The 57,671-nt window shown below is 72.0% G+C and carries 37 protein-coding genes and 2 pseudogenes (1 of these 39 running past the window's edge); 30 read left to right on the top strand and 9 right to left on the bottom strand.

Features of this window, described 5'->3' with window-relative positions; genetic code table 11:
- The 5 genes in view from A6302_RS02125 to A6302_RS02105 are tightly spaced (at most 49 nt apart) and all read left to right on the top strand, a layout consistent with a single transcriptional unit that may run on beyond the window.
- Positions 1-317: the 3' portion of a hypothetical protein gene (locus A6302_RS02125; protein ID WP_069305657.1), read on the top strand. Its footprint begins 322 nt before the window's first position; 317 of the gene's 639 nt are visible here — the last part of the coding sequence; its start codon lies off the left edge, out of view; its stop codon occupies positions 315-317.
- A 13-nt stretch (positions 318-330) separates the two neighbouring features.
- Positions 331-654, top strand: coding sequence for a hypothetical protein (locus A6302_RS02120; protein WP_069305656.1), 324 nt, complete (start codon positions 331-333; stop codon positions 652-654).
- Between the two features lie 49 nt (positions 655-703).
- Positions 704-1,093: a dATP/dGTP pyrophosphohydrolase domain-containing protein gene (locus A6302_RS02115; RefSeq protein WP_083255425.1), complete on the top strand. Its 390-nt coding sequence runs from the start codon at positions 704-706 to the stop codon at positions 1,091-1,093.
- Positions 1,078-1,479, top strand: a complete 402-nt coding sequence (locus tag A6302_RS02110; RefSeq protein ID WP_069305655.1) for a thermonuclease family protein — start codon at positions 1,078-1,080, stop codon at positions 1,477-1,479. The genes A6302_RS02115 and A6302_RS02110 overlap by 16 nt, the downstream gene beginning before the upstream one ends.
- Before the next feature lie 4 nt (positions 1,480-1,483).
- Positions 1,484-1,744, top strand: a complete 261-nt coding sequence (locus tag A6302_RS02105) for a pyocin activator PrtN family protein (protein WP_069305654.1) — start codon at positions 1,484-1,486, stop codon at positions 1,742-1,744.
- A gap of 379 nt (positions 1,745-2,123) precedes the next feature.
- Here the strand turns inward: A6302_RS02105 and A6302_RS02100 are convergent, their stop codons facing one another.
- Positions 2,124-4,211 carry a TonB-dependent receptor gene (locus tag A6302_RS02100; protein WP_069305653.1) on the bottom strand — a complete coding sequence of 696 codons (2,088 nt, stop codon included), beginning with the start codon at positions 4,209-4,211 and terminating at the stop codon, positions 2,124-2,126.
- Positions 4,212-4,631: 420 nt separating this feature from the next.
- Here A6302_RS02100 and A6302_RS02095 point away from each other — a divergent pair, with 420 nt between their 5' ends.
- Positions 4,632-5,102 carry an aspartate 1-decarboxylase gene (locus A6302_RS02095; RefSeq protein ID WP_069305652.1) on the top strand — a complete coding sequence of 157 codons (471 nt, stop codon included), beginning with the start codon at positions 4,632-4,634 and terminating at the stop codon, positions 5,100-5,102.
- Here A6302_RS02095 and A6302_RS02090 read toward each other — a convergent pair.
- The 8 genes from A6302_RS02090 to A6302_RS25975 are packed head-to-tail and all read right to left on the bottom strand — an operon-like array spanning position 5,057 to position 21,832.
- Positions 5,057-6,007 carry a 4'-phosphopantetheinyl transferase family protein gene (locus tag A6302_RS02090; RefSeq protein WP_169833474.1) on the bottom strand — a complete coding sequence of 317 codons (951 nt, stop codon included), beginning with the start codon at positions 6,005-6,007 and terminating at the stop codon, positions 5,057-5,059. The two genes, A6302_RS02095 and A6302_RS02090, sit on opposite strands and share 46 nt — an antisense overlap.
- Positions 6,008-6,052: 45 nt before the next feature.
- On the bottom strand, positions 6,053-7,435 hold the full coding sequence (locus A6302_RS02085; RefSeq protein ID WP_083255423.1) for an MATE family efflux transporter: 1,383 nt from the start codon (positions 7,433-7,435) through the stop codon (positions 6,053-6,055).
- On the bottom strand, positions 7,432-8,889 hold the full coding sequence (locus tag A6302_RS20920) for a non-ribosomal peptide synthetase (RefSeq protein WP_141703366.1): 1,458 nt from the start codon (positions 8,887-8,889) through the stop codon (positions 7,432-7,434). The genes A6302_RS02085 and A6302_RS20920 overlap by 4 nt, the downstream gene beginning before the upstream one ends.
- The gene (locus A6302_RS02080; RefSeq protein WP_069305649.1) at positions 8,781-10,697 is read right to left on the bottom strand and encodes a condensation domain-containing protein; all 1,917 of its coding nucleotides are present in this window, start codon (positions 10,695-10,697) and stop codon (positions 8,781-8,783) included. The genes A6302_RS20920 and A6302_RS02080 overlap by 109 nt, the downstream gene beginning before the upstream one ends.
- Positions 10,697-14,077 carry a non-ribosomal peptide synthetase gene (locus A6302_RS02075; protein ID WP_069305648.1) on the bottom strand — a complete coding sequence of 1,127 codons (3,381 nt, stop codon included), beginning with the start codon at positions 14,075-14,077 and terminating at the stop codon, positions 10,697-10,699. Before A6302_RS02075 ends, A6302_RS02080 begins: the two co-directional genes overlap by 1 nt.
- A gap of 12 nt (positions 14,078-14,089) precedes the next feature.
- The gene (locus tag A6302_RS02070; protein ID WP_069305647.1) at positions 14,090-15,166 is read right to left on the bottom strand and encodes an LLM class flavin-dependent oxidoreductase; all 1,077 of its coding nucleotides are present in this window, start codon (positions 15,164-15,166) and stop codon (positions 14,090-14,092) included.
- A 25-nt stretch (positions 15,167-15,191) separates the two neighbouring features.
- Positions 15,192-19,811, bottom strand: coding sequence for a type I polyketide synthase (locus A6302_RS02065; RefSeq protein WP_069305646.1), 4,620 nt, complete (start codon positions 19,809-19,811; stop codon positions 15,192-15,194).
- Complete coding sequence (locus tag A6302_RS25975; RefSeq protein WP_083255421.1) at positions 19,808-21,832, bottom strand: AMP-binding protein; 2,025 nt, start codon at positions 21,830-21,832, stop codon at positions 19,808-19,810. Before A6302_RS25975 ends, A6302_RS02065 begins: the two co-directional genes overlap by 4 nt.
- Positions 21,833-22,360: 528 nt before the next feature.
- On the opposite strand from A6302_RS25975, the gene A6302_RS02055 reads away from it, so the two are divergent.
- The 24 genes and pseudogenes from A6302_RS02055 (at position 22,361) to A6302_RS01980 (ending at position 57,470) form a co-directional block, all read left to right on the top strand.
- Positions 22,361-26,974: a non-ribosomal peptide synthetase gene (locus tag A6302_RS02055; RefSeq protein WP_083255420.1), complete on the top strand. Its 4,614-nt coding sequence runs from the start codon at positions 22,361-22,363 to the stop codon at positions 26,972-26,974.
- A complete protein-coding gene (locus tag A6302_RS02050; RefSeq protein WP_069305644.1) occupies positions 26,971-27,876 on the top strand; it encodes a class I SAM-dependent methyltransferase in 906 nt (301 codons plus the stop codon). The genes A6302_RS02055 and A6302_RS02050 overlap by 4 nt, the downstream gene beginning before the upstream one ends.
- Positions 27,873-28,397: an aminotransferase class III-fold pyridoxal phosphate-dependent enzyme gene (locus tag A6302_RS23970; RefSeq protein ID WP_245293868.1), complete on the top strand. Its 525-nt coding sequence runs from the start codon at positions 27,873-27,875 to the stop codon at positions 28,395-28,397. Before A6302_RS02050 ends, A6302_RS23970 begins: the two co-directional genes overlap by 4 nt.
- Positions 28,398-28,491: 94 nt before the next feature.
- Complete coding sequence (locus A6302_RS23965; RefSeq protein WP_245293867.1) at positions 28,492-29,352, top strand: aminotransferase class III-fold pyridoxal phosphate-dependent enzyme; 861 nt, start codon at positions 28,492-28,494, stop codon at positions 29,350-29,352.
- Complete coding sequence (locus tag A6302_RS02040; protein WP_069305643.1) at positions 29,349-29,582, top strand: MbtH family protein; 234 nt, start codon at positions 29,349-29,351, stop codon at positions 29,580-29,582. The genes A6302_RS23965 and A6302_RS02040 overlap by 4 nt, the downstream gene beginning before the upstream one ends.
- A complete protein-coding gene (locus A6302_RS02035; protein WP_069305642.1) occupies positions 29,579-30,091 on the top strand; it encodes a hypothetical protein in 513 nt (170 codons plus the stop codon). Before A6302_RS02040 ends, A6302_RS02035 begins: the two co-directional genes overlap by 4 nt.
- A complete protein-coding gene (locus A6302_RS02030; protein ID WP_069305641.1) occupies positions 30,088-30,657 on the top strand; it encodes a siderophore biosynthesis protein in 570 nt (189 codons plus the stop codon). Before A6302_RS02035 ends, A6302_RS02030 begins: the two co-directional genes overlap by 4 nt.
- A gap of 69 nt (positions 30,658-30,726) precedes the next feature.
- The gene (locus A6302_RS23960; RefSeq protein ID WP_245293866.1) at positions 30,727-31,179 is read left to right on the top strand and encodes a beta-ketoacyl synthase N-terminal-like domain-containing protein; all 453 of its coding nucleotides are present in this window, start codon (positions 30,727-30,729) and stop codon (positions 31,177-31,179) included.
- A pseudogene (locus A6302_RS25970) lies at positions 31,137-32,065 on the top strand (beta-ketoacyl synthase N-terminal-like domain-containing protein); the annotation flags it as partial. The gene A6302_RS23960 and the pseudogene A6302_RS25970, both read left to right, overlap by 43 nt.
- A gap of 251 nt (positions 32,066-32,316) precedes the next feature.
- Positions 32,317-35,160 (top strand): SDR family NAD(P)-dependent oxidoreductase, encoded by a 2,844-nt coding sequence (locus A6302_RS23945; RefSeq protein WP_245293871.1) that lies wholly within the window; start codon positions 32,317-32,319, stop codon positions 35,158-35,160.
- Positions 35,157-36,737, top strand: a complete 1,581-nt coding sequence (locus tag A6302_RS23940) for a condensation domain-containing protein (RefSeq protein ID WP_245293865.1) — start codon at positions 35,157-35,159, stop codon at positions 36,735-36,737. The genes A6302_RS23945 and A6302_RS23940 overlap by 4 nt, the downstream gene beginning before the upstream one ends.
- Positions 36,734-39,562: an amino acid adenylation domain-containing protein gene (locus A6302_RS23935; protein WP_245293864.1), complete on the top strand. Its 2,829-nt coding sequence runs from the start codon at positions 36,734-36,736 to the stop codon at positions 39,560-39,562. Before A6302_RS23940 ends, A6302_RS23935 begins: the two co-directional genes overlap by 4 nt.
- Positions 39,559-40,239, top strand: coding sequence for an AMP-binding protein (locus A6302_RS23930; RefSeq protein WP_245293863.1), 681 nt, complete (start codon positions 39,559-39,561; stop codon positions 40,237-40,239). The genes A6302_RS23935 and A6302_RS23930 overlap by 4 nt, the downstream gene beginning before the upstream one ends.
- Positions 40,236-42,401 carry an amino acid adenylation domain-containing protein gene (locus tag A6302_RS23925; RefSeq protein ID WP_245293862.1) on the top strand — a complete coding sequence of 722 codons (2,166 nt, stop codon included), beginning with the start codon at positions 40,236-40,238 and terminating at the stop codon, positions 42,399-42,401. The genes A6302_RS23930 and A6302_RS23925 overlap by 4 nt, the downstream gene beginning before the upstream one ends.
- Positions 42,398-44,923 (top strand): non-ribosomal peptide synthetase, encoded by a 2,526-nt coding sequence (locus A6302_RS23920; RefSeq protein WP_342586194.1) that lies wholly within the window; start codon positions 42,398-42,400, stop codon positions 44,921-44,923. Before A6302_RS23925 ends, A6302_RS23920 begins: the two co-directional genes overlap by 4 nt.
- Positions 44,924-45,048: 125 nt before the next feature.
- Positions 45,049-50,112 (top strand): non-ribosomal peptide synthetase, encoded by a 5,064-nt coding sequence (locus tag A6302_RS02015; protein ID WP_245293870.1) that lies wholly within the window; start codon positions 45,049-45,051, stop codon positions 50,110-50,112.
- A 3-nt stretch (positions 50,113-50,115) separates the two neighbouring features.
- Positions 50,116-51,807, top strand: coding sequence for a condensation domain-containing protein (locus A6302_RS02010; RefSeq protein ID WP_069305640.1), 1,692 nt, complete (start codon positions 50,116-50,118; stop codon positions 51,805-51,807).
- A complete protein-coding gene (locus A6302_RS02005; protein WP_069305639.1) occupies positions 51,804-52,607 on the top strand; it encodes a thioesterase II family protein in 804 nt (267 codons plus the stop codon). Before A6302_RS02010 ends, A6302_RS02005 begins: the two co-directional genes overlap by 4 nt.
- A gap of 295 nt (positions 52,608-52,902) precedes the next feature.
- Complete coding sequence (locus tag A6302_RS02000; RefSeq protein WP_069305638.1) at positions 52,903-53,523, top strand: IucA/IucC family C-terminal-domain containing protein; 621 nt, start codon at positions 52,903-52,905, stop codon at positions 53,521-53,523.
- Positions 53,524-53,648: 125 nt separating this feature from the next.
- A complete protein-coding gene (locus tag A6302_RS01995; protein ID WP_069305637.1) occupies positions 53,649-54,596 on the top strand; it encodes an iron-siderophore ABC transporter substrate-binding protein in 948 nt (315 codons plus the stop codon).
- Positions 54,593-55,641: pseudogene (locus A6302_RS01990) on the top strand (FecCD family ABC transporter permease). The gene A6302_RS01995 and the pseudogene A6302_RS01990 overlap by 4 nt, the downstream one beginning before the upstream one ends.
- The gene (locus A6302_RS01985; protein WP_342586193.1) at positions 55,638-56,336 is read left to right on the top strand and encodes a FecCD family ABC transporter permease; all 699 of its coding nucleotides are present in this window, start codon (positions 55,638-55,640) and stop codon (positions 56,334-56,336) included. Before A6302_RS01990 ends, A6302_RS01985 begins: the two are co-directional and overlap by 4 nt.
- The gene (locus A6302_RS25520) at positions 56,336-56,623 is read left to right on the top strand and encodes an iron chelate uptake ABC transporter family permease subunit (RefSeq protein WP_342586192.1); all 288 of its coding nucleotides are present in this window, start codon (positions 56,336-56,338) and stop codon (positions 56,621-56,623) included. Before A6302_RS01985 ends, A6302_RS25520 begins: the two co-directional genes overlap by 1 nt.
- Entirely contained in the window at positions 56,610-57,470 is an 861-nt protein-coding gene (locus A6302_RS01980; protein WP_083255418.1) for an ABC transporter ATP-binding protein, read from the top strand. Before A6302_RS25520 ends, A6302_RS01980 begins: the two co-directional genes overlap by 14 nt.
- The last annotated feature ends 201 nt before the right edge of the window (positions 57,471-57,671 follow it).

Below are 57,671 nucleotides of genomic sequence, written 5' to 3'. Positions count from 1 at the left end.
TGCGCCACCACGCCCTGCCGTTCGCGGTGCGCCCCGGCGACGTCGTGATGGTGACCGACTGCCGCGACAGCCCGCCGCGCCCGATCCACGTCGAGCAGGCCGACCGCCACGGCATCACCGGCCGTGCGCCGGGCGACACCGTCGTCACCAGCTGGCCCGCCAGCCTCGTGATCGCCTTGGCCCCGGCCGGCCTCGCCGCAGATCTCCGGGCGGGGTTCCGGGCGGAGGCCGACGCCGAGGATCCTCACCCGGCCGCCCAGCCGCCGCCACCACCACCCGCCGCGCGGATCGCCCCGCAACAGCTTTCGCTTTTCTGAGAGGATATGACCGATGACCGACACGCCCGACCCCGCCCTGTTTTCCGTCAACGAGCGCCCGCGTGATTACACGGCCGTGATCGAAATCCGCGCCACCATCCGCGTCAGCCTGCAGGCCGACAGCATCGAGGAGGCGAAGGCGCTTGCCGAGGCGGAGGCCAAGAAGATGATCGAAGACCCGTTCGACGTGACCCTCGACGACATCGACGCGGCCGACGTTCAGCACACGTCGAAGGATCAGCCGATGTACCGGGTCTGGGAAAACGGCCACGCGATGCAGGTTTCACACCTACGACCCGGCCACACACCCCGCGAGCCCGACGAACGGGGCTTCTGACGCCGCCTCACCCCGCGCACCCCGGCCGCCGCCGGGCAAGGGAGACCCGATGACCACCTTCGACCTGATCCAGCACCTGCACCGCCAGCGCGCCTTTTCCGAGCGCACCTTCGGTCCCGGCCCGCGCACCGCCGGCGTCTGCGACCACATCCGCAAGGAGCTTGCCGAGATCGAGGCCGACCCGGCCGACGCGAAGGAGTGGATCGACGTGATCCTCCTCGCCCTCGACGGCGCCTGGCGCGCCGGCCTGACCCCGGAAGGCATCGCGGGCGGCATCCTCGCCAAGCAGACCATCAACGAGGGCCGCACATGGCCCGACTGGCGCACCGCGCCGGCGGACAAGGCGATCGAGCACGTGCGCGGTGGGGCGGCGGAGGGCCGGAACGGTCTTGCGATCCCCCTCGCCAACGAGGAGGCTTCGGAATGCGACGCTTCCTGATCCTCCTCGCCGCCCTCGCAATAGCCCTGCCGGCCCAGGCAGAGCCGTGGCCGGTCTGCCGGCGCGGCCAGCCGTCCGCCGCCTGCGTGGTCGACGGCGACACCTTGTGGCTTGCGGGCGAAAAGATCCGCCTCGCCGACATCGACGCGCCGGAGGCCAGCCACCCGGCCTGCGACGCGGAACGCCACCTCGCCGCCGCCGCCACCGCCGCGCTGGCCCGGATCCTCGGATCCGGCCTGCTCACCCTCACCCGAACGAGCCGCGACCGCTACGGCCGCACGCTGGCCCGCGTCAGCGTGGCCGGGCAGGACGTGGGCGCGGAGATGGTCCGGCGCGGCCTGGCGAGGGACTGGCCGGGGCGCAAGGTCAACTGGTGCAGGGGGTGAGGCGATGAAGACGCTGTTCCTGCTGATGGCGCAATACGACGGCCGGGTGGTCATCCCGATCGACGTCGTCTGCCGGGACTATTTCGAGCACCTCACGCTCCCCAAATTCCTGCGCAAGATCGCCGCCGGCGAAATCGACCTTCCGGTGACGAGAGCCGAGGACAGCCAGAAAGCAGCGAGAGGCGTCCACGTCCAGGACCTCGCCGACTACATCGACCGCCGCAGGGCGACAGCCCAGAAGGAGGCGAAGGCACTGGCCGGCTAAAGCCCATTTAACACCGCCACATCACCCCCAAAGAAGCCGCCTCCAGACGGCTTTTCTTTTATGACTTTTCTACAACAATCGAACATGAAGCGGCTAACAAATTGATATCACGCGCATAATCTGACAAACCCGTCCAGTCCATCATCGGAGCGATGCCGAAGCGGTGGTTGCCGTAGCGGGGCTGAGTGCCGCTCCGGGTATCGTCATGGGTCATGTCTGTCCGCAGTCCTGTCGTCTGCCCCGCTTGTCCCTCGTTTGCCACGCACATGGCAAGAGCCGGGGCGTCGGATCAGGCGCGCGCGGCGCGCATCTCCGCTCCCCAACGGAAAAGGGCCGGGCAATGCCCGACCCTTTTCTCTTGTCCGTTCCTGTCTTCCGGTCAGAAGGTCGCCTTCAGGCGCAGGCCGAATTCGCGGCCGTCGCCCAGCGTCGCGGCGACATCGTCATCGATGTAGGTGAAATACTTCTCGTCGAAGGCATTTTCGACATAGGCGCTCAGCTCCCAGCGCTCGGTCTTGTAGCCGGCCTGGAAGTTGGTGACGAAGTAGCCGTCGAGATAGTCCTGCGGGTCGGTGCCGAAGCGGGCGAGATACTCGGAGGTGTATTTCGCATCGCCGCCGACATAGAAGCCGCTCTCGTGGGTGTAGCGGGCGCCGAAGGCGATGGTCCACTCCGGCGCTTCGGGGAACGGCAGGCCGCTGAGGTCGCCGAGAGAGGCGTCACTGTAGTCCTCGATCTCACTGTTGAGATACCCGACCGCGATGAAGGTGCTGAAGGCCGGCGACCAGGCGTAGTCGGCATTGAGCTCGAAACCATAGGACGTCGAATTTCCTGCGTTGATGGTCTTGTCGGAGAGACCATCGTCCGGAATGGTTTCCACCTGAAGCTGCTGGTCGGTCCAGTCCTGATAGAAGACGTTGGCGCCAAGGGTCAGCTTGTTCTCCAGAAGCCGCGCCTTGTAGAACAGCTCGTAGTTCCAGGTGAGTTCCGGGTCGTAGCTGTAAGGCTCGCCGGTGGAATTGACGACCGACGATCCGCCCGAGCGGAAACCGCGCGAAATGGTGGCGCCCACGGTCTGGGTCTCGGTCAGGTCCTTGGACAGGCCGATCTTCGGCAGGAACACCAGCTCGTCATGCTCATAGGCGCCGTCGGTTCTGATATCGTCGTCACGCCTGAAGAAGGCGGTGCTGTCTTTCTGGGTCCAGTCGAGCCGGCCGCCGGCGGTCAGCTTCCAGGTCGGGATCACCTCGTAGGTGGCCTCGCCGAAGAGCGCGAGATTGATCGTCTCCGACGTGTTCTTGCTGATGTCGTGAAAACCGAAATAATCCGGCCGCTCGAACTGGTTGGAGTCGTCCTCGTAGGCGGCATAGACGCCGCCGACGCCGCTCCAGCGGCCTTCCGCATAGTTGAGGCGGAACTCCTGGGTCGCCAGCGTCTGCTGCTGGTCGCCGTCGAGAATGTTGGTCTCGCCCGCCGTACCGTTGTTGATCGAGTCGCGCACCTGGTCGCTGTAGGACAGCGCGGACAGTGAGGTGAAGGTCAGCGCGTCGGAGATGTCGTGGGTGATCTCGGCGGCCACGTTGTGGACGTCGTTCTCGCGCGCCTCGGCGAAGACCGGCAGGTTGAAGTCGCCGCGCTCGTCGTCGAAGTCGAAGCCGAGGCCCGGGCCGGCGATGTCGTCGATCGCGGGCGAATCGTGGCTGAAGGAATAGCTGATCAGCGCCCGGGTGTCGGGCATCGATTCCGGGGTGACCAGCAGCTTGCCGCGGATCTGGTAATATTCATCCTCGACCAGCGTGTCGTAGCCGGCATAGCCCGTGTAGGTCGGATAGTTGATCGCGCTGTCCTCGCGCGCATATTCGGCCGACATGCGCAGCGCGACCTGGTCGGCGACGATCGGCAGGTTGGCCATGAAGGCGCCCTCGCGGCCACCATCGGTGCTGATGCCGGTCTGCGCCGAAAACTTGCGCTCGAACTCCGGATCCTTGGTCTTCATGTAGACGGCACCCGCCAGCGCGGCGCGGCCCGACAGCGTCGACTGCGGACCGCGGTAGACCTCGACCTGCTCCACATCCCACAGGCCGCGGGCGCCGCGGCGGGCACCGTTGGTCGTCTGCTGCACGCCGTCGATGTAGAAACTGGAGAGCGGGGCGCCGCCCGGCACGAGGCCTTCGGAATTGACGCCGCGGATCACGAAGCCGGCGTCGACCCAGTCGGCGTCGATCACGTTGGCCATGGTGCGGAACGCATCGCGGAAGCTCTGCAGCTCGCGGGCCTCGATCTCCTCGGCGTTGACGATGGCAACGCTCGCCGCCGTGTCGTCGAGGGTCTTGGCGTCACGGGCGCCGTAGATGACGATCGGATCGAGGAACAGCTCGTCCTCGCTCGTCGGCTCCGTCGCCGGCGCGGCGTCCTGCGCGAAGGCCGTCGTCGCGGCAAGCAGGCCGAGGGTCGACACCGCGACCATCAGAACTCCAGACATCCGTGCGCCCGCCGCAGCGCCGCTCTTGCCTACCCGAACCATACCAGCCTCCAAAACATGAGTCCCATACACATGAATAGCGATAGATTCATGAGTATGAGAGTCAATAAATAACCTGCCTTTCGCCTTGCTTCAGCCGCAACTGTTTCTTTTCGGCCACAAATTGTAACGATCCCAACTTCTCCCGCGCGAGGCCGCCTGTGTCGCGGCGACACGGCAGCCCGGCCGCAACGGCTGAGGCTGCCGGACCGGACGCGCTGAATTGCAGGGCGGACCGAACGTCGATCAGCGGGAGCAAACGCCAGCGGCAGGCCCCGAACGCATTGCGCCGCACCTGCGGCCGAAGGGCTCGCGCCGGCAGAGGCCGGAAATCCGGAGCCCGAAGATCCCCGAGGAGGAACTGCGATGGAAAAATACGTCAGCGCCAAGCTGCATGGCATGCGCGTCACCGGCGCCCGGCTCGACTACCACGGCTCGATCACCATCGACGGCGACATCTGCCGCGAGGTCGGGCTGAAGCCGCTGGAATTCGTCGAGATCTGGAACAAGATGTCCGGGGCGCGAATCGCCACCTATGTGCTCTACGGCGAGCCCGGCTCGCGCTGCTGCGTGCTCAACGGCGCCGCCGCCCGCACCTGCCAGGAGGGCGACGAGGTGATCATCGCCGGCAGCACCCTGTGCGAGGTCGACGACGTGATCGCGACGAAGCCGAAGGTGCTGATCTTCGGCCCCGGCAATGCGGTGATCGACCGCGTCGTCTACGACGTCTTCCGCCGCCCGGACGGCAGCCTCGACATGGCGGTCCACAGCGAGCAGACCGGGCTTGAAAGCTACGGCTTTCCGTCGTCGCTGAAGGCAGCGGCCGACGCCGCCTGAGACCCGCGCCGGCGCGCCTCCTGCGGGCGGGAGGCCTGCCCGAGGGGGGCCGTGCGGCGCAGGACCCGGCACGCCGTTTCGCGAAAATCCCCCGGCGGCAGGCCGGTGAACAGTCGGGGCCGCCAGTCATCCTCGCCGCACAATGCGAGGGCGAGGGCGTGGTCGGCGCCGGCGTCGAGGCACCAGAGGTGCCACGGGGCGTCGCCCGGTCCGCCGGGCAACGCGGTCGTCGGCGCGGCATCCTGCGGAAGCCGGAGCGTGAGGCGGCCGGGGTCGCCGTCCTCCCGTCCCTCCGCCTGCGGAAAGTCGATCTCGAAGGACGACAGCGGCAGCGACAGGCCGAGCCCCTGCGCCTTGATATAGGCCTCCTTCAGCGTCCAGAGATCGAAGAAGCGCCGGCGCCGGTCGGCCTGCGGCAGGGCGCGCAGCGCCGCGGCCTCGCCCCTCGCAAAGAACCGGTCGGCCAGATCGAGCATCTCGGCCTCGCGGTCGCGCCGCTCGATGTCCACGCCGACGGCGGGCGCCAGCGCCACCGCCAGCACCAGCCGGCCATCGGTGTGCGAGAGATTGAAGCCGATCCGTCCGGCCGTCTCGCCGTCCAGAACCGGCTTGCCGTGAGCGGTCTGCGAAAAGCGCCAGTCGCGCGGCGCGACCTGCGGCATGTGCAGCGACAGGACACCGCGAACCAGCGCCCGGGCGGCAAGATGGCGATCACGCAGATGGGCAAGGCGGAAGCGCTGCCAGCGCGCGGCCTCCTCGGCCGACATCAGGCCCCGCCAGCCATCGAGACGCTCGTGCAGGTCCGGCGCCGCCTCGTCGACGACATAGACCCGCACCTCGCCCGGCGCCAGCGGGCCAGCCTCGCCACAGCTCCCGTCAGAACCCCTGCCCGTCCCTGCGCTCACGCCGTCCCCGTCCCCGTCCTTGTCCTTGTCCCGGCCCATCGCCCCTCACGTCGGCTCGAACAGCACCCGCCGCTGCCAGCTTCGCCCCTGCCAGCGCAGGAGCATGAACACCGCCTTCAGCGCCTCCTCGAGGATCAGAGCATACCAGATGCCGGCAACGCCGCAGCCGAGGACGGACGAGAGCAGCACCGCCAGCGGCAGCCCCACGCACCAGGTGGTCGCCTGGCTGACGACAGCCGGCCAGCGCGTGTCGCCCACCGCCTTCAACGAGTGGAACAGGATGGTGTTCACGGCGAACCCCGGCTGCAGCAGGATCGTCAGGAACAGGAGTTCGCGGCCCAGCGCGTGAACGGCGGGATCGTCGGTGAAGAGGCCGAGAAACGGACCGGCCAGCGCGTGCAGCAAGGCTGCCACCGCCGTCGCCGCGATCGCCGCGATCGCGGCCGAGCGGAGCGCGCGCGCCTGCACCGTGCCCGTGCCGCCCGCGCCCCGCAGCCAGCCGATCAGCACCTCGTTGCCATGGCTGACCGCCATCACCACCAGCGTCAGGAAGGCGAGCGCGATCATCACGTAGCCGCGGGCCAGCACCGCGGCGACGCCGTGGCCGGTGACGAGGCCGAGCAGCACGATCTGGTAGCCGCCATAGGCGATGTTGTCGGCGACGCTCGGCAGCGAGATCGAGACCAGCTGCGCTGCAATCCGGCGCCGGCCGGCATGGCGAAACAGGTGAAGGTCGAAACCGACACCGAGCCCGCGCAGGAGCACCAGCGCCAGCGTCAGCGCCGCCGCCACCCGCGTCGCCAGCGTGCCGAGCGCGCTGCCAAGGGTGCCGAACGCCGGGATCGGCCCGGCGCCGAGCACCAGCACCAGTTCGGCGACGAGATAGAACACGGCGGCGAACAGGCCGAGGGCCAGCACCGTGCGGCTGCGGCCGAAGCCCCGCAGGCAGGCTGTGGCAGCCACCACATAGCCGTTGAACCCCATGGCGGCGGCCACGACCCGCAGATAGGTCTGGGCCTCGCCCGCAATCGCGTCCGGCGTGTCGAGCAGCGTCACCAGCGGCGGCCCCGCCACCGCCAGCAGCAGGCCGGCAGCGACACCGAGCAGCGTGTTGGCCGCAACCGCAACGGCCGCGATCTCGCGGGCCGCGGCCGCATCGCCGCGCCCGAGCGCGTGGGCGATCAGGATCACCGCCCCGACGCCGAGGAGCGCCGACACCTCGAAGGCGACCATCGCCACCTGGTTGGCCACCTGCACCGCCGCCGCGGTGGCCAGTGCGTGGTGGCTGACGATCATCGTGTCGAGAAGAACGACCGCGAACATCGCCACCGAATGGAGGAACAGCGGAAAGCTGAGCTGAAACAGGGAACTTGCCGGCGCCTGGCGCTCTGCTATTCCCGGGCCAGACGCACCGCCCTCTGCGCTCATCGCGGCGCCGTCGTGGACCGCGCCAGCCGCCGGCCCGCGAGCCGCTCCCGTCCGGCGACGATCGACGCCGCGCGTCCCGTGGCCTGAGCGGTGTCGGCGGCCGCCGCCTCCGCCCTCCCCGTCATCAGCCCGGCGGCCCGTCCGGCAAGCGTCTCCAGTGTCGGAAAGCGGAAGATGTCGACCACGTCGAGCGTGAGGCCGAGCCGCTCGTTGAGGCGGCGCTGCACCGCCATCGCCAGCAGCGAATGGCCGCCGAGATCGAAGAAATTGTCGGACAGGGCGACCTGACCGAGGCCGAGCACCTCGCACCAGACCGCCGCGATGGCCGCCGCCGGTTCGCCGAGGCGAAGGTCGGCCGCGGGCCGCGCCACGGGCTCCCGCCCGACGGCGAGTGCGAGAGCGCGGCGGTCGATCTTGCCATTCGGCGTCAGCGGAAACGCCGGAACGGGGACATAGGCGGCCGGCAGCATGTAGGCCGGCAGGCTGCCGGCCAGATGGGCGCGCAGTTCGTCCGGCGTCGATGGTGTCACCCCCTCCCGCCAGCGCAGACCCGCGACCAGCCGGGCGGACGCGCCCTCGCCGCTGGCCACCACCACTGCCTGGGCGATGCCCGGATGCGCCGCCAGCCTCGCCTCGATCTCGCCGGTCTCGATCCGGTGGCCGCGCAGCTTGACCTGGCCGTCGAGCCGGCCGAGGAAGGCGATGGTGCCGTCGCCACGCAGGCGGACCCGGTCGCCGGTGCGGTAGAGCACGGCGCCTGTAATGCCGCCGCAGGGATCGGGCACGAATTTCTCCGCCGTCAGCGCGGGCTTGCGCCGGTAGCCCGGGCTGAGGCCGACCCCGCCGATCGCCAGTTCTCCCGGCACGCCGAGCGGCACCGGCATGCCGCGCGGATCGACGACGCGGATCTGCGTGCCGTCGATCGCACCGCCGACCGGCACCGTAGAGCCGGCGAGATGCGCCGCCTCGACCTTCAGCGCCGCGGACCAGATCGCGGTCTCGGTCGGGCCATAGAGATTCCAGACCTCCCGGCCGCGGGCAAGCAGCTCGCGGGCAAGGTCGGTGCCGAGCGCCTCGCCGCCGCAGAAGATGCGGAACTCCGGCCCGCCCGGCCAGCCCGCCTCGACCAGCAGCCGCCAGCCGGCCGGCGTCGCCTGCATCACCGTGGCCCCGGCATCGGCGGCAAGCGCGGCGAGACGACCGCCGTCGCGCACCGTCGCGGCGTCGGCGAGGATCACCGTGCCGCCAACGACCAGCGGCCCGAACAGTTCCAGCGCCGCGATGTCGAAGGCGACCGTCGTCACCGCCAGCAGCCGGTCTCCGGCCGCAAGGCCGGGTCGGTGGATCATCGACCGGAGAAAGCCGGACAGGCTGTCGTGGCGGATCGGCACGCCCTTCGGCCGTCCGGTGCTGCCGCTGGTGTAGATGAGATAGGCCGTATCCGCTGGCGACACCGCGACGGCCCGGAAGGCAGCGCTGTTCCCCGCCCGCGCCTCGGCCACGTCGAGAATCGTTGCGCCCGAGCGCTCCAGTCCGGCGCCAGCTCGGCGATCACCAGCGTCACGCCGGCATCCTCCAGCACATGGGCAATCCGTTCGGCGGGATAGTCGGGATCGAGCGGCACGTAGGCCGCCCCCGCCCGCAGCACGCCGATCAGCACCGGCACCAGATCGATACGCCGGCCGAGGCAGACGCCGACCACATCGCCGCGCCCGACGCCGCGCGCCTGAAGCGCGGCGGCGACGGCGGCCGAGCGGGCGACGAGCTCGCCATAGGAGAGGCGCTGCGTTTCGCGCCCATCCGAAAGCTCACCGGGAACTTCGATCGCCACGGCCTCCGGCGAGGCGGCGGCGGCCCCGAGGATCCACTCGTGGACGGGCGCAGCCGGCGGCATTTCCCGGCCCGTGCCGAGCGCAAGCAGCCCTGCCCGCTCGTCCTCGTCCGTCACCTCGATTGCCCCGAGCCGCGTCTCGGGATTGTCGGCCATCGCGGAAAGGACAGTGCGCAGATGCGCGAGCACGCGGCGCCCGTCTTCCGCACTGATCCGCGCCGGATCGACCGTGACCGCGATCTCGGGCTCGGTGCCGGGGAAAACCTTGACGACGAGCGGCGTGTCGGTGCGCTCGAAGCTTCCGGCGTCGGCAAGCGTGAGCGGCCCGTCGGACGCCGCCTGCGTGATCGACAGCGGATAGTTCTCGATCACCAGCAGGCTGGAAAACAGGGGATCATTGCCGGCAAGCCCGCTCCAGCGCCGGATCGCGGCAAGCCCCGCGTGGCCGTGGCGCTGGCGGCCGGGGCCGGCCGACTGGATCGCCCGCAGATAGTCGGTCAGCCGCAGATGCGGCGCGGCATCGATGCGCACCGGCACGGTGACGAGGAACAGGCCGATCATCTCCTCGGCCCCCGCCAGCTCCGGCGGCCGGCCGGACTGGGCAAGGCCGAACACCACGTCGTCCTCGCCGGAATAGCGTGCCAGCAGCAGGCCGAACGCGCCCTGCACCAGCGTGCCGAAGGTGATCCGCGCCGCCCGCGCCATCGCACCGAGGCGCGCGGCCAGCGATGCGTCGAGACGCATCCGCACCTCCGCAACCTGCCCTGTGCCGGACGCGGTCATCGCGGATTTCTCGCCGGCCTCGATGCCGATGCCGAGCGGCGTCTGCCCGGAAAGCCCGGCGAGATTTGCCTGCCACCACGCCCGGTCCTCGGCCTCATTGCGCGCGGCGAGCCACTCCACATGACGGCGGAACGGCGGCGGCGGCGGTCCTGCAGGCCGGCCGGCATAGTGCGCCAGCACCTCGCGGACCAGCAGCGATCCGCACCAGCCGTCCATCAGCAGGTGATGGTAACTCCAGACGAAGCGGTGGCTGTCCGCGCCGACGCGCAGGAGGGCAAAGCGCAGCAGAGGCGCCTGGTCGGGCCGGAAACCGCGCTGGCGGTCCTCCTCCAGCAAGGCGTCGAAGCCCGCGACCTGCGCCGCATCCTCACGGTCCCGCCAGTCCTCGATCCGCCATTCGGCATCGACGGCCGCGCGAATGACCATCGCCGGCCGTTCCAGCCCGTCGACATGGCATTCGCCGCGCAGCACCCCGTGGCGGGCGATCGTCGCCGCCCACGCGGCGCGAAACGCAGTGACGTCGAGCGGCCCGTCGAAGCGGCACGAGACCTGCTGCACATAGGTGCCGGACGTCGGGGCGGCGAGCGTGTGGAACAGCATGCCCGCCTGCGTCGGCGTCAGGTCGAAGGCGTCGACGATCCCGCCCATCAGGCGTCCCCCTGCCGGACTGAGAGGCGGGAGACCAACTGATCGAGGCCGGCATTCGGCGACGACGCAACCTTTGCCACGGCCCCGCCGGCCGGCATCTCCGCCTCCGGCACCTCCCGCGCGGCCTCCGCCTGTGCGGCAACCGTCTGGTGCTCGAACAGCTCGGCGGGATCGAGCATCAGGCCGCGTGCCCGCGCCCGGGCGACGATGCGCATGCCGGCGACGGAATCGCCGCCAAGATCAAAGAAGTTGTCGTCGACGCCGATGTCGCCGCGGCCGAGCACGTCGCGCCAAATGGCCAGAAGCGCCGCCTCGCGCGCGGTGCGCGGCGCCGTGCCCTGCGCCGCCGCCTCCGGAACCACCGGCTCCGGCAGGCGCTTGCGGTCGACCTTGCCGTTGGTGTTGAGCGGAAACTCGGTCATCACCACGAAGGCCGACGGCACCATGTAACGCGGCAGGCGCTCGGCGAGCCGACGTCGCAGCGCCCGTTCCAGATCGCCCGTCTCGGCCGCAGAGAGCGCAATCCCCGTCCGGCAATAGGCGACGAGCCGCTCCTGCGCGCCGTCGAGGATCACCAGCGCCTGCACCACGGCCGGATCGTCCTGCAGCAGGCTCTCGATCTCGCCGACCTCGATCCGGTAGCCGCGCAGCTTGATCTGGAAATCGGTGCGGCCGACGAACTCGAGCTCGCCCGCCACCCGCCGCACCACCACGTCGCCGGTGCGGTACAGCCGCGCGCCGGGCTCGCCCAAGGCATAGGGATCGGGCACGAATTTCTCGCTCGTCAGCTCCGGCCGGCGCCAGTATCCGGGGCCGACGCCGATGCCGCCGATGAACAGCTCGCCCGGCACGCCGTCCGGCACGGGCTCCAGATACGCGTCGAGCAGGTGAAAGCGCATGTTGTCGATCGGGTCGCCGATCGGCGCCTTGCCGGCCCGCGCATGGCGCGGCTCGATCTTCAGCGCGCTCGCCCATATCGTCGTCTCGGTTGGCCCGTAGAGGTTCCACAGCGACCCGGTCCGCTCCAGCAGCCGGCGCGCCAGCGGGCCGTCGAGCGCCTCGCCGCCGATCATCGCGGTGAGGTCCCTGTCGCCCGGCCAGCCGCTGTCGAGCAGCATCCGCCAGCTGGCCGGCGTCGCCTGCATGTGGGTGATCCGCTCGGCCCGCAGCGTTTCGGCGAGATCGGCCGGCGAGAGAAGCAGGTCCTGATCGACCAGCACCACCGTCGCGCCCGAGGCGAGCGGCAGCAGCATCTCGAGGATCGAGATGTCGAAGGCGACGGTCGTCACCGCCAGCATCCGGTCGCCGGGTCCGATGCCGGGTTGCCGCGCAAACGCCACCATCTGGTTCATGAGGCCGGCGTGCTCGATCACGGCCCCCTTGGGCCGGCCGGTGCTGCCGCTGGTGTAGAGCAGATAGGCCGCGCCGCGCGGATCGGTCGGCGGCAGGGCGACGGGGGGCGGCTCGTCCTTGAAAGCGGCCGGGTCGATCATGACCGGCCCCGCCAGCGGCAGGCTGCCGTCGTGGAGCAGAAGCGCCGCGTCGGCGTCCTCCAGCACGTAGCCGATGCGCTCGGCCGGATGTTTCGGGTCGAGCGGCACATAGACCGCCCCGGCCTTCAGCACCGCGAGAAAGGCGATCACCGTCATCGCGCTGCGCGGCAGGCAGACGGCGACGCGCGCGCCCGGCCGGCCGAGTTCCGGCCGCGCCAGGAGGTGGCGGGCCAGCCGGTCGGCGGCGGCCTCAAGTTCGCCGTAGCGCCAGGTCCGCCCGCCGCAGACAAGCGCCGGCGCGACCGGGTCACGCGCCGCCACGGCGGCGATCGCGTCGTGCACGCCGGCATGGGGCAGCGGCCGGGTCTCGATGCGTCCGCGCGCGATCAACTCCGCCCTCTCCTCCGGCAACAGCGGATCGAGCGCCGGCAGCGGCGCATCCGGCGCGGCCACCACGGCGGCCAGCAGCCGTTCGAAATGATCGGCCATCCGCGCGATCCGCGCCGCGTCGAACAGGCCGCGGCGGTATTCGGCGGCGATCGCCATTCCCTCGCCGCGCTCCATCACATACCAGCTGAGATCGGCCTTGGCGGCGGACGGCGGCAGCAGTTCCTGCGTCACCGCAAGACCCGCCACGCCGAAGTCCAACGTCTCGGCATTCTGGGCGCGGTAGCCCTCGGTCTGCACCTGGAAGACCAGTTGCAGCAGCGGGCTCTGGCCCGCGTCGCGATGGATGCCGAGCGCCTCGACCACCTGCGCGAACGGATGCTCCTGATGCTCGAAGGCGTCGGCGACCGTCTCGCGGACCCGGTCGAGCCAGCCGCGAAAGCTGAGACCGGGCGCAAGCTGCGTGCGCAGCACCAGCGTGTTGACGAACAGGCCGACAAGCCCGGCCGCGTGCGGATCGCGCCGCCCGGCGGTCGGCACGCAGACCGACAGGTCGCGCTGGCCGCAATAGCGGTGGACGAGCAGCTGGAAGGTGGCCAGCAGCAGGGTGAAGGTGGTGGTGCCGAGCCGGGGAGCGAGATCGCGCACCGCGGCGGCGAGCGGTTCGGGCAGCGGCCGCAGCAGCGTGCCGGCCTCGTTCGAGGCAAGCCCCGCCCGCGGCCGGTCGGCCGGCAGTTCCTGCGGCTCCAGATCGGCGAGCCGGCGCTCCCACCACGCCTTCTGCCGTGCGGCATCCGGACCGCCGAGCCGCGCGGCCTCGGCGTGAACCTGCGCGCTCCAGCTCGAGGCGAGCGGCGCCAGCGCCGGATCACGGCCGGCGAGGATGGCCCGGTAGCCGGCGGCCAGTTCCCGCATCAGGAGGCCGCGCGACCAGCCGTCGGCGACGATATGGTGGATCGCGATCGCCAGGGCGTGGTCCTCGTCGCCAAGCCGGAACAGCACGGCCCGCAGCAGCGGCGGCGATTCGAGGTCGAAGGGACGGTCGACCACCACCTGCATCGCGTCCGTGAGCCGGTCCGGATCGGCCGACAGATCCGTCCGCCCGAGGTCGAAGCGAACGGCGGGCTCGACGCACTGGCAGGCCTCGCCGTCTTCCACCGGAAAGCCGGTGCGCAGCGGCTCGTGCCGGGCGATCACGTAGCGGAACGTGGCCTCCAGACTGTCCGCGTCGAGCGGGCCCCGGAAGCGCCAGGCAAAGCCGATGTGGAAGGCGGGCGAGGCCGGATCGAGCTGCTGCTGCATCCGGAAATGCCGCTGCGCCGGCGACAGCGGCAGACGCCCCGCCTCCGTCGCCACGGCAAGAGCCACCGCCTCGGGCGGCGCGACCCGGTCCCAGGCGATGCCGCGGGCTTCGAGCTGGCGGCGCAGGGTCTCGCGCCGGGCGGGGTCGAGGCTCGCAACGCGGGCCTTCAGCGCATCGATCGGATCGGCCGTGGTCATGGCGTTCTCCGTTCAGACCGCGACGGCGGCGCGCGCCGCCGGCCGGATCGAGGCCGTGTCGGCGGCAAGGCGGGCCAGATGCGGCAGGCCGGCCATGACGAGGTCGTGGTCCTGCACGAAGTCGATCAGGCAGGCGATCTCGTCGACCCCGGCGCGGGCAAGGTTGTCCACCATCGGCCGGCAGCTCTGCGGCGTGCCGATCAGCGAGCGGCCGTTCATGAAGCCCTCGACGCCGAAGCGCAGCAGGCTGTCGAGATCGTCGCCGCTGAAATCCTCCGGGCGCAGGTCGAGGCCCATGCCGCGGGCAAGGCTCTGCAACAGATCGTAGTGGGTCTTCAGATAGTCGGCGAAGGGACCGATCACGTCGGCCTTCACCTGATCGACATCCGACCCGAGGAAGGTGTGGATCATCAGCGAGACGGTGCCGGCCTCCGGGTCGTGGCCATGCCTGGCCAGCGAGGCGCGATAGGCGCGGATCTTCGGCGTCACCTCGTCCAGCGTCTCGCCGAGCAGCGAGGTCAGCACGTTGATGCCGCGCCGGCCGGCCTCGACGAAGGATTCGGTCGACTGGCAGGCCACCCAGAAGGGAATCTGCGGCTGCAACGGCCGCGGCAGCGTCCTTGCCGCCACCACATTGCCCTCCGCGTCCTCGAAGGACACCGCCTCCCCGGCCAGCAGCTTCACGAGCTGGTCGTAGCTGCGCCACATCAGGCTGCGCCGGCTGCCGTGCGGCTCGCGCGACAGCACGAACTCGTCCATCGTCCAGCCGGAGGCGATGGCGATTCCCGCCCGGCCGCCGGACAGGTTGTCGACCATCGCCCAGTCCTCGGCCACCCGCACCGGGTGATGCAGCGGCAGCACCACGCTGCCGGAGCGCAGCTGGATCCGCTCCGTCACCATCGCCAGCGCGGCGTGGATCATCGCCGGGTTGGGATAGAGCCCGCCGAAGGCATGGAAATGCCGCTCCGGCGCCCACAGGGCCTCAAGGCCGTTCGCGTCGGCGAAGCGCGCGCTGTCGATCAGCAGGCGGTAGCTGTCGGCGCGCGGACGCGAGCCGTCGCCGTCGAAGTAGAAGAGACTGAATTTCATGCGTTTTCTCCCTTGCGGGCGGCTCTCAGGCCGTGCGCCCCGCGCTGTCCGTCTCGCCGTCGCCGGCTTCCAGATCGTCCCCAGCTTCCAGATCATCGATGAGCGCGCCGACGAGGTCGCGCTCGGCCTGCGCCGCGACAAGCGCCTCGCGGATCACGCCGGCGATGCCGGCGACCGTCGGCGCCTCGAACAGAAGCGCGCGCATCGGCAGGTCGACGGCAAAGCGCCGCCGCAGGCGGGTCACCACCTGGATTGCCAGCAGCGAATGGCCGCCGAGTTCGAAGAAATTGTCGGTGGCGCCGACCCTCGGGAGGCCGAGCAGCTCGCCCATCACCTCGGCGACCGCCGCCTCCACCTCGTCGCGGGGCGCCACATGCTCAGCGGCCGGCGTCCTGTCCGCCGCGCCCTCGGCCGGATCGGCGAGCCGGGCCGCGTCCAAGAGCCGCCGCGACAGGTCGCCGGGCGTGATCGCCGCGCGGACGACCTGCGGATTGGCAAGCAGCACGCGCGCCGCGCGCCAGACCTCGTCCGCGGTCATCGCCCCGGCGGCAAGGGCCCCGGCCGCGACGTCAGAACCCGCGCCCTCGCGCCCGCCGTCTTCATGGACCACATCCCAGTCGGCCACCTGCCAGACGGTACCGTCCGAGGCCTGCGCACGGTCGGTGACATAGGCGTCGAGGAAGGCATTGGCCGCGGCATAGGCCCCGAGCCCCGGCCCCCCGGCCAGCACCGACAGCGACGACTGCACCAGCACGAAGGCCGGCGGCCGACCGGCGAAAGCGGCGCCCAGCGCCTTCAGACCGGCGATCTTGACCGCGAACAGGTCGTCGGCATCCTCCCGCCGGCTGCCGCCAAGCGGCTGGTGATAGGCATCGCCCATGGCCGCGGCGTGGAAGACGCCGTGGACCGGCCCGAGACGCGCCTCGGCCTCGGCAAGACGGTCCCGCACCCAGTCCGCATCGCCCAGCGGCCCGGAGAAGACGAGGAGATCGCGGCCGGTCTCGCCGAGATCGCGCAGCGCCCGGATCGCGCGGCTGATCGCGTGGGCGGGGCTGTGCGAGGCAAGCCAGCGGTCCCATTCGTCCGCCGGCGGAAAGCCCGAACGCGTGAGGAAGACGAGGCGGGCGCCGAGATGCTTGACGAGGGCGGCGCCGAACACCAGCCCCAGCCCGCCGGTGAGGTCGCCGGCCACGAGATACGTTGCCCCCGCCCGCAGCAGCGGCACGTCGTCGGCAGGCACGAGCGGCGTGGCGGCAAACCCTTGCTGCCAAAGGAAGCCGCCGCGCAGCGCACTTGCCGCCGTCGCCGTGTCGAACGGACCGACCAGCGCCCCGGCAAGGCCCGCGACGGGCTGACCCGTCTGAAGATCGCCGGCCTCGATGTCGAGGGTCCGGCAGGCCGTGCCGGACAGTTCCTGCGGCAGCACGCGGGCAAACCCCAACGCCATTGCCGCGTCCGGATCGAGCCGTTCGGCACCCGTGACCTGCTGCAGGCCGCTGCCGACGAGGGTCAGCAGCGACGGGCGCAAGGCGAGGTCGGACAGCGCCTGCCCGAGGGCGAACGCGCTCTCGAACAGGCCGCCGCCCGCTGCGCCAAGGCCCGCGCCGAGAATGATCTGGTCGGGCTCCCATCCGGCGACCGCGAGATTTTCCAGAAGCTGGCGGTGATGGCTGGCATCGGTCGGATCGAGCGTGTAGCTCCCCCCGCCGCCGGCAAATCCGGTGCCCGCCGACGCGCGGATCACGTCGATGCCGGCCGGCAGCTCGCCGATCGCCTGCACCAGCGCCTCCTCGCCGATGATCAGCCAGCGCGCGGAGAGCGTGCCTTCGGCCCTCCCCGGTTTCGGCAGGCGCTGCCAGACCGGCTGGTGGAAGAAGTCCTCGACCCGGGTGGACCGCACCGCGGCCTCGGCCCCATCGGTCGGAGCGGCCGAGGTGCGCGAGGGCATGGCCCCGATCCAGTGCGGGCGCCGCTCGAACGGATAGGTCGGCAGGCTCACCCGCCGCCGCGTGCCCGCCGGGTGAAGCCGCGTCCAGTCGATCTCGGCGCCCATCGTCCAGAGCCGGCCGAGCGCGAGCAGAACCTCCTCGCGGGCCTCCGCCCCGCCCGCCGAGTTCGGCAGCGACGCGGCCACCTGGACTTGGTCGCCGAGCTGCCGGCGCGCAAGGCCGGTGAGCACGTCGCCGGGGCCGACCTCGAGCAGCAGCGGCGTGCCGAGATCGCTGAGCCGGGAAAGCCCCGGCCCGAAGCGCACCGCGCTGCGCAGATGCCGGACCCAGTAGCCGGGATCGGTCGCGTCCCGCGCCGTCAGCCAGTCGCCGGTGACGTTGGAGACGATGTCGATCCGCGGCGGGGACAGCCGCACGCCTGAAAGCGCTGCCGCGAAGGCGCCGAGCGCCGGCTCCATCATCGCCGTGTGGAAGGCGTGGGACGTTGCCAGCTGCCGGCACGGAACGCCCTCCGCGGCGAGCCGCCCGGCGGCAGCGCGAACTGCGTCCAGCGAACCGGCCAGCACGGTTGCGGCCGGCCCGTTGACGGCGGCGACCTCCAGATCCGGCGCCTTTGCGCGCGCCGCGTCCTCGGGGAGCATCACGGCCAGCATGGCGCCCGGCGCGCAGAGCTGCATCGCCCGGCCGCGCGCCGTCACGACCCGCATCGCGTCGTCCACCGTGAACACGCCGGCGAGCGTCGCGGCGACATATTCGCCGATGCTGTGGCCGAGCAGCGCGCGCGGCCGCAGCCCGCGATCGAGCCAGAGCTGCGCCAGCGCATATTCCACGGCAAAGAGCGCCGGCTGGGTGTGTTCGGTGCGGTCGAGATCCGCCGCATCCGAACCGGCCGAGCCGAGGATGAGACCGGCGAGCTCCGCCCCATTCGGGATCGCGGCCATGCAGGCGTCGAAGGCCGCGCGGAACACCGGTTCGGATTCGTGGAGCGCCCGGCCCATGCCGGGATGCTGGGTGCCCTGCCCCGGAAACAGGAAGACAAGATCCGGCGCATGGCTTGGCGCCGACCCGGTAACGACCCGGGCGCCGGTGCCCGCCGCGAGCAGCGCCGCCGCTCCGGCCGTGTCCTCGGCAAGGCAGGCCAGGCGCTCGGCCATCGGCCGGCGGCCGGTCTGGAGCGTGAAGGCGGCATCGGCGAGTGCCGGCGCGGTGTCGCTGGCCAGCGCTCCGGCGAGCGCGCCGCGTTGCGCGGCCAGAGCTGCCGGCGTGCGGGCCGAGAGCGTCAGAAGCTGCGGGCCGGTGTGCGCGTCTGCGACGGCCACAGGCTCCGGCCCCTCCTCGACGATCAGGTGGGCGTTGGTGCCGCCGATGCCGAAGGAACTGAGCCCGGCCCGGCGCGGCCGTTCGCCCTGCCGATCCCAGGCGCGCGGTGCATCCACCACCCGGAACGGGCCGGCGGCAAAGGGACAGGCCGGATTGGCCGCGGAGAAATGCGCGGTCGCCGGCAGGCGGCCATGGCGCATCGCCAGCAGGATCTTGATCAGGCCGGCAACGCCGGCTGCCGCATCCAGATGCCCGACGTTGCCCTTGACCGAGCCGAGCGCGCAGTCCCGCCCCGCCTCTGCGAAGGCCGGACCATAGGCGCGGTTCAGAGCCGTCACCTCGATCGGATCGCCGAGCGCGGTGCCGGTGCCATGCGCCTCCACATAGGAAAGGGTCGCCGGATCGATCCCGGCGGCGGCAATCGCCGCCTCGATCACCGCCGCCTGGCCGCTGACGCTCGGCGCGGTGATGCCGACCTTCTGCGCACCGTCGTTGTTGACCGCCGAGCCGAGGATCACGCCGTGGATGGTGTCGCCATCGGCGCGCGCGTCGCCGAGCCGCTTCAGCACCACGGCGCCGACGCCGCTGGTGAAGACGGTCCCGGCCGCCGCCGCATCGAACGGCCGGCAGACGCCGTCCGGCGCGGTGATGCCCTCGCGCTGGTGGAGATAGCCTTCGGGCTTCGCCTTGCCGATCGCAACCCCGCCGGCAATCGCCATGTCGCAGTCGCCGGAGAGCAGGCTGCGCACTGCGCTGTGGATTGCCACCAGCGACGTCGAGCAGGTGGTCTGGATTCCGCAGGCCGGACCGTCGAGGTCGAGATGGAAGGCGACGCGGGCGGCGATCATGCCGTTGGCATGGGCAAGCGCCACCTGCACCGGGTCGAGATCGTCGGCCTCGGCCGCGCCGTGGACCCGCACGAGATGGTCGGTCAGCGCACCGCCGGCAAAGACGCCGATCCGTCCGGCAAAGCGCTTCGCGTCATGGCCGGCGTCCTCCAGCGCGCTCCAGGCGCAGTCGAGGAATGCCCGCTGCTGCGGGTCGAGCAGCATGGCCTCGCGCGGCGCATAGCCGAAGAAGGCCGCGTCGAAACCGGTCGGATCGGTGAAGCCGCCCCAGACCGGCACCTGGTCGGGGCCGGCCCCCGCCGCGTCCACCGCCTGCAGGCCGCTGCGGCCTTCGTCGAGCAGGCGCCAGAAGGCGTCCGGGTCGTCGGCGCCGGGAAAGCGCCCCGACAGGCCGACGATGGCGACCCGTTCCTCGCGCTCGCGGCGATAGGCCTCGATGCGGCGGCGGGCGTCCTGCAGGAGGGCCAGCAGCGGCCCCTCCCCGCCGGCAGGCACGGCCCCGGTGATGTCGTCGCGGGCATGGGTCATCGGCGGTCACTTTCGGCAGACTGGAACGGGGAAGACATCCGGGGACGCACCCCGTGGGGCGGTTCGGCGCGCAGCAGGCGCTGCAGCGCCGCGATCTCGGCGGCGAGTTCGCCGGACAACGCCACGGGGGGATCGGCGGAGAGCCGCGCGTCGGCCGGCGTTCTGTGCGGTTCGGGTTTCACCAGAGCCTCTGGCGATGCCGCGTCGCTGACCAGCCGGCCTGCAAGATGATCGGTGAGTGTCCCGAGGGTGGGGAATTCGAACAGCAGCGTCGGCGCGGCGACGAGGCCGAGTTCGCGTTCGATCGTCGCGCCGAAGCCGGCGACCGCCACGGAATCAAGCCCGAGATCGAAGAAGCCGGTATCCGGCGACGGCAGCTCGCCGTCCGGCAGCCCCGCAAGCCGGGCCACCTCGGCGGCGACCCGCTGCCGCAGCAGGCTGCCCTGCCGGGCGGGCGGCAGATCACGCAGTTCGTCCCGCCAGGTCGTGGCACCCGCCGGGGCCGGGTCCTCGGCGACGAAGGCCGCGTCGTGACGCGCGACCGCTGGCAGCGTGCCGTTGGCAAGCCCCTCGCGGCAGGCAAAGCGCCGGACCTTGCCGCTCGGCGTGCGCGGCAGGCTGCCGGGCCGGATCAGCGCGACCACGGCGGGCGCAAGGTCGTGGGTCCGCGCGATCGCGGCGCGGATCGCCTCGAACACCTCTGGCGCGTCGAGCCGGCGCATCGCCTCGCGCTGCACCTCCACGACCAGGCCAAGGCGTTCCTCGCCGTCGATCTCGACCGCGAAGGCGCCGGCCTGTCCTTCGGTCAGCGCCGGATGCGCGGCGGAGGCCGTCGCCTCGATGTCCTGGGGCGAGTAATTCTCCCCGCGTACGACGATCACGTCCTTGAGCCGGCCGGTGACATAGAGCTGGCCGCCGAGAACGAAGCCGAGATCGCCGCTGCGGAACCAGGCGCGCCCGTCGCCGAGCGAGCGGCCGAAGGTCGCGGCGTTCTGCTCGGGTCGCTGCCAGTAGCCGGGGGAGACATTCGGGCCGGAGATCCAGATCTCGCCGACCTCGCCGTCTGTCCGCCGCTGCGCCGTGTCCGGATCGACGATGGCGATATCGAGGCCCGCCACCGCCCGGCCGCAACCGGTGAGCTCGATCATGTCCGGATCCGTGCCGCCGATGACCGGGCTCGGCGCCACAGCCCGGCCCTCCCTGGCGAGCCCGTCGCGGCGAACCGAGAGATAATGCGGCGGGTCGGCGACCGGATTGCCGGTCACGAACAGCGTCGCCTCGGCCATGCCGTAGCAGCAGTGGAAGGTCTCGCGGCGGAAACCCGCCGGCGCGAAGATGGAGGCAAAGCGCTCCAGCGTGCGCGGCCGGATGGTCTCGGCGCCGGTGAAGGCGATCCGCAGCGACGACAGATCGAGACCGTCCAGCGCCTCGGGCGTTGCCCGGCGGACGCAATGGTCGAAGGCGAAGTTGGGGCCGCCCAGCATGGTCGCCCGGATGTGCGAGGCCATCGCCAGCCAGCGCAGCGGCCGGCGCAGGAAGGCATTCGGCGCCATCAGCGCGGCCATGTAGCCGTCGTGGACCGGCGAGAGGATCGTCCCGATCAGCCCCATGTCGTGATAGTGCGGCAGCCAGCTCGCCATCCGGTCGTCCGGGATGATCTCGTAGCCGCGGCTGATCTGCCGGAGATTGGCGATCATGTTGCCATGGGTGATCGCCACCCCCTTCGGCTCGCTGGTGGAGCCGGAGGTGTATTGCAGGAAGGCGAGCGCCTCCGGCGCGCGGGCCACGGCCGACACCGACAGGCCGGTGACCTCGAAGGGCAGCGAGGGGTCGGCAGCCTCCGGCGCAAGGCAGCTGCGGCAGTCCGGAAGCTCGCTGAGCAGCGGCCGCATCGCGTCCAGAAGCTCCGGCGCCGCCAGCACGCCGGAGACCCCCGCGTCGAGCGCCACATGGCGCCAGCGACCCAGCCCCTCGGACCGCCGCGGCGGCGGCACCGGCACCGGCACGACCCCCGCCAGCAAGCATCCGAGGAAGGCTGCGACGAAGCCGAGGCGGCCGGATAGACTAGAAGCGCTCTAGCTTCGGTTGCATAAGCCCCTGACATGGAAAGCGCCGAGGCGACGCCCATGGCGCGCTCGTGCAGCTCCTTCCAGCTCCACGAATCGCGGCGCGACAGGGCCGGCTCTGCCGCCTCGTCGTGGAAGAAGCACATGGCTTTCCGATCGGGAGTTGCGTTGGCTCTTCCCTCAAGTATTTGGGATATATTCGTAAAATTTTTGGTATCCATGGCGATGACCGCCGGATTCGGGCTTTCGCTGTCCTGCATGGATCCTCGCATTCGCATCCGGTCACCGCGCCAGAGCGGGTCGTCGGGTGACGGAAAGGGCGGAAGCGGCCGGGGCATGCCCCGCGCTGGTCTTCGAGCCGGCGCTTGCGACCGGCAACCGGCAATTGCCGCTTGAATATGATTGTTGAATCCAATAGTCAACTTTCAAGGCGTCGTCAGGACGCGTTCGGCACACCGCCGGAGCAAGATTTTGGAGGGACCGATGAGCGTCGTCCGAAGCTCGTTGGCACATGCCGCACCGTCCGAGCTGCAGGCCGAATCCGCCTCGGAATCGGCAGCCCCGGCCAAGGACGGCGAGGGAATCGGACCCTTCCTTGCCGACCTCGCGCAGCGTGGCATCGCGCTGCGCGCCGAGGACGGCCGCCTGAAGTGCGCGGGGCCGGATGCGGCGCTCACCGCCGAGATCACCGCCGCGATCCGCAGCCGCAAGTCGGAGATCCTCGCCCATCTCGCCGCCGCCCCTCGTCCCGGCGCGCTCATCGCCCGCAACGATTCCGCCCCGCCGCTGTCGGCGGCCCAGCAGCGCCTCTGGTTCCTGGAGCGGCTGCGGCCGGGCACCACCGTCAACCACATGGTCTTCGTCTTCGAGGCCGACGGCGTCCTCGACCACGACGCCCTCTGCGCCGCGCTGCAACGGGTGGCCGCCCGCCACGCGGTGCTGCGGACCCTGATCCGCGACGTCGGCGGCGAACCGCAGCAGACCGTCGTGTCCGACATCGAGATCCCGGTCCTCCGTCATGACCGCCGAGGCGGCGCAAAGAGCGAAACGCGGTTGCACGACCTTGCCGCCGCCGAAGCGGCCCGCCCCTTCGATCTCTCCCGCGAGCCGCCGCTTCGCCTTGCCCGCTACGATCTCGGGGAGCAGCACGCGCTGCTGGTCTTCACGCTGCACCACATCGCCGCCGACGGCGGCTCGATCGACCGGATTTCGGCGGAATTTTCGGCCTTCTACACAGAGGCCGTCGGCGGCCCGCCGGCCGCTCTGGCCCCGCTCGCCGTGCAGTATGGCGATGTCGCCGCGGCCGAAGCCGAGCGCCTGTCCGGGGCGGACGCCGAGCGGCTGCGCGCCTTCTGGCGCGACCATCTCGGCACGCCGCCACAGGTGACCCGACTGCCGGCCGATTTCTCCCGCCCCGCCATCCAGGATCACGCCGGCGCAAAACACCGGATCGAGATCCCGGCCGACCTCGCCGCAGCCCTGCGCGGGGTCGCACGCGAGGCCGGTGCGACACCCTTCGCCGCCCTGTTCACGCTCTTCGCGATCCTCGTTGCCCGCCACACCGGGCAGGACGATCCGGTGATCGGCACGCCGGTGGAGGGACGGCAGGCCGCTGGGACCGACCATCTCGTCGGCCTGTTCGTCAATCCGCTGCCGATCCGCCCCCGGCTCGTCCCCGAGCACGGCTTTTCGGCCAATCTCGCCCGGGTGCAGGCCACCCTGTGGCAGGCGATCGCCCACGGCGACCTACCGTTCGAGGCGCTGGTCGCCGACCTCCAGCCGGAGCGTGACACGGGCGCAAGCCCCTTGTTTCAGCTCAAGTTCCAGTTCGATCCGGCCCGCCCGGCGACGACCACCCTGCCCGGCGTGACGCTGCGCCGGCTCCCGATCGACGACCGGCTTGCCCGCCATGACCTCAGCCTCGACCTGCGCGACGACGGCGCGCGGATCGTCGGCGAGATGGAATATGCGACCGCGCTGTTCCGCGCCGAGACCATTGCTGCCCTCGCCCGGCGCTTCCTGAACCTCATCGCCGCCACCGTCGCCGACCCGGCGCGCCCCGTCGCCGATCTGCCCATGCTCGGCACGGACGAGACCGCCCGCCTTGCCGGCTGGAACGACACGGCCCGGTCCTTCGATCCGCAGGTTCCGATCCACGCCCTGATCGCGGCGCGGGCCGCCGCCGATCCGTCGGCGATCGCCCTCGTCCACGACGACGGCACCACCGTCCACGAGACGACCTATGGCGAGTTCGACCGGCAGGCGGGCCGTCTCGCCCGCCGGCTCCTCAGCCTCGGCGCCGGCCCGGACAGCGTGGTCGCCATCGCGCTCGAACGGTCGCCGGCGATGGTGGTCGCCTGGCTCGCGGTGCTGAAGGCGGGTGCGGCCTACCTGCCGCTCGACCCTGCCCATCCGGCCGAACGGATCGGCTACATGCTGGCGGATTCCGGCGCCCGTCTCGTCGTCAGCCGCCGCGGCCTCGCCCTGCCCGGCGACCTGCCGCGCCTCGACATCGACATGGAAGCCGGCAACGACGCGGAGCCTGCGGAAAGCCTGCCGGATGTCCACCCGGACCAGCTCGCCTACGTGATCTACACCTCCGGCTCCACGGGCCGTCCGAAGGGGGTCGCGGTCGCCCATCGCGGCCTCGTCAACCTCACCCTCGACAAGATCCGGGTCTGCGACGTGCATCCCGGCGACCGGGTGCTGCAGTTCTTCAGCTTCGGCTTCGACGCCTCCATCCCCGAACTGGTAATGTCGCTCGCCGCCGGCGCCGGCCTCGTGCTGGCGCGCGCGGAGGATCTGCTGCCCGGTCCGGGCCTTGCCCGTCTTCTCGTCCGCCACCGGGTGACCCACGTCACCATGACCCCGTCGGCCCTCGTCGCCCTCCCGCCCGGCCGTTTTCCTGACCTCCGGCTGGTGCTGGTCGGCGGCGAGGCGCCGTCACCCGATCTCGTCGCCAGCTGGAGCCCGGGGCGAAGCTTCGTCAACGCCTACGGCCCGACCGAGACGACGGTGAACGCCAGCATGGTCGCCTGCGGCAACGGCCTGCCGGCCGAGCCGACCCTCTGGCCGGCCGCCAACAAGCAGCTTCATGTCCTGGATGAGCGGATGGAGTTGCTGCCGCCCGGCGTTCCCGGCGAACTCTTCATCGGCGGCACCGGCCTTGCCCGCGGCTATCTCGGCCGGCCGGACCTCACCGCCGAGCGCTTCCTGCCCGATCCCTTCGCCCCGCCCGGCACGGCCGGCACGCTCTACCGCACCGGCGACCGCGCACTCCGTCTCGACGATGGCCGCATCCGCCTCCTCGGCCGCATCGACCATCAGGTGAAGATCCGCGGCCACCGCATCGAACCCGGCGAGGTCGAGGCCGTGCTCGCCGGCCACCCGGACGTTGCGGCCGCCGCCGTGATCGTCCGCGCCGATGCCGGACGCGATCCCCGGCTCGTCGCCTATGCGGTCGCCCGCGACGCGGCCTCCCGTCCGGCGACGAGCGCCATGCGGTCCTGGCTCGGCGAGCGGCTGCCCCGCTTCATGGTGCCGGACGCGCTGGTCTGGCGCGATCGCCTGCCGCTCACCGTCAACGGCAAGCTCGACACGGCTGCCCTTCCCGCGCCCGATCTCTCCAGCCGGACCGCGGGCAGGCTGCCGGAGGGCGCGACGCAGACCGCGCTCTCCGGCCTTTTTTCCGATCTTCTCGGCGTGCCGCAGGTCTGTGCCGACGACGACTTCTTCGAGCTTGGCGGCCACTCGCTGCTGGCGACCCGCCTCGTGGCGGCCGCGCTGGACCGCTTCGGCATCGAGCTCAGCGTCCTCGACCTCTTCACCGGGCCAAGCGTCGCCGCGCTCGCCGCCCGGATCGACGCCCGCCTTGCCGGCACGGCCACCGCCACGCCCGGTGCCGTCGACACCGCGTGGGCGGCCGACGTGCGCCTCGACGCGGCCATCCGTCCGGCCGACGTGCTCCGCCCGCACGCCGGCCTGCGAGAGGTGTTCATGACCGGCGCCACCGGCTTCGTCGGCGCCTGGCTGCTGCGGGAGCTACTGGCGGACGGCACGGCCGTCGTCCACTGCCTGACGCGCACCGGCGGCCTGGACCGTCTCAGGGAGGTCCTCTCCGGCTATGGCCTCTGGCGTGAGGACTTCACCCGGCGCCTCCACCCGGTCGCCGGCGATCTCGCCCTGCCGGGCCTCGGCCTTGCCGACGAGACCCGCGCCGCGCTGCTGTCAAGTGTGGATGCGGTGATCCACAACGGCGCCGAGGTGAACCACCTCCTGCCTTACGACCGTCTGCGAGCGACGAATGTCGAGGGCACGCGCGAGATCCTGCGCTTCTGCTGCGCGGGCGGCCTGCCGCTGCATCATGTGTCCTCGCTCAGCGTGCTGCCGGTCGCGCCCCTGCCCGGCCGGCCGGTGTTCCACGAGGACGACGACCTTGCCGCCTATCCGCCGCCCGCCGGCGGCTACAACCGCACCAAATGGGTTGCCGAACAGCTCGTCGCCGAAGCCGGCCGGCGCGGCCTGCCGGTAACGATCTACCGCCCTGGCCCGGTCTCCGGCGACAGCGTCACCGGCGCCTTCAACGCGACCGACGTGTTGTGCCGGATGATGCAGGGCTATCTGCGGCTCGGCATGGCCCCGCGCGGCGCCGTCCATCTCGACGTGATGCCGGTGGACCATCTCGCCCGCGCCATCATGCATCTTGCCCGCAAGCGTGAGGACAAGGCCCGCACCTTCCACCTCATCCACTCGCGGCCGGTCTCCTCCGATCTCCTGTTCGAGGTCGCCGCCGACATGGGCCTGCCGGTCCGCCGGGTCGGCAACCGCGAATGGCGCGCCGCCCTCAACGACATCGCCCGCGGCGATCCGGACCATCCGCTCTACCCGCTGGTGGTCCTGTTCGGCCCGCGCGCGGAGGAGGCGACGTCGGAGGCGCCGGCCGACCTGCCCTTCGACTGCCGCAACAGCCTCGCCGCCCTCGCCGACGCCCCGTTCGAGGAGCCGCCGCTCGACCGCGCGCTGCTTGCCACTTACCTCGCCGCCTTCCTGCGCACCGGCGCGGTCGCGGCCCCCGCCTCCGGAGACCTGACGCCATGACCCACGCCCAAGGCGACTACGACACCTGGGCCTCGCTCTACGACGAGACCCTTGGCCCCGACTATTGCCGGGAGAAGCTGGGCTTCCTGGAGCGCAACCTGATCCCCGGCCTGCCGCCGGGCGCCCGCGTGCTGGACCTCTGCTGCGGCACCGGCCAGCTGATCGTTCCGCTTCTGGAACGCGGCTATGCGGTCACCGGCCTCGACGGCTCGGCCGACATGCTGCGCCATGCCCGCCGCAACGCGCCGGCCGCCACCTTCGTGCAGGCCGACGCCCGCGACTTCGCCTTCGAGGCCCCGTTCGACGGCGTGCTCTGCACCAGCGCCTCGCTCAACCACATGCCGAGCCTCGACGATCTCGGAAGGGTGTTCGCCTGCGTCGCCGCCTGCCTGCGCCCGGGCGGGGTGTTCGTCTTCGACCTCAACCATCCGGCCCAGCTGCAGCGCCACTGGCGCGGCCAGCCGGCCGAGGGCGACATCCGCCCCGACCACGCCTGGCTGATCACGCCGCGCTACGACCCGGCCACCCGCGCCGGCGCCTTCACCGTCGACATCTGGCGCCGCCCGGGCGACGAGACCACCAGCACCGCCTTTCCGAGGATGCTCTGCGCCTTGCTCGGCGTCTGGCGGTTCCGGCGCCTGCGCCGGCGGATGCTCGCCCGCTTCTCGGTGCGCCGGCCCAGCTGGCAGCACCGGGCCGAGACATACCCGATCCATGGCCACGACCTTTCCGCGGTGACCGCGCTGCTGGACGCGAACGGCCTTGCGGCCCGGATCGAAACCGTCGGCGGCGACCGTCCGCTCGATGAAGATCACGCCGCGCACTTCGTCTGCACCAAGAGGGCTGCAGCGACCACATCCGCCGCGACGGCCCCCATCGCCGAAACGGGAGCCAGCCGATGAACGTCGCCCCCGCCCGCAGCGACGCCCCCGTCGATGCCGCCGCCATCGTCGCCGACTTCTGCCGCCGCACGCCGGGCTCGAAGGCGGCGAGCGCGGACAACCGCCGCGTTCTCGCCGACAAGAGCTCGATCGGCATGGCGTTTTCGCCGGAGGTGAAGGAGGCCTTCTACCCGGTGGTCGCCGCGCGCGCCGACGGGGCCTTCCTCTGGGACGTTGACGGCAACCGCTATGTCGACGTGCTGATGGGGCTCGGCACCAACCTCTTCGGCCACAACCCGGACTTCGTGCGCGAGGCGGTGGCCGAGCGGCTGCGCAAGGGCTTTCCGATCGGCCCGCAGTCGGAGCTCGCCGGCGAGACCGCGGCCCTCTACACCCGGCTGACCGGCATGGAGCGGCTCACCATCAGCAACACCGGCACCGAGGCGGTGATGACGGCGATCCGCATCGCCCGCACCGCGACCGGCCGCGACCGCATCGCCCTCTTCACCAATTCCTACCACGCCACGCCGATCCGACCCTGAACCGCGCGCCGCGACTCGAATACCTGCGCAAGGGCGCGATCCTGCGCGCCGCCGGCACCCGCTGGAGCGGCTTCAGCCGCTGCTGCGCCGGCTGATGTTCACCCGCGCGACGCCGGCGGTTCCGGGCATCCCGCAGTCGGTCGCGCGCGACGTGCGCCTGTTCGACTACGGCAATCCGCGCACGCTGGACGTGCTGAAGCGGCAGGCGCACCGGCTGGCGGCCGTCGTCGTCGAGCCGGTGCAGAGCCGCTGCCCGGAAATCCAGCCGGCCGAATTCCTGAAGGAGCTGCGCGCCATCACGGAAAAGGCCGGCTGCCTGCTGATCTTCGACGAGATGATCACCGGCTTCCGCATCCATCCCGGCGGCGCGCAGGCGCATTTCGGCGTCGAGGCGGATCTGGCGACCTACGCCAAGATCGCCGGCGGCGGCCTGCCGCTGTCGATGGTCGCCGGGCGGCACGGCCTGATGGACCATATCGACGGCGGCGCCTGGTCCTTCGGCGACGCCAGCGCTCCGAGCGCGAAGACCACCTTCTTTGCCGGCACCTACTGCCGCCACCCGCTGGCGCTCGCCGCCGCACGCGCTACCGCCCTGAAGCTGATCGAGGCGGGCCCCGCGCTGCAGGACGGACTGAACGCGACCACCTCCGCGCTCGTCACCCGCCTCAACGCCCGGATGGCCGCCGCCGGCCTGCCGGTGGAATTCACCTGCTTCGGCTCCTTCTTCTCGATCGCACTCACCCGCAGCGCGATCGACGCCCGCGCCGTCAGTCTCCTGTCGATCCTGCTGCTCACGCGCGGGATTCACCTCAGGGGCGGCGACCGCGGCGGCTTCCTCTCCACGGCCCATGGCGCGGCCGAGATCGACCACATCCACGACGCCTTTGCCGACGGCCTCGAGACCCTCGCCGGCCTCGGCCTGATCCGACCCACCGACAGGAGGACCACACGATGACCGCCGCCGACGAGACGAACGAGATCGAGCACGACGTGGTGATCAGCGACGAGGGCCGCTACTCGATCTGGCCGACCTGGCGCGAGATCCCGGCCGGCTGGAGCGCCACGGGTTTTCGCGGCGGCCGGCAGGCCTGCCTCGACCATATCGCCGAAGTCTGGACCGACATGCGTCCACTGTCGCTGCGCCGGGCGATGGACGCCGCGGCCGGCGGGAGCAGCGCCTCGTGACGGTCGACGGCGCCGCGCTCCCCCGCGAGCGGCCGGGCGACACCCCCTCGGACGACGAGGGCGCCCGGCTTCAGCTGCTGCTGCCGGACACCCTCCCGGTGACGCTCGACCTTGCCGCGGCCGACCGGCTGGCGATGCGCGAGGCGCTCGCCGAGCTTCTGGCCGCCCTCGCGCTTGCCGACCGCACCGCCGGCCTCGCCCGGATCGAGCGGCTGCTTTCGCGTGTCGAGGACGGCGGTCTCCGCCCGGCCACGGTCACGCAGACGGGCACGCCGGCCGATGCGGCCAAGGTCGACGACTTCGACGCCTATTTCCGCGTCGACCGCGTGGCCACCGACCGTCCGGCCTTCGCCCTGCTGCGCGGCCTGCTCCAGACCGCGCGGGCGGTGATCGGCCTGTTCGGCCGCACGTCCGACCTCCCGCCCCAGCGCATGGACCAGCAGGTCGCCGGCTTCGTCGCCTGGTCGCGGCTGCTCGCCCGCAGCTGCGATCTGGGGGAGCTGTCATGACACGTCCGCCGCCGTCGCCGCTGGCGATCTGGCGGGAGTTCCACTGGGCCTTCTTTCTCGACGTGCAGGGGCTGATCCTCTGCCTCGGCCGCTTCGAGGCGCATCTGGCGGAGGGACGGCTGGCCGCCGCCGAGGAGGAACTCGACACCGCCTCGGTGCTGCTGACCGCCTCGGCCGCGGCCATGGAGATGGCGGCCGCCTTCACCCGCGAGGTCTACGAGACGACCGTGCGCGTCTCCATGACGCCGCCGACCGTCCGCTCGGAGGACTTCAGCGGCCTGATGTCGTGGGAACACGGCGTGCTCGTCAATCTCTGGCGCCGGCTGCGGCCGCGCTTCGCCGACCTGCCGGAGCAGCTTGCCCCGGCCCACGCCGACTTCGTGCGCGCCTACCGCGACCTGGCGGTGAGCCACACGGGGGTCTGCGCGAAATTCGTCGGGTCGCAGGCCGGAAGCCTGCGCTTCGACGACCGCACCGCCGTGGAGACCCTGCGCCGCTTCGGCCGCAGCCGCCTCGGCCTGATCGATCCGGATGGCCGGACCGGGGGATGCCCCTTCTCGTCCTGAACGGAACGAACTGGGCGACGCCCGGCCTGCCGGCGCCGCCTCACCTTCAAACCAGTCATGAGCGAACCGATGTCACAGACCCACCTCTCCGCCCCGGCGGCCCGCTCCGGTCTCGAGATCGCGGTGATCGGCATGGCCGGCCGCTTTCCCGGCGCTCAGGACGTCGCGGCCTTCTGGCGCAACCTCGTCGCCGGCCGCGAGACCATCGGCCGCTGGACCCGCGAGGAGGCGCTTGCCGCCGGCATGGACCCAGCCGAGGTGGAGGCCGAAGACTTCGTCCCGGCCGGCGGCCGTCTCGACGGCGCCGACCTGTTCGACGCGGGCTTCTTCGGCCTCAGCCCCGGCGAGGCCGAGATCCTCGATCCGCAGCAGCGGGTGTTCCTCGAATGCGCATGGACCGCGCTGGAGACCGCCGCTACGCCGGGCCCAGCCGCCCCGGCCCGGTCGGCGTCTACGCCGCCGCCGGCCTCAACACCTATCTGCTCCATCTTCTCGGCGACGCCCGCATCCGCCGCGAGGTGACGCCCTACGAACTGTTCGTCGCGAACGACAAGGATTTCCTCGCCACCCGCACCGCCTTCAAGCTGAACCTCACCGGCCCGGCCGTGACGGTGCAGACCGCCTGCTCGTCCTCGCTGGTCGCCGTGCACATGGCGGTGCAGGGCCTGCTGTCCGGCGACTGCGACGTGGCGCTCGCCGGCGGCGTCGGCCTGTCGCATCACCACGCTACCGCGCCCGCGAGGGCAGCATCCTCTCGCCCGATGGCCATTGCCGGGCCTTCGACGCCAAGGCGTCCGGCACGGTCGGCGGCAGCGGCGTCGGCGTCGTCGTACTCAAGCGCCTCGACGACGCGCTCGCCGACGGCGACACGATCGACGCGGTGATCCTCGGCTCGGCGATCAACAACGACGGCGCGCTGAAGGCGAGCTTCACCGCGCCGCAGGTCGACAGCCAGGCCGAGGTGATCGTCGCGGCCCTGACCGCCGCCGGCGTTACGCCCGACAGCATCGGCTATGTGGAGGCCCACGGCACCGGCACGCGGCTCGGCGACCCGATCGAGATCGCCGCGCTGACGAAGGCCTTTCGCGGGCAGACCGCGCGGCGCGGCGTCTGCGCGCTCGGCTCGGTCAAGACCAACATCGGCCATCTCGACACCGCCGCCGGCATCGCCGGGCTGATCAAGGCCGTGCTCGTGCTGCGCCACGGCCAGATCCCCCCGAGCCTCCATTACTCCGCGCCCAATCCCGAGATCGACTTCTCCGCGAGCCCCTTCGTCGTTGCGAGCCGGCTGGTCGACTGGCCGGCCGGCGACGGCCCGCGCCGCGCCGGGGTCAGCTCCTTCGGCATCGGCGGCACCAACGCCCATGTGATTCTGGAACAGGCGCCGGCGGCGACGCGCACGGAGGCGGCGGACCACCCCGCCCTCCTCGTCCTCTCGGCCCGCGACGACGCCGCCCTTGCCGAGGCGCCGAAGCGCTCGCCGCGCGGCTGGACCGGCCGGACGCACCGGCGCTTGCCGATGTGGCCTTCACCCTTCGCGCGGGCCGCACCGCCTTCGCCCGCCGCCGCTGCGTGGTTGCCACGAGCCGGGAGGACGCGGTCGCCCGGCTGCGCGCGCCGCAGACATTCTCCGCGGGACAGGCCGGACCGCCCGAGCCGGTGCTGCTCTTTTCCGGACAGGGCAGCCAGTATTCGGCCATGGGCGCGCGGCTTCACCCCGAAATTCCCGCCTTCCGGGCGGCCTTCGACGCCTGCGCCGACCGCTTCTCCGACCGTCTCGGCACGGACCTGCGCCGGCTCATTCTCGACGGTGGTGACATCGACGACACCGCGCGCGCCCAGCCCGCGCTGTTCACGCTCGACTACGCCCTCGGCCGGCTCTGGCTGGACGCGGGCCTTGTCCCGCGCGCGCTCCACGGCCACAGCATCGGCGAATATGTCGCCGCCTGCCTCGCCGGCGTCTTCGATCTCGACACCGCCGTCGCCCTCGTCGCCGAACGCGCCCGGCTGATGCAGACCGCCCCGCCCGGCGCCATGCTGGCGGTGATGCACGCCGGCGAGGACATCGGCCGCTGGCTGGACGGCGACATCGTCCATGCCGCCGCCAACGCGCCCGGCCTCGACGTCCTCGCCGGCCCGGGCCCCGCGATCGACGCGCTTCAGGGCCGGCTCAAGGCGGCCGGGATCGCCAGCCGCCGGCTCAAGGTCTCCCACGCCTTCCACTCGCCGATGATGGCCGAGGCGGCCGCGGCGTTCCGCCCGATGGTGGCGAAGGCAGACCTGCGGGCGCCCGCCCTTCCCGTGATCTCCAACGTCACCGGCAGCTGGCTTTCGGCCGGCGAGGCGACCGATCCCGAATACTGGATCCGCCATCTTCTCGGCACCGTCCGCTTCGGCGACGGCACCGCCACACTTGACCGCCTCGCCCGCCCGGTCTTCCTCGAGGCCGGCCCCGGCGAGGCACTCGCGACCCTCGTCCGCCACCAGATCGGCGGAGAAGCCACCGTCCTTCCCGGCCTCGCCGAGACCGCACGCGACACGGAAACGACCCGGCTCCTCGCCGCCGCCGGCCATCTTTGGCAGGCGGGCGCCGCGCTCGATCTGTCCGTCCTAGCCCCGTCCGGCGGGCACCGCGTGCCGCTGCCGACCTACCCGTTCCAGCGCCGCCGCCACTGGATCACGGCGCCTGCCCCCGACCGCGCGGCCCCGCCCGTCGCTGACGACAGCGCCGTCCTCCGCCGCACCGACTGGCGCCGCGCGCCGCAGCCGGGTCATCCGGCGCAGACCATGCGCAGCCGCTGGCTGGTGTTCGACGACGGCAAGCTCGGCACCCCTCTCAGCCACGCCATCGAGCGCGCCGGCGAGGACGCCTACCGCGTGGTTCCCGGCGCGGCCTTCGCCGAACCCGATTACCGCGGCTTCACCGTCCGCCCCGGCGTCGTCGCCGACCATGGCGCGCTGCTCGATGCGCTCGGCGAACGCGGCGCCAACCCCGACCACATCGTCTTCCTGTGGTCCGGCGCCCTCGCCGCCACGTCGAACGACTTCGCCGCGGCCAGGGCGCTGCGGGCGCTGGTCGAGGCGCTCGCCGCAGATCCGCACCCGGTCCGGCTCACCGTCGTCACCCGCGGCGCCCGCGACGTCACCGGCACCGAAACGCTGGACCCGGCATCGTCAGCGCTCGCAGGTCTCCTCCAGGTCGCCGGGCAGGAGCATCCCTTCCTCGGCTGCCGCCACATCGACCTCGATCCGGATGCGAGCGAATCCCCCGCCGCACTTTCCGACCGCCTGCGTCAGGAGCTTGCCGCCGGCGACGCCGTGGTGGCGATCCGCGGCCGGCACCGCTGGCTGCCGGCGCTGGTGTCCATCGCGCCTGCCGTGCCGTCGAAAGACCGGCGCCTGAAACCGGGCGGCGTCCATGTCCTCGTCGGCGATCTCGCCGCCGGCCTCGGCCGCATCTGGGTTGACGGACTCGCGAGGCTGCCCGGCGTGCGGCTCGTGCTTCTCCGGCAGGAGGGCACCGCGTCGCTGCAGGTCCCCGCCGGGATCGAGGCCCTCGACCTCCGGATCGACTGCACCGACGCGGAGGCGGTCGGTCGCGCCCTTGACGAGGTCGTCGGCCGTTTCGGCCGGATCGACGGCCTGTTTCTCAGCCTGCCGCTGATCATCGAGGCCTCCGTGGCGCCGGTCTCGCTGATCGGCGACGACCACTGGGCCCACGTCCACCGCACCAAGATCGCGCCGCTCCACGCGCTGGCGCGGGCCGCCAGCGGCCGGCGGATCGGCTTTGCCTGCGTGCAGTCCTCGCTGTCGACGGAGGTCGGCGGCCTCGGCCTCGGCGCCTATGCCGCCGCCTATCACGCGGTCGACACGCTGACGACCGCCCTCGACCGGTCCGGCGACACCCGCTGGTTCGCCATCTGCTACGCGGTCGCCGACGAGACCACCGCCGCCGGAGGCCGCCGCGCCGCTGCCAATCCCTATGCGCTGCCCACCGCCGAGACCTTCGAGGCGACCCGTCGCATCCTGGAGGCCGGGCTGTCCGGCCGCACCGTCCTCGCCCGCGGCGATCTGGCCGCTGCAGCCCTGCGCGCCGAGCCGGTTCGCACCGAGACGACGGCCGCGGCCGGCGGCCACCGGCGACCGGACCTTGCCGCGCCCTTCCTCGCACCGCGCGGCGAGGTGGAGGAGACGGTCGCCGCGATTTTCCGCCGCCTGCTCGGCCTCGATGCCGTGGGGGCCAACGACGGCTTCTTCGAACTCGGCGGTCACTCGCTGATGGCGGTGCGCGCGGTGGCCGAGCTGCGCAAGGCCTTCCCGGTCGAGATCGAGATGCGCGACCTGCTGTTCGACAACCCGACCGTCGCCGGCATCGCTGCCGCGATCGCCGCCCGCCTGCCGCAGGACGACGATCTGGCGGCCATGGCCGCGCTGCTCGACGAGGTCGAAGGCCTCTCCGACGACGAACTCAACGACCTCATGCCGGGAGCGACGGCGCCGTGAACGAATTCTACCGCAAGCTCGCCACCCTCTCGCCCGAGCGCCGGGCGCTGTTCGAGCAGAAGCTCGCCGATCGGGGCCTGTCCGACAACGGGCCCGGCGCACGGAGCCGGACGGCGATCCGGCCGCGTCCGCCGGGTCTCACCGACCTGCCGCTGTCCTCTGCCCAGCGGCGGCTCTGGTTCATCCAACGGCTCGATCCGGATAGCACCGCCTACAACATGACGACCGTGCTGCGCCTCGGCGGCCCGCTCGACAGGGCGGCGCTCGGCCGCGCGGTCGAGGCACTGGTCCGCCGCCACGAACCGCTGCGGACGCGTTTCAAGCCCGGCGACCACGGCGAGCCGCGCCAGGTGATCGATCCGGCGGGACCGATCCCGATCGACATCGACGATCTCTCCGCCTCAAGCGATCCCGAGACCGAGGCGAGGCTGCGGATCGAGGATCTCGCCGCCACGCCCTTCGACCTTGCCGGCCCGCCGCTGCGGGTCCGGCTGATCCGCCTTGGCGCGGACCGCCACCTGCTCGCCTTCGGCCTCCACCACATTTCCGGCGACCGCTGGTCGATGACCGTGTTCGTGCGCGATCTTGCCGAGCTCTACGCCGCTGCCGTTGCCGACCGCGACCCGGTGCTGGCCGACCTGCCGGTTCAATATGCAGACTGGGCGCTGTGGCAGGCCGAGGATCTGGCCGGCGACCGGCTCGCCGACCAGCTCGGCTACTGGACGGAGCGCCTCACCGGCCCGCTGCCGGTGCTCGACCTGCCGTTCGACCGCCCGCGCGGCGCCGTCGCCGGCCACGGCGGCGGCCGCCATCCCGTCGCCCTCGACCGCGATCTGGCACTGCGGCTGCGCGAACTTGCCCGCCGGCGCGGCGTCAGCCTGTTCACGCTGCTGCTTGCCGGCTTCAAGACGCTGCTCCACCTCGTCACCGACAGCGACGACATCGTCGTCGGCAGCGAGGTCGCCAACCGCGACCGGCCGGAGACGCAGGGCATGGTCGGCCCGCTGGTCAACACGCTGGTGCTGCGCAGCGATCTGGCCGGCGACCCGGATTTCGGCGCCCTGCTGACGCGCGTCGACGAGACGGTGCGCGGCGGCCTTGCCCGTCAGGACGTGCCCTTCGAGCGGATCGTCGAAGCCCTCAACCCCGAACGGCGCCTGGGCGAGATGACACCGCTGTTCCAGGCGAAATTCGACCTCCAGCACACCGTGTTCGCGGCGACCGCGCCCGGCGACCTCAGCCTAGAGCGCTATCCCTTCGAGGAACGCGCGGCGAAATACGAGCTGCGCTTCAACCTCGAGGACAGCGGCGAGGACATCGCCGGCCGCATCGAATACGCCAGCGACCTGTTCGACGCGCCGACCATCGCCCGGCTGGCGTGCTGGTACGAACGGCTGCTCGGCCAGATCGTCGCCGATCCGGCCCGCCGGCTCTCCACCCTCGCGCTGCTGTCGCCGGACGAGACCCGCGCGGCGATCGCCGCTGCAGCCGGCCCTGCCCTCGCGATGCCGGACGCCGCGACGATCCATGACCTGGTCGCGGCGCAGGCCGCCCGCATCCCGCAGCGCCCGCCGTGACCGATGGCCGGACGACCCTCACCTACGCCGACCTGATGGCGGCCGCCGACCGGATCGCCGCCGCGCTCGCCCCTCGCATCACCGGCCCGGACTGCCGCGTCGGCATCGCCATGCGCCGCCGGCCCGGCCTCGTTTCCGCCCTGCTCGGCATCCTCAAGGCCGGCGCCGCCTATGTGCCGCTCGATCCGGATTATCCGGCGGACCGCCTCGATTTCATCACCCATGACGCCGGCCTCGACGTGGTGATCGCCGACGACGGCCGCCTGCCCTTCGCCTCCACGCGCCCGCTCGACGTGATCGATCCGGAGCATCTGCCGCCGCCCTCGAGCGCGCCGCTCCGGCAGGCCGGCCCCGACGATCTCGCCTATGTCATCTACACCTCCGGCTCGACTGGGCGGCCGAAGGGTGTCGTTATCGCGCACCGCAACGCGCTCGCCCGCCTCGCCTGGGCACGGGACACCTATTCCGCCGCCGACCTCTCCGGCGTGCTGGCCTCCACCTCGATCTGCTTCGATCTCTCGGTGTTCGAGATCTTCGCGCCGCTCGGCCACGGCGGCCGGGTGGTGATCGCCGACACCCTGCTGGCCCTGCCGCGCCTGCCGGTAGCGGCCGGCGTCACGCTGGTCAACACCGTGCCGAGCCTGCTGCGCGAGCTGCTGCGCCATCACGACCTCCCGGCCAGTGTGACGACGGTGAACCTTGCCGGCGAACCGCTGCCGCCGGCGCTGCTGGAGGCCCTGCGCGCCGACCCGCGCGGCCTGCGGATCTTCAACCTCTACGGCCCCTCCGAGGACACGACCTATTCCACCGGCGCCGCGCTCCACGATCTGCCCGCAGAAAGCGGCCCGGTTCCCATCGGCCACCCCTTGCCCGGCACCCGCGCCCTCGTGCGCGACCGCGCCGGCCGCCTGCGCCCGGACGGCCTTGCCGGGGAGCTGCACCTTGGCGGCGCCGGCCTTGCGCGCGGCTATCTCGGCCGCCCCGAGGACACCGAGGCCCGCTTCCGGCCCGATCCCTTCGCGGCCGCGTCCGGCGAACGGCTCTACCGCACCGGCGACCGGGTGCGCCGCCGCGCCGATGGCGGGCTCGATTTCCTCGGCCGCCTCGACCATCAGGTGAAGCTGCGCGGCTTCCGCATCGAGACCGGCGAGATCGAGCACCATCTCGAAGCCCTGCCGGACGTCGCCGAGGCCGTCGTCACCGTCTCAGGCGCGCCCGGCGATCCGGACCGCCGCCTCGTCGCCCATGTGGCGGCCAAAGCCGGCGCCTCGCTGGAGGCCGCCGGGCTCCGCGCCGCCCTTGCCGCCTTGCTGCCGGCCCATCTGGTGCCGGACCGCTGGTGCCTGCTCGCCACCCTGCCGCATCTGCCGAACGGCAAGATCGACCGCGCTGCCCTCCCGGCGGTGGAGGCCGCAGAGGCAAGCGGAGTACGCGTCGCGCCGCGCGACGCCGCCGAGTCGCGTCTGGCCGCGATCTGGTCCGAGGTGCTCGGCGTGGCCGACATCGGCGTCGAGGACGGCTTCTTCGATCTCGGCGGCCATTCGCTGCTGGCGATCCGCATCATCGCCCGGATCGAGGAGAGCTTCGGGGTCGACCTGCCGCTGAAGGCGCTGTTCCGCAGCCCGACCGTCGCCGGCCTTGCCCGCGAGATTGCCGCCGCGTCCCGGCGGGAGGATGACGCCCGCCCGCAGATCGTGCCGGACCCGGCGGGGCGGCATGCGCCCTTCCCGCTCACCGACATCCAGCATGCCTACTGGCTCGGCCGCAGCAGCGTCTTCGAGCTCGGCAGCGTCGGCGCCCACGCCTATCGCGAGTTCGACGTCACCGGCCTTGACCCAGACATGGCCGAGGCCGCGATCCTCCGCCTGATCGCGCGCCACGAGATGCTGAGCGCCGTGGTCACGCCCGAAGGAGAGCAGCGCGTATTGCCGGAGACGCCGGACTGGCGCCTGCCCGTCGCCGACCTGCGCGATGTTGCCGACGCCGACCGCCAGCTTGCGGAGATCCGCGCCCGGCTGTCCCACCACGTCTTCTCGCCGGACCGCTGGCCGCTGTTCCACGTCGAGGCGGCGCGTCTCGACGGCGGCCGGCTGCGGCTGTTCGTCAGTTTCGACGTGCTGATCGGCGACGCCTGGTCGTTCCGCCTGCTCGCCCGCGAGTTCGCTGACCTCGTCGCCGGCCGCGACCTGCCGCCGCTCGCCTTGTCCTTCCGTGACTGCGTGCTGGCCGAGAAGGCCGCCAAGCAAGGCCTCGGCTTTGCCCGCGCGCTGGACCACTGGCAGGCACGGCTGGACGACCTTCCGCCGGCGCCCGACCTGCCGATGGTCCGCACGCCCGCGCAGCTTGCCGAAATCTGCTTCCGGCGCCGCTCCGTCAGCTTGCCGCGGGAGGACTGGCGCGCCTTCCGCAGCCACGCGGCTTCGGCCGGCCTGACGCCGACCGCCGCGGTGCTTGCCGTCTTCGCCGAAGTGCTCGCGCGCTGGAGCCGCCGGCCGGCGTTCACGCTCAATCTCACCCTGTTCAACCGCCCGCCGCTGCACCCCGAGATCGGCGGCGTGGTCGGCGACTTCACCTCCTCCATGCTGCTCGGCGTCGACATGTCCGGCGTGGAGGCCTTCGTGGACCGGGCGAAGCGGCTGCAGGACCGGCTCTGGGACGACCTCGACCACCGCGCGGTCGGCGGCATCCGGGTGCTGCGCGATCTGGCGCGGCGGCAGAACCGGCCGGTCGCCGGCCTGATGCCCGTCGTCTTCACCAGCACCCTCAACCAGACCGCGCCGCAGGCGACCGACCGTCCCTTCGCGTCCGCCTCGTCGACAGCGTGAGCCAGACGCCGCAGGTGACGCTCGACCATCAGGCGAGCGAGATCGACGGCGCCCTCGTCTGCAACTGGGACGCGGTCGAGGACCTGTTCCCGGCGGGCCTGCTCGACGACATGTTCGCCGCCTATGCCGACCTGCTCACCCGGCTCGCCCGCAAGACCTCGGCCTGGGATATGCGCGTGGACCTCGTCGGCGACGGGCCCTGCGCGGCGATGAACCGGGACGCGGTGCTGGCGCTCGACGGCGCGGACGGCCGGCTCCACGACGGTATCTTCCATGTGGCCGACGCCGCGCCGGATCGCCCCGCCGTCTTCGGCGGCGGACTTGAGCTGACTTTCGGCGATCTCGCCGGCCGCGCGCGCGCGCTCGCCGCCCGGCTGCAGGCCCTCGGGGCCCGGCCGAACGACCTCGTGGCGATCTCGCTGGAAAAAGGCCCGGCGCAGGTCGTCGCCGCCCTCGGCGTCATGGCCTCCGGCGCCGCCTACGTGCCGATCGATCCGGACCTGCCGCGCGCGCGCCGCGACGAACTGATGGCCGACACCGGCGCCCGCCTTCTCGTCTGCGCGGACGAAGGAGACAACGAGAATTGGCCGGCCGACGTGATCCGGGTCGCCGTTCCGGCGTGCGCGGGCGAACTGCCGGCGCCCGTCGCAACCCGTGCTACCGATCTTGCTACGTGATCTTCACCTCCGGCTCCACCGGCCGGCCGAAGGGCGTGATGATCGACCATCGCGGCGCCCTCAACACCATCGCCGACATCAACCGCCGCTTCGGCGTCGGCGCGGACGACCGGGTGTTCGCCCTCTCGTCGCTGAGCTTCGATCTCTCGGTCTACGACCTGTTCGGCCCGCTCGCCTCCGGCGGCGCCGTGGTGGTGCCGACCGCAGAGGAGGCCCGCAACACCGCCCGCTGGCGCGATCTTCTCGTCCGCCACCGCGTCACCGTCTGGAACTCGGTGCCGGCGCTCGCCCAGCTTCTCGCCGCCGAGATGGACGGCGGCGGCGCGGCCCCGCCGCTGCGGCTGGTGATGATGAGCGGCGACTGGATCCCGCTCGCCTTGCCGGCCGCCCTGCGCCGGCATCTGGCGGGCGCGCAGATCGTCAGCCTCGGCGGGGCGACCGAGGCCTCGATCTGGTCGATTTTCCATCCGGCCGAGGACGTCGGTCCGGACTGGACCAGCGTGCCCTACGGCCGGCCGCTCGCCAACCAGACCTGGCATGTGCTCGACGACGCGATGCGGCCCTGCCCGCCGTGGGTGACCGGCCGCCTGTTCATCGGCGGCACCGGCGTTGCGCGCGGCTACTGGAACCGCCCGGCGCTGACCGCCGAACGCTTCGTGCCCGACCCCTTCGCCACTCCCGAGGCCGCAGCGGCCGGCGCAAGCCTGCTCTACGACACCGGCGACCTTGGCCGGGTCCGTGACGGCGTGCTCGAATTCCTCGGCCGCGCCGACTTCCAGATGAAGATCAACGGCTTCCGGATCGAGCCCGGCGAGATCGAGGCGGCATTGACCGGGCATCCGGCCATCGCCGAGGCCGTCGTCGTGGCGACAGGAACGCCGCCCGCGCTGGCGGCCTATGTGGTTCCGCGTTTGCCGGCAGGCACCGAGAGCGGCCGCCTCGCGGTGAAGGCGCGGCGCGCGGCCGGCGGTGCGGCGCAGGCCGATGCGGCAGACGACGCCGCGGCGATCGCCCTGCCCGGCGGTACTGTCGACCCCGCACCGATGCTCGCCCGGCAGAGCCACCGCCGATTCAAGGCCGAGCCCGTGTCCCTCGACCGGCTCGGCGCGCTGCTGGCGACCCTGTGCGGCATCGCCGTCGACGGCGCGCCCCTGCCGAAACACCGCTACCCCTCGGCCGGCAGCCTCTATCCGCTGGAGGCGATCGTCCTCGTCGGCCGGGAGACCGTGGCGGGACTCGCCGCTGGCGCCTATCGCCATGATGCCCCCCGCCATCGGCTCTTGCCGCTCGCCACGTCCGCGTCGGGACAATGGATCGAGGCCTTCGGCAGCAGCGCCGATCTTGCCGGCACGGCCCCCTTCACCATCGTCCTCGTCGCCGACACCGCGCCGGTCACCGCGCTCTACGATGACCGGGCGCGGGACTTCTGCCTGCTGGAGGCTGGCTACGCCGGCCAGTTGCTGATGACCGAGGCCCCCGCGCTCGACCTCGGCCTCTGCCCCCTCGGCGGCTTCGATGCCGCGGCGCTTGCCGCCGGCCTCGGGCTCGGCGAGGAACGCCTGCCGGTGCATGCGCTGGCCGGCGGCGCCATCGAGCCCGGCTGGAGCGCGATCTGGCGGAGCGGCACGGCCGGCGGCGACAGCCTGCCGGAGGCGCTTGCGACCTTCCTCGCCGGGCGGCTTCCGGCCCACATGGTCCCGCGCGACATCGTCGTTCTGGAGCGCCTGCCGCTGTCGTCCAACGGCAAGGTTGACCGCAAGGCGCTGCCCGAGCCCGGCCCCGGCCGGCAGCGGGTGGTCGCCCCGGCCAATGCCGTCGAAACCCAGGTGCTCGGCCTCTGGCACGAGTTGCTCGGCGACCACGCCCTCGGCGTCGAGGACAATTTCTTCGCGGCCGGCGGCAATTCGCTGACCGCGATGCGCCTCCTCACCCGCCTGCAGCAGACCTTCGGCATCGAACTCTCCATCGCCGGGATCTTCGGCGCGCTCACCCCCCGCGCGCAGGCGGCGCTGGTGGAGACGGCCAGGGCCGCCGGGCAGCCGACACGAGCCGAGGCAATCCCTGTCGCAGCAGGACCGGCGGCGACCGACGCCCTCGCCGAGGACGAGGTCGACACCCTGCTCGCCCGCCTTCTGGCCGAACGAGAGGAGACCCTGTCGTGACCACGACGGACATTTCGGCCCTGACGGCCGAGGAAAAGCGCGCCCTGCTCGCCCGGCTGCTGGCCGAGACGCCGAAGACCGGCGCCAGCGCCCGGCCGCGGAGCTTTCCCCTGAGCTTTGCGCAGGAGCGGCTGTGGTTCGTCGACCGGCTGGAGCCGGAAAGCCGGGTCTATACGATCCCGATGGCGATGCGGCTCAAGGGCCGTCTCGACGCGGCGCGGCTGGCCCGCGGCCTCGACGCGGTGGTCGCCCGCCACGAGAGCCTGCGCACGCGCTTCGTGACCCGGGACGGCGTGCCGGCGCAGGTGATCGATCCGCCGCGGTCCCTCGGCCTGCGCCGCGAGACCGTCGCCAACGCGCAGGCACTCGCCGCCCGCCTTGCGGCGCTGGTCGACCAGCCCTTCGACCTCGAACAGGGGCCGCTGCTGCGCGCCGCCCTGCTGGCAGCCGGGCCGGAGGACCATGTGCTGGCCGTCGTCGTCCACCACATCGCCGCCGACTATGCCTCCCTGGGCATTCTCCTGCGCGAGATCGTCCGCCTCCAGGCCGACGAGGCCGCGCCGCTGCCGCCGCTGCAGATCCAGTATCCGGACTATGCCGCCTGGCAGCGCGGCCGGACCGCCGATCTCGATGCCGAACTCGATTACTGGCGCCGCGAACTGGCAGACGCGCCCGACCTCCTGCCGCTGCCGACGGATCTTGCCCGGCCGGCCGTGCAGAGCTTCGAGGGCGCCCGCCACGCCTTTGCCCTCGACCGCGATCTTGCCGCCGCCATCGGCCGGCTCGCCCGCGCCGCCGGCGCCACGCCCTTCATGGTTCTGCTCGCCGCCTTCCAGATCCTGCTGCACCGGCTTTCGGGCGCCGATGACATCTGCGTCGGCTCGACCGTCTCCAACCGCGACCGCGCCGAGCTGCGCGACGTGGTCGGCCTGTTCGTCAACAATCTCGTCTTCCGCACCCGCTTTCGCGACGACGACAGCTTCGAGCGCGTGCTCGGCCGGGTCCGCGACACGGCCGTCGCCGCCTTCGCCCATCAGCAGGTGCCGTTCGAGCGGGTGGTCGACGCGCTCGAAGTGCCGCGCACGCTGAGCCACAATGCCCTGTTCCAGGCGATGTTCGTGCTGCATGGCGCCGAGCCCGCCGCAGGGCGCTTGCCCGGCCTCGACATCGCGCCGGTGAGCTTCGGCAACCGCGCCGCCCGCTTCGACATCGCCCTCGACATGTACGAGGGCGAGCATCTGACCGGCGTGTTCGAATACCGCACCGATCTCTTCCACGCCGGCACCATCGACCGCCTCGCCCGCCGCTTCGTGGCGCTGCTCACGCAGCTGACGGCAATGCCGCAGGCGCCGCTCGGCCGCCTCGATCTCAGGCTCGACGACGAGCGCGCCGCAGACGCGCGCCGCAACGACACCGCGCGTGCCCTGCCGGATGAGGACATCGCGACCCTGATCGAGGCGCGTGCCGCCGCCCGCGGCGAGGCGGTCGCCGTCGTCTTCGAGGACGAGGCGACGAGCTATGCCGATCTCGACGCGCGGGCGAACCGTCTGGCCGCCCATCTTGCCCGGCATCTGCCGCAGCGCGGCGGCCAGCCGCGGATCGCCGTCTGCCTGCCGCGCGGCACCGACCTCGTCGTCGCGCTGCTGGCGGTGCTGAAGCTCGGCGCCGCCTATATCCCGCTCGACCCGGCCCATCCCCCGGCGCGGCTCGTCGCCTCGGTCGAGGACGGCAACGCGGCGCTGATGCTGGTGAGGGACGTAGCAGGCACCGTGCCGGCGCTCGCGCTCGATCCGCCCTGCCCGCTGATCGATCTTGCCGCCGAAGCGGAGGACATCGCGGCGCTGGACCCGGTTCGGCCCGCACGCCACGTCGGCCCGGACGATCTTGCCTATGCCATCTTCACCTCCGGCTCCACGGGCCGGCCGAAGGGGGTGCCGGTCACCCGGCGCGCGCTGCTCAACCTGCTCGTCAGCATGGCCGAGGCGCCGGGCATGAGCGAGGACGACGTGCTGGTCGCCGTCACGACGCCTGCCTTCGACATCGCCGCGCTGGAACTGCTGCTGCCGCTGCTCGTCGGCGGCAAGCTGGTGATCGCCGGGCCGCATGTGGTCTATGACGACGCGGAACTCGCCCGCCTGCTCGGCGCGCGCGGCGCGACGATGATGCAGGCGACGCCCTCCACCTGGCGGCTGCTGGCCGACGGCGGCTGGCGCGCGCCAACCGGTTTCCGCATGCTCTGCGGCGGCGAGGCGCTGGACCCGGCGCTTGCCCGGCGGCTGCTCGCGGGCCGCGGCGAACTCTGGAATCTCTACGGCCCGACCGAGACCACCATCTGGTCGGCGGCGATCCGGATCCGGCCCGAAGATGCGGATGGCGCCGCCGTGCCGATCGGGATGCCGATCACCAACACCGAGCTTCACGTCCTCGACCGCCACCTCCAGCCGGTGCCGCCCGGCGTCGTCGGCGAACTCTTCATCGGCGCCTCGGCCTCAGCCCCGGCTATCTCGGCCGGCCGGACCTGACGGCGGCGGCCTTCCTGCCCGATCCCTTCGCGGCAGACCGCTCCGCCCGCCTCTACAGGACCGGCGACGCGGCGCGCCGGCTTGCCGACGGCAGCCTCGTCTATCTCGGCCGCCTCGACTTCCAGGTGAAGCTGCGCGGCTTCCGCATCGAGCTCTCCGACATCGAGGCCGCACTCTCGGACGCGCCCGGCATTGCCCAGGCGGTGGTGGTGCTGCACCGGGAGGACGCGGCGGACGACGGCGACCTCGTCGCCTATTGCCGTCCCGCCGTGGCCGGCGCGCCGCTGGAGGTGGCGGACCTGCGCGGCTTCCTCGCCGGCCGCCTGCCCGCCTACATGATCCCGTCGATCTTCGTGGCCGTCGAGACCTTCGCGCTCAACGCCAACGGCAAGATCGATCGCAAGCGCCTGCCGGCCGTCACGCGGGAGAGTGCGCCGGACGCGGGTTTCACCCCGCCGCGCACCGCCACCGAAGCGCTGGTCGCCGATCTCTGGGCCGAGATCCTCGACATGCCGAGGGTCTCGCGCGACGGGCATTTCTTCGACCTCGGCGGCCATTCCCTGCTCGCCGCGCGGATGACCGGCCGGCTGACGCCGATCTTCGGCGCCGCCCCGCCGCTGCGCTGCCTGTTCGAAAGGCCGCGGCTTGCCGATTTCTGCGCGGAGCTCGACCGGATCGCCGCGCCGGATGCCCGCTCGGTGGCGATCCCGCGGCTTGGCGCAAATGCGGAGCCCCTTCTCTCCTTTGCCCAGCAGCGGCAGTGGGCGCTTGCCCGTCTCGAACCGGAAAATCCCTTCTACAACATGCCCGTGGCCGTGCGCCTGACCGGCACGCCGGACCTTCCTCGTCTCGCAATCGCCTTCGAACATCTCGCCGACCGTCACGAGATGCTGCGCAGCCGCTATCCCGACGCGGGCGGAAAACCGTCCGTGGACGTCCTGCCGCGCCTGTCCGTGTCGCTAGGCGTCCGCGCCGTTCCGGCCGAGGAGCTGGAGGCGGCGCTGCTCGCCGAGGCGCGCCGGCCGTTCGACCTCGCCGCAGGACCGCTGTTCCGGGTGGCGGTGTTTTCGCCCGCCCCCGGCGCGCATGTCCTCCTGCTCGTGCTCCATCACATCATCGCCGACGCCCTGTCGATGACGATCCTCCTGCGCGATCTGGCCCGTATCTGCCGGGATCTCGACGACGGCCGGCCGATCGCCCTGCCGCCGCTGCCGCTGCGCTATGCCGACTTTGCCGCCTGGCAGCGGACGCTGGCCACCGCGCCGCAGATCGCCTGGTGGCGGCAGGAACTTGCCGGCGCGCCGGCACTGCTCGACCTGCCGACCGATTTTCCCCGCCCGGCGCTCCAGGGCTTTGCCGGCGACAGCCTGCGCCTGCGCCTCGACGAGGCGACCACGGAGCGGCTGAAGGCGCTCGCGACCCGGGCCGGGGCGACGCCGTTCATGGCCGTGCTCGCCGTGTTCGCGATCCTGCTCGGGCGCTATGCGGCCAGCGACGACGTGGTGGTCGGCACGCCGGTCGCCCAGCGCCCGCACGCCGATCTCGAAGGCGTCGTCGGCATGTTCGTCAATACCCTCGCCTTCCGCCTGCGCCGCCGGCCGGACGACAGTTTCGCGCAGCTTCTCGCCCGCACCCGCGCCACCGTGCTCGACGGCTTCGCCAATCAGGAGGCACCCTTCGAGGCCGTGGTCGATGCCCTCGACCTGCCGCGAAGCTGGAGCCACACGCCGCTGTTCCAGGCAATGTTCGTCTGGCAGGCCGACGAGCGGCGCCCGGTCGCGCGGCCCGCCGGCTTCGGCTTCGAGCCGCTGCCCCTGCCCGATCACACGGCGAAGACCGACATCGCCCTCCATGTCCGCGATGCCCGCGAGGGTCTCGTCTGCCGGATCGAATACCGCACCGACCTGTTCACCCGCGACACCATCGCGGCGATGGCCGACGCCTTTGCCACCCTCTTGAAGGCGGTGGTTGCCGAACCGGAGCGGCCGCTCCGCGAACTGTCGATGGTCTCGGCGGCCGAGCGCCGGCAGCTGCGCGCCTTCGATGCCGCTGGAATCGCCGCATCCCGCTCCGACGCGACGCTGCACGGCCGCGTCCTCGCCGCGCTCGCCGCAGCACCGGACGCCATTGCCGTCAGCCACCGGACGATGCGCCTCACCGCCGGCGGCCTTCTCGATCGCTCCGCCCGCCTTGCGCGGCATCTTGGGGCAATGGGCATCGGGCGCGGCGACCGGGTCGGCATCGCCCTGCCGCGTGGGACCGATCTGGTCGTCGCGCTGCTGGCCGTGCTCCGGCGCGGCGCCGCCTATGTGCCGCTCGATCCGCGCTATCCGGCCGACCGCATCGCCTTCGTCGCCGAGGACGCGGACCTGTCGCTGCTGCTGGCGGATGGCGCGGCATCATCGGGCGGAACCGTGCCGTCGCTCGACGTCCCGGACGTCCTTGCCGCCGACGAGACGCCGGACATGGCCGCAGGGCCCGCCGACGACGCCGGCGTCGGGCCTGACGATCTCGCCTATCTCATCTACACCTCCGGCTCCACCGGACGGCCGAAGGGCGTCGCCATCGAGCATCGCAATGCAGTTGCCTTCCTCGACTGGTGCCGCACGGCCTTCCGCCCCGTGGAGATGGCCGGCGTGCTCGCCTCCACCTCGATCTGCTTCGACCTCTCCGTGTTCGAGATCTTCGCGACGCTCGCCGCCGGCGGCGAGATCCTGATGGTCGACGACCTGTTCAACCTTGCGGACGCGCCGTTCGCGGACCGCGTCACCCTCGTCAACACCGTGCCGACGCCGATGGCCGAACTGCTGCGGCTCGGCGCTCTTCCCGAGAGGGCGAAGACGGTGTGTCTCGCCGGCGAACCGCTGCCGCCTGCGCTCGCCGCGCGCCTGCACGCAAGCGGCAGCGTGACGCGGCTGGTGAATCTCTACGGGCCGTCCGAGGACACCACCTATTCGACGATCTGCGAGGTGCCGCCGGATGCCGCGACGATCGGCATCGGCGTGCCGATCGCCGGCACCCGCGCCCACGTGCTGGACGAGGCGATGCTGGAAGTGCCGGTCGGCATGCCGGGCGAGCTGTTTCTCGGCGGTGACGGCGTCGCCCGCGGCTACTGGCGCCGGCCGGACCTCACCGCCGAGCGCTTCCTGCCCGACCCGTATGCACCCGCCGGCACGCGGTCCCTGCTCTACCGCACCGGCGACCGCGTCCGGCGGCGCGCCGACGGCAGTCTCGACTATCTCGGCCGCATCGACCGGCAGATGAAGATCCGCGGCTTCCGCATCGAGCCCGGCGAGGTCGAGGCGGCGCTGTGCCGGCGGCCCGGCGTCTCCGGCGCCGTGGTCGATCTCTGGCGCGATCCGGCCGGCCATGCCCGCCTTGCCGCCTGGATCGAGGGCGATCCGGCCCCGGATGTCGGCCACCTGCTCCAAGACCTGCGCACGGAACTGCCCGACCATCTCGTGCCGACGCTGGCCGTCACGCTGCCGGCCCTGCCGCGCCTGCCGAACGGCAAGCTCGACCGCAAGGCCCTGCCCGACCCGACATCCGGCGGCGAACGCGTCACACCGGTCGCTGCGCCGATTTCGCCCACGGGGCAGGAGCTTGCCGGGATCTGGCGCCGGCTGCTCGGTCGCGACGACATCGGTCCGGATGACGATTTCTTCTCCCTCGGCGGCGATTCGATCCTCGCGATCCAGGTCGTTGCCGAGGCCCGCCGCGCCGGCATGATCGTGCAGCCCCGCGACCTGTTCCAGCACCCGGCGCTCGGCGCGCTTGCCGCCGCCATCGAAGGCCGCGCGCCCATCGTCGCCCCGGACGCGTCAGGCGCGGGCGACATGATGCTGTCGCCGATCCAGCGCTGGTTCCTCGATCGCGACATGCCGGCGCCGGCGCACTGGAACCAGGCGGTGATGCTGACGCCGCGCGAACGGATCGACCCCGCCGCCCTGCGCGCCGCCCTGACCGCGCTCGCGGCCCGTCACCCGGCGCTGCGCGCGCGCTTCCGGCGCGGCGACGAAGGCTGGGTCCAGCATATCGCGCCGCCGGAGGAAACGCCGGGATTCCGCCATCTGCAGGTCAGGAACGCCGCGGACCAGGCGATGACCGAGGCCGCACGCGCCTTGCAGTCGAGCTTCGATCTCGGCGACGGGCCGGTGTTCGGCGCGCTGCTCGCCGATCTCGACGACGGCGGCCAGCGATTGATGCTTGCCGCCCACCACCTCGTCGTCGACGGCATTTCCTGGCGGATCCTGCTTTCCGACCTGCAACAGCTCTGCGCGGCGCCGGCCGACCTGCCCCCGCCGGCAGGTTCCACCAGTCTCGGCGCCTTCACCCGGCGCCTTGCCGCCTGCAATCTCTTTGACGCGGAGCTTCCGTACTGGGAGGAGATCGCCCGCGCCGAGCCACCGCCGCTCCCGCGCGACGGCGACGGCCCGAACACGGTCGCGCTGTCCGCCACGCTGACCCGCAGCTTCGACGCGGATCTGACCCGGCGCCTCACGCGCGAGGTGCCGCAGCGCTTTCCGGCCGAGGTGCAGCATCTGCTGGTCGCCGCCCTCGTCCTCGCCCTGCGCGACGGCTGCGGGGCGAGCGGCTGCCGCGCCGAATTCGAAAGCCATGGCCGGCCGGATCTCTTCCCCGGTGTCGATCTGTCGGAGAGCGTCGGCTGGTTCACGGCCCTCTATCCGCTGCTCCTGAAGGCGGACAGGGACGCATCCGACGGCGCCGTTCTCCTCGCGGTCAAGGACGCCATGCGCCGGGTTCCACATCACGGCGTCGGCTACGGCGTGCTGCGGCATCTGCGCGGCCTCCTGCCCGCGCCCGAGGACCGGCCCGTCGACCTGCGCTTCAACTATCTCGGCCAGACCGACGCCCTCTTCGGGGAAGGCGCGCTTTTTGCCCCGGCCGGCGAGTCCGCCGGGCCGATGCAGGCCGGGATCAACCCCCGCGATTCGGTGTTCGAGGTCGATGCCCTCGTGGCCGGCGGTCGGCTGCACCTGCGCTGGACCTACGGCACGGCGCTGCATCGCCCCGAGACCGTCGCCGCACTCGTCGACCATTTCGCCGCCCGGCTCGCGGGCCTCGTCGATCACTGCCTGACAACGGACGAGCCCGGACTGACCCCCGCCGATTTCCCCGAGATGGACTTCGGGCAGGACGACCTCGACGCCCTGCTCCGGAGCCTGTGAAGGATGACCGTGACCGTTTCCGCACCGCCCCTGTCCCCCGCCGCGCCGGCCGACCGCCGCGCCGCGATCGACAACATCTACCCCCTGTCGCCGATGCAGGAGGGCCTGCTGTTCCACACCCTGGCCGCACCCGAGGCGGGGCTCTACCAGCCCCAGTTCGTGCTGCGGCTCGAAGGCCCGCTCGATCCCACGGCGCTGGAGCGGGCCTGGCGCGCCGCGCTCGCCCGCCACGGGGTGCTGCGCAGCTCGCTCCACTGGGAGGAGCGCGACCGGCCGTTCCAGGTGGTCCATCGCGACGTGGCCCTGACGCTCGTCCGACTCGACTGGCGCGACGCGGGCGAGACCGAACAGGCCGCGCGGCACGCCGCGCTGCTCGCGGGCAACCGTGCCGCGCCCTTCGACCTGCGCCGGCCGCCGCTGCTGCGCCTGCATCTCGCGGATCTCGGCGACGGGCGCCACGACCTCGTCGTCTGCCACCATCATGCGATCCTCGACGGCTGGTCGGTCGGCCTGCTGCTTGCCGACGTCTTCGCGCTCTATCGCCACGATCTCGGCCTTGGCGCCAGCCCGCCCCCGCCGCCGCGCCCCTATGCCGACTATGTCGGCTGGCTCAAGCGTCAGGACCGCGCGGCAGCGACCGCCTTCTGGACCCGCCGCCTGAACGGCCTTTCCATCCCGGTCCGCCTGCTGCCGGAGGCCCGCGACGAGGCCGGCTTCGACAGCCGGACCTGGAGCGCGCCGCCGTCGCTCGCCGCCGCCCTCGAGCGGCTGCGCCAGACCTTCGGCCTCACGCTCGCGACGGTGCTGGAAGGCACATTGGCACTTCTGATTGCCGAACGGACCGGGGCGGACGACGTCGTCTTCGGCGCGACCAGCGCCGGCCGTCCCGCCGACCTCGACGGGGCGACCGCGATGGTCGGCCTGTTCATCGGCACGCTGCCGGTGCGGATCGGCCTCGACCGGGCCCAGTTCATCCGCCACTGGCTGGCGGCAATCCAGGCTCGGCGGGCGGAGGCGGACGCCCATGCCCATCTGCCGCTGCGCGAGATCGAGGCGGGCCACGGCCGGCTGTTCGACTGCCTGCTGATCGTCGAGAGCTTCCCGGTGCCCGCGGGCCTTGCCGAGGGCCTGCCGCTGCGGATCGCGGGCGTGTCGGTCGACGAGCGGACCCACTATCCGCTGACCGTGACGGCGAGCGGACAGGGCGCGGACCTGCGCGTCACCTTCCGGCACATGCGCGCGGGCGTTCCACCGGAGACGATCGACGCCCTCGTTGCCGGCTTTGCACGGCTGCTGGCGGCGATGGCCGCCGCCCCGGAGGCGATGCTCGGCACCCTCGTCGCCGCGCCTCGGGCAACACCGGCAATCCCGCCTGCCTCTCCACCCCCCTCCGCACTTGCGGCCCCCGTGCCGCGCCGGGCGGCCACCACGCCGACCGAGCGGCTCGTGGCCGCCGCCATCGCCGAGGTGCTGAAGCGGCCCGAGCCCTTTGCCACCGATCATTTCTTCGATCTCGGCGGCCACTCGCTGCTCGCCGCCCGGGTGGTGAGCCGCCTGCGCCGCGACCTTGTCATCGACCTGCCGGTGAAGACCCTGTTCGACCGGCCGGTTCTGGCCGACCTCGCCGCCCATATCGACAGCCTGCGCGAGGCCGCGCGCCGCCTCCCCGAGGGACACCGGGAGATCGAGATATGACACCGGCAACGCCTGTTCCTGCCCGATCGCCGGCCCCGGCCGCTGGCCGGACGCCGCTGCTGATCTGCCTGCCGCCGGCCGGCGCCGGACCCAGCCTGTTCTTTCCCTGGACGCGCCGGCACCCGGGCCGGGTCGAGATCCTGCCCGTCTCCCTGCCCGGCCGCGAAGCGCGGATCGGCGAGCCGCTGGCCGAAAGTCTTGAGGCTCTCGCCGACGGGCTCGCGGCGGATCTGGCCCTCCGGCTCGCGGTCCATCCCGCCCAGCCCTACGCCCTGTTCGGCTATTCGATGGGCGCGGTGCTCGGCTACGAGATCGGCCGCCGCCTTGCCCGGATGGGTCTGCCGAAGCCGGAGATGCTCTTCCTCCTCGGCTGCAATCCGCCGGACAGCCTCGCCGCCGGGCACGATCCGCTGCATCTGATGGACAGCGCTGCCTTCTGGGAAACGCTGGTGGACCTCGGCGGCACGCCGCGCGAACTGTTGGCCGATCCGGAGGCGCTGCAGCTGTTCGAGCCCTCGGTGCGCAACGATTTCCGTCTCTGCGAGACCTACCGGCCCGATATGGACGCGCCGCCGCTCGGCTGGCCGGCGCATGCCTTCTTCGCCGATGGCGACCGGTTCGCCGATGCCGCTCTCGCCCCCGGCTGGACCCGGTTTCTCGGCGGTCCCCTCACGCAGCACACCCTGTCCGGCAACCACATGCTCGGCCGGGCGGAATTTGCCGCGCTGCTGGACAGGCTGCTGGCGCTGTGGCCTGATCGGGGCATCGCGCGCAACGAGAGGACCGGCACGGGCGGATGACATCGGACGCGGACAAGACGACGGGCGAAGATGGAGCAGGTCTTTCGCTGGACGCAGCGCTGGCGGCGCTCGCGAAGGCGTTTCCCGACGTGCGGATCGATCGCGGACCGCTGGACGACGGTTTTTCGCCGGCGGCCGACCTCTTTTCGGACGACGGCTGGCTGGATGACCTCCTCGCCTACCACGGCTCCTTTGCGCGCAACGTCGATGCCAGAAGCCGCGCCGCCTTCCTGATGTCGGACCACGCCTATCTGGTCTCGACTGGCGCCGTGCCGCTGCTGGTCGCGCCGGGATCGTGCCCGATCTCTCGCTCGGCGCCGTGGGGCTGCGGTTCCATCGCCACGAGGTGGAGCGCGACGGACGCGTCTTCGCCGAGCGCCGCGCGGACCTGCGGTTCCTCGAACCGCGATCGGGGCAGGGCCTTGCCGAACCTTTCGACGGGGCAGACACGGGCAGCCGCCGCGCGCACCGGCTCACCCGCTTCCGCCAGACCCTCGAGGACCACATGGCCCCGGTCATCGCCCGGCTGCACGCCCGGACGGGGCTTGCCCGCAGCGCGCTGTGGCGTCTCGTGGGCGATGCCTTTGCCGCGCGCTTCCTCGAAGCAGGCCGGCATTTCGGCCGGCTCGACGCGGCGAAGGCCGACGCCCTTGCCGTGCTGAAACATCCGGGTTCGCCGCTCGCCAACGGCCAGCTTCATTTCTTCGACATCACCATCCACGACGACGCCGAGCCGGACCGCGTGCTCGCCGCCTCCACCTTCCGCTCGCGCGGCGGCTGCTGCCGCTTCTACCTGACCGAGGGCGGCGCGCTCTGCACCACCTGCGTGCTGCAGGATCCCGCGACCCGCGACGCCACGATCCGCGCGGCGATGCGCCGCCGGCTCGGCCTGCCGCAGGGGGCTTCGGCCGCCTGACACGCGCGCGGTCGCCGCCACGAACGGCAATCGCGCGTTGTGCGTCCCTCGCCTTGTTATCGGTCAGCGCCTCCGCTAATGAAACATGAATTGCAGAGTCATGTTTAAGCGACAACGAGGTCGGCATGCGTCTTCTCATTCTCGCGCTTCTGGCGCTCGTCGCGGCCTCGCCGGCGGCGGCCGCCTGCGATGGCCGGCTGCTGGAGAGCCCGAATGTGGCCAACACGCCGCTGTGCATTCCCGCCGACCCGCAACGGATCGTCGTGCTCGACACCTATTTCAACCTCGGCATGGGCCTGGAACTCGGCGCCGCCATCGTCGGCGCCCCGCTGTTCGGCATGTCCGATTCGGGCCTCGAGAAGCTTGCCGCCGAACGGTCGGTCGCCGACATCGGCCATTCCGGCCAGCCAAGTCTCGAACGGATCATCTCGCTGAAGCCGGATCTCATTCTCGGCGACGCCTTCATGCACGGCCGGGCCTACGAGACCGCGGCGAAGATCGCCCCGACCGCCCTCGTCAACGTGCAGGACTGGCGCGCCTACTACGCGACGATCGCCGATCTCACCGGGCGCAAGGGCGTGGCCGACGCGGCCTTTGCCGCCTACGAGGCGCGCGTTGCCGCGATCCGGGCAAGGATGCCGGACGTGAAGGTCTCGGTCGTGCGCATCATCCCCGGCGGCTTCCAGGTCTACCTCGACGGTCCCGGCTCCTACGGCCCCTTCTCGGTGCTGCGCGAGGCCGGCGTGAAACGCACCGCCTACGAGACCTCGACCGAGGCAACCGTGCTGAAGCGGCCCGACTGGGAGGGACTGTCCGCCCTCGACGGCGACATCCTGCTCTACATCGTCGGCGGCGGCCACGACACCGACCCGAGCGGCCGGCTGGAGCGCGAGACGCTCGCCAATCCGCTGTGGCAGATGCTGCCGGCGGTGCAGGCCGGCCGGGCCCATGAGCTCGATCCGGTGACCTGGATGGAATTCAGCGGTCTCGGCTCGGCCAACCGCGTCCTCGACGACGTCGAGCGCCTCATCCTCGCCGCGCCCGACGCCGCGCCCACTCCTGCCGCGCCATGAGCGGACGTCGGACCGCAGCGGCCGTGGGCCGGACGCCCCGCGCGGGACGCCGCGACGCGGGCCTGCTCGCCGGCCTTGCCCTGCTGCTGGCCGTCGTGCTGACGACCGCCGTCTGGGCGATGGCGATCGGCACGACGCCGATCCCGGCCGGCGTGGTGGTGGACGCGATCCTCGCCTTCGACGGCTCGCGCGATCACGTGGTCGTCCTCTGGGTGCGCCTGCCGCGGGTGCTGGCCGGCCTGATCGTCGGCGCGGCGCTGGCCGTGGCCGGTGCGATCATGCAGGCGGCGACCGACAATCCCCTCGCCTCGCCGGGCCTGCTCGGCATCAATGCCGGCGCCGCCTTTGCCGTGGTGATGTCGATCCTCCTCCTCGGCGCCGATTCCAGCTCGGTCCACGCCTGGTTCGCCTTTGCCGGCGCGGCGGCCGCCTCGGTCGCGGTCTATGCCGCCGCCTCGATCGGCCCGGGCGGCGCGACGCCGCTGAAGCTGGCGCTGGCCGGCGCCGTGCTCGGCGCCTTCCTGACGGCGCTGACCACCTCCGTGCTGATCTTCGACCAGGGCGCGCTCGACCAGATCCGCCTCTGGTCGGCCGGCACGCTCGACGGCCGCCCCCTGACGAGTTCGGCCGCCATCGCGCCCTATGCGTTGGCGGGGCTTGCCGCCGCCGTCCTCTTCCGACGCCAGATCATGACCCTCAGCCTCGGCGGCGACGTCGCCCGCTCGGTCGGCCAGAATCCGGTGCTGTGGCGGGCGATCGCCGCGTCGTCGTCGTGCTGCTGGCCGGCAGCGCCGTGGCGCTCGCCGGACCGATCGGCTTCGTCGGCCTCGTCGTGCCCCACGCCTGTCGCATGCTGGTCGGCGTCGACTACCGCTGGGTCATTCCCTTCAGCGCCGGCGGCGGCGCGCTGCTGGTGGTCGGCGCCGACGCGCTCGCCCGACACTTCCTCCCCGACGTCAACCTGCCGGTCGGCGTCACCATGGCGCTCGTCGGCGCGCCCTTCTTCATCTGGCTCGCGCGCCGCCGGATCGGAGGCGCCAGGTGATCCGCCTCCTTCTCGTCCTCGCCGCCTCGATCGCCCTGCTTGCCGTCGTCGGCCTCGTTCACGGTGACTATCCGGTGCCGCTCGGCGAGGTGCTCGGGGCGCTCGCCGGCGATCCGGCGGTGCCGGCCCAGGTGTCGCTGATCGTCACCGAACTCCGGCTGCCGCGCCTCGTGCTCGCGGTCCTCGTCGGCCTTGCCCTCGGCGTGGCCGGCACGCTGTCGCAGGCGGTGATGCGCAATCCGCTCGCCGAGCCGGGCCTGCTCGGCATCAACGCCGGCGCGGGCCTTGCCGCCATGGTCGTCCTGGTCGGCGTGAAGGGCGTCTCCGACACGTGGCTGCCGGCGGCGAGCTTTGTCGGCGCAGCAGTGATGGCGCTTGCCATCATGCTGCTCTCCTGGCGCGGCGGCACCTCGTCGATCCGCATCATCCTCATCGGCATCGGCCTCTCCTCGCTCGGCGGCGCAGCCACCTCCTTCCTCACCGCCTTCGGCGATGTGCGCGACGTGCAGCGCGCCATGGTCTGGCTCGCCGGCAGCGTCTACGACGGCACATGGTCGAAGGTGGAGGCGCTGCTGCTCTGGTCCGTGCCCTGCTACGTGTTCGTGTGGATGTCCGCGCGCGAACTCGACACCATCGGCTTTGGCGACGACACCGCCCGCAGCCTCGGCCAGCGCTCAACCTCGTGCGCTGCCTGATGATCCTGATGTGCACGCTGCTGTCGGCCGCCGCCGTCGCGGCCGCCGGCCTGATCGGCTTCGTCGGCCTCGTCGCCCCGCATCTTGCCCGCCGCATGGTCGGCCGTCGCCACGGCCGGCTACTGCCCGTCGCCGCGCTGACCGGCGGGCTGCTGGTGCTCACCGCCGATCTCGTCGGCCGCACGGTCATCGCCCCGGCGGAACTCCCCGCCGGCCTGATGACCGCGCTGATCGGCGCCCCCTTCTTCGCCTTCCTGCTGTGGGAACGCCGCCATGCCCCTGCCTGACGTTGCCACCCGCGCGCCGGCCACGCGCCTTGTTGCTGCGGATACAACCCTTGCCGCAGACGGCGTCTCGATCGGCTACGGCCGCAGCACCATCGTCGGCGATCTTGCGCTCGCCGTGCCGCGCGGCCGCTTCACCGTGCTGGTCGGCCCGAACGGCAGCGGCAAGTCGACGATCCTGCGCACGCTGGCCGGCCTGATGTCGCCGCGCGCCGGCACGGTGCTGCTCGACGGCAACGCGATTGCCAGCCTGCCCTCGCGCGAGCTCGCCCGCCGCATCGGCGTGTTGTCCCAGGGGCCGCGCCCGCCGGAAGGGCTGACGGTGGAGGATCTGGTGCAGCAGGGCCGCTATCCGCACCGCAGCCTGTTCGGCCGCTGGTCGGAGGCCGACGAGACCGCCTGCGCCGAGGCCCTGCGCCTCACCGGCACCGACAGCCTGCGCGACCGGCCGCTCGACAGCCTCTCCGGCGGCCAGCGCCAGCGCGCCTGGATCGCCATGACGCTGGCCCAGCAGACCGACGTGCTGCTCCTCGACGAGCCCACCACCTTCCTCGACCTCGCCCACCAGCTGGAAGTGCTCGACCTCGTCGCCGACCTCGTCGCCGAGCGCGGCAAGACCGCCGTCGCCGTGCTGCACGACCTCAACCAGGCCGCCCGCTACGCCGACCATATGGTGCTGCTGAAGGCCGGCCGCGTGGTTGCCGAGGGTCCGCCCGCGGAAGTGATCACGGCGGCGGCGGTCGCCGACGTGTTCGGCGTTGCGTCCAGCATCGTCGCCGACCCGGAGACCGGCACGCCGATGTGCGTGCCGGTGGCAAGGCGCGGGCGGCGGGGTGAGCGCGGGGTGTAGGGGGGGCGCAGAATGGGGTGGGGATCGCGACAGCACGACAGGGATCTTGTTCAGCGCTGATCGATCGTTCTTCCCACTGCCTTTCCTTCGTCATTCCCGCGAAAGCGGGAACCCAGCGCTCGGCAAAGGAAGAGTTCGGCAAACAAAAACAAAAGCGATCGCTGCAATGCCCGTTGCCACACCAACGTTACGCAAGCGGAG

It is taken from the genome of Methylobrevis pamukkalensis, assembly GCF_001720135.1.
GTDB lineage: Bacteria > Pseudomonadota > Alphaproteobacteria > Rhizobiales > Pleomorphomonadaceae > Methylobrevis > Methylobrevis pamukkalensis.
Note: the sequence above shows the minus strand (reverse complement) of the source record. Positions and strands in the feature narration are given on the sequence as shown.

Bases quoted from the DNA above. Each gene is read 5' to 3' on its own strand.
- A6302_RS02120 (WP_069305656.1), top strand. From the start codon at position 331: ATGACCGACACGCCCGACCCCGCCCTGTTTTCCGTCAACGAGCGCCCG.
- A6302_RS02115 (WP_083255425.1), top strand. From the start codon at position 704: ATGACCACCTTCGACCTGATCCAGCACCTGCACCGCCAGCGCGCCTTT.
- A6302_RS02110 (WP_069305655.1), top strand. From the start codon at position 1,078: ATGCGACGCTTCCTGATCCTCCTCGCCGCCCTCGCAATAGCCCTGCCG.
- A6302_RS02105 (WP_069305654.1), top strand. From the start codon at position 1,484: ATGAAGACGCTGTTCCTGCTGATGGCGCAATACGACGGCCGGGTGGTC.
- A6302_RS02100 (WP_069305653.1), bottom strand. From the start codon at position 4,211: ATGGTCGCGGTGTCGACCCTCGGCCTGCTTGCCGCGACGACGGCCTTC.
- A6302_RS02095 (WP_069305652.1), top strand. From the start codon at position 4,632: ATGGAAAAATACGTCAGCGCCAAGCTGCATGGCATGCGCGTCACCGGC.
- A6302_RS02085 (WP_083255423.1), bottom strand. From the start codon at position 7,435: ATGAGCGCAGAGGGCGGTGCGTCTGGCCCGGGAATAGCAGAGCGCCAG.
- A6302_RS02080 (WP_069305649.1), bottom strand. From the start codon at position 10,697: ATGGGCGGGATCGTCGACGCCTTCGACCTGACGCCGACGCAGGCGGGC.
- A6302_RS02075 (WP_069305648.1), bottom strand. From the start codon at position 14,077: ATGACCACGGCCGATCCGATCGATGCGCTGAAGGCCCGCGTTGCGAGC.
- A6302_RS02070 (WP_069305647.1), bottom strand. From the start codon at position 15,166: ATGAAATTCAGTCTCTTCTACTTCGACGGCGACGGCTCGCGTCCGCGC.
- A6302_RS02065 (WP_069305646.1), bottom strand. From the start codon at position 19,811: ATGACCCATGCCCGCGACGACATCACCGGGGCCGTGCCTGCCGGCGGG.
- A6302_RS02055 (WP_083255420.1), top strand. From the start codon at position 22,361: ATGAGCGTCGTCCGAAGCTCGTTGGCACATGCCGCACCGTCCGAGCTG.
- A6302_RS02050 (WP_069305644.1), top strand. From the start codon at position 26,971: ATGACCCACGCCCAAGGCGACTACGACACCTGGGCCTCGCTCTACGAC.
- A6302_RS23970 (WP_245293868.1), top strand. From the start codon at position 27,873: ATGAACGTCGCCCCCGCCCGCAGCGACGCCCCCGTCGATGCCGCCGCC.
- A6302_RS23965 (WP_245293867.1), top strand. From the start codon at position 28,492: ATGTTCACCCGCGCGACGCCGGCGGTTCCGGGCATCCCGCAGTCGGTC.
- A6302_RS02040 (WP_069305643.1), top strand. From the start codon at position 29,349: ATGACCGCCGCCGACGAGACGAACGAGATCGAGCACGACGTGGTGATC.
- A6302_RS02030 (WP_069305641.1), top strand. From the start codon at position 30,088: ATGACACGTCCGCCGCCGTCGCCGCTGGCGATCTGGCGGGAGTTCCAC.
- A6302_RS23960 (WP_245293866.1), top strand. From the start codon at position 30,727: ATGTCACAGACCCACCTCTCCGCCCCGGCGGCCCGCTCCGGTCTCGAG.
- A6302_RS02010 (WP_069305640.1), top strand. From the start codon at position 50,116: ATGACCGTGACCGTTTCCGCACCGCCCCTGTCCCCCGCCGCGCCGGCC.
- A6302_RS02005 (WP_069305639.1), top strand. From the start codon at position 51,804: ATGACACCGGCAACGCCTGTTCCTGCCCGATCGCCGGCCCCGGCCGCT.
- A6302_RS01995 (WP_069305637.1), top strand. From the start codon at position 53,649: ATGCGTCTTCTCATTCTCGCGCTTCTGGCGCTCGTCGCGGCCTCGCCG.
- A6302_RS25520 (WP_342586192.1), top strand. From the start codon at position 56,336: ATGATCCTGATGTGCACGCTGCTGTCGGCCGCCGCCGTCGCGGCCGCC.
- A6302_RS01980 (WP_083255418.1), top strand. From the start codon at position 56,610: ATGCCCCTGCCTGACGTTGCCACCCGCGCGCCGGCCACGCGCCTTGTT.